Origin of the sequence: Lentzea atacamensis (assembly GCF_003269295.1) — a bacterium.
Taxonomy (GTDB): domain Bacteria; phylum Actinomycetota; class Actinomycetes; order Mycobacteriales; family Pseudonocardiaceae; genus Lentzea; species Lentzea atacamensis.
Genome location: NZ_QLTT01000002.1, coordinates 1 through 56,273, shown reverse-complemented (window position 1 = coordinate 56,273; position 56,273 = coordinate 1). Strand labels below are relative to the sequence as shown.

Below are 56,273 nucleotides of genomic sequence, written 5' to 3'. Positions count from 1 at the left end.
GCCTTCGCCGCCGCGAGCGTGGCGACCATCGGCCTGTTCGGGACGATGGCCGCGGTGTTCGACGGCGGGCCGGGCGTCGCGGTGCTGCAGCCGGACCAGAAGCCGGTGATCGCCATGATCACGTCGGGTTCTGCCAGCTCAGGGCACAGCAAGGAGCTCGTGGTCGCGCCACCGCCGCAGCAGGCTCAGCAGCCGGAGAAGGTGCGCGAGAACGTGGTCAACCCCGGTGCCGGACAGCGCCATCAGGAGACCGTGCGCAAGACGACCTCCTACGCGCCGCCGCCGGCCAGCGAGCAGCGCCGGGAGCCGCCGGTCGAGCGGGCGTTGCCGGTCACCGGGTCGTCGTCCGTCTCTTCAGAGGTGAGCAACGCGGTCGTCACCACCTCGCGGGACGTGAAGTCGCTGAACTCGGCGCCCTCGACGTCAGAGGAGCCCTCTGACCCGTGTCCGCCGCCACCGCCGCCGCAAACCACGACCACGACGATCACGCTCTACCCGAGGCCGGCCGTCGAGAACTGACGGTGACGATCAAGGCCGGCTGAGTTCACCCACAAGGCTCGCCTCGCGCCAGGTACGGTTTGACCAAGACCGACCGAGCGTGGGAGACGGGTACATGACGCGGCTGGTGCGCGGTGCCGACGGGCGGATGTGGACGGTCCACAGCCGGATCGAGTGGCGCAACCCGGTGGAATCCGACGACTTCGAGCACGACGTCAGCGGTGGCGCCCTGCCGGGCATCATGATGGCCGGGATGCTGGTCGTCATGACCGTCGTGCTGATCGCGTGGACACCGGAGCAGGTGGTCGTGCCCGCGTGGCTCATCCTCGCGCTGGTCTTGCTGTTCGCGTTCTTCCCGGTCCGCTGGGCGCTGCGCCGGCCGCACACGCTGGTCGCGGAGAGCAAGGCCACCGCCGACGAGCTGCCACCCGAGCGGTGGATCGGCCAGGTCAGGGGCCCGCTCGCGGTGCGCCAGGAGGCCGCGCGGGTCGCCCGCACGATCGAGATGCACTCGCTGCCCGACGTCGAGGGCCCGCTGCAACCCGTCGACTGATGCGACACTGGACCGGTGCCCGAGCTACCCGAGGTAGAAGCACTGGTCCACCACCTGCGTGAGAACGCGGTGGGCCGAACCGTGCACCGCGTCGACGTGGCGTCACTGCAGGTGCTCAAGACGTTCGACCCGCCGTGGACGGCGCTGCACGGCCAGGAGGTCGTGGCCGCGCACCGGCACGGCAAGCACCTCGATCTGGAAGTTGCCGACGGCCTCCACCTGGTCGTTCACCTCGCCAGAGCCGGGTGGCTGCGCTGGGCCGACACCATGTCCGCGCCGCCGCCGAAGCAGGGCCGCGGTCCGCTGGCGTTGCGCGTGCACCTCGGGCCGCCGGGGCAGGGGCCTGGGTTCGACCTGACGGAAGCCGGTACGAAAAAGGGGCTCGCGGCGTGGATCGTGCGCGACCCGAAGACCATCGCGAGCGTCGCCAGGCTGGGCCCCGACGCGCTGGGGATCACCCGCACGCAGCTGGAAGACCTGCTGGACAAGCGCACCGAGCGGCTGAAGACGGCGCTGACGGAGCAAAGCCTGATCGCGGGCATCGGCAACGCCTACTCGGACGAGATCATGCACATGGCCCGGTTGTCGCCGTACGCGACGGCGGGGAAGCTCAACTCCGAGCAGCTCGACCGCCTGCACGAGGCCATGATCAGCACGTTGACCGACGCCGTGGCGCGGTCCGTCGGTCAGGACGCCGCGCGGCTCAAGGGTGAGAAGCGGTCGGGCCTGCGGGTGCATGCGCGCACCGGGCTGCCGTGTCCCGTCTGCGGCGACACGGTTCGTGAGGTGTCGTTCGCGGACAAGGCGTTCCAGTACTGCCCCACGTGCCAGACCGGCGGCAAGCCGTTGGCCGACCGCCGGTTGTCCCGCCTGCTCAAGTGACGATCAGCACTTCCAGGGTGCGGGGGCCGTGGACACCCTCCACCCGATTGAGCTCGATGTCGCTCGTCGCGGACGGACCGCTGATGAACGTCAACGGCCGCGTGGACTCCAGCCGTTCCAGAGCTTCCGGCACCGACGCGGCGATCTGGTCCGCGCGCACCACGCACAGGTGGTAGTCGGGGAGAAGGGTGAGTGCCCTCCTGCCCTGTGCCTCCCCGCCGTCGAGGACGATCGTGCCGGTGTCGGCGATCGCCACCGCGCACCCGGTCAGCACGCCGTCCGCCCGGTCCAGGTCCTCGATCGACAACGGCTCGTGCAGCCACGTGACGCCGTCGATCAGCCATTCTTGCGGAACACCTTGCGGCGCAACGATCCGCTTGCCTTTGAGCGGCGCCAGCGCCTCGGGCACGCCGGACACGGTGTGCACGATCGCGCGGTAGTCGGCGACCCGTTCGGCGAACATCTCGACGCCGCCGGGCCCCTTGCGGTTGTAGCCGCGGACGACCTGCGGGGCCGCCGGGACCTTCGCGTTCCTGATGCGCGCCAGGATCTCTTCGCGTGCGCTAGCCACGGTTCTTCCTCCACCAGGAGCGGAACGACTCGGCCGAAGGTGCGGGTACGTCGCGTGAGGACGTCCACTTCGAACCCGGCCAGGGCAACGACGTGATCCGCCCGTCCCTCGCCAGGAACCTGGCGAGGGCACCGGCTTTCTGCGCCTTCTCGTAGCGCGAGGCCTCCCTGAACATCCACGCGGCGGCCGCCATCGCGATGGACTCCGCCGTGCGGCCCTTCGCTTCGACGACTTCCGCGCGCAGGTGCGTGAGGACCGACGGGATGTCGATCCGCACCGGGCAGACCTCGAAGCACGCGCCGCAAAGTGAAGAGGCGTAAGGGAGTGACGCCGCCTGCGGGTCGTGCATGTCGCCGACCAGTTGCGGCGTCAGGATCGCTCCGATGGGGCCGGGATAGACCGAGCCGTACGACTGGCCGCCGGTGCGTTCGTAGACCGGGCAGACGTTGAGGCACGCCGAACACCGGATGCACCTGAGTGCTTGGCGCCCGATGGAATCCTCGAGCGTCGCGGTGCGGCCGTTGTCGATCAGCACCAGGTGGAACTTCTGCGGGCCGTCGCCGGGCGTCACGCCGGTCCACACGCTCGTGTACGGGTTCATCCGTTCCGCGGTGGACGACCGGGGCAGCAGCTGGAGGAAGACCTCCAGGTCCTGCCACGTCGGCACGAGCTTCTCGATGCCCATCACGGTGATCAGGGTTTCCGGCAGCGTCAGGCACATCCGGCCGTTGCCCTCGGACTCCAGCACCACGATCGACCCGGTGTCGGCGACGGCGAAGTTCGCGCCGGACACCGCGACCTTGGTGGTGAGGAACTTCTGGCGCAGGTAGACCCGTGCCGCCTCGGCGAGGTCCGCGGGCTCGTCCGACACCTCGACCCCCATGCGGCGCTGGAAGATTTCGCGGATCTCCGAGCGGTTGCGGTGGATCGCGGGCACCAGGATGTGCGACGGCCGGTCGTCGCCGAGCTGCACGATCAGCTCGGCCAGGTCGGTTTCGATCGCGTGGACGCCACCGGCTTCGAGGGCTTCGTTGAGCCCGATCTCTGCCGTCGCCATGGACTTGACCTTGACGACCTCGTTCGCGTTCTCCTCGCGACAGAGGTCGAGCACGATCTGGTTCGCCTCGGCGGCGTCCCGTGCCCAGTGGACGACACCGCCTCTCGCCGTGACCGACTCCTCGAGCTGGACGAGCAGCGTGTCGAGGCGCGCCAGCACGTCGTCCTTGATCTGCTCGCCGGCGACGCGGAGCTGCTCCCAGTCGTTCATCTCGATGACGGCCGCGGCTCGTCTTGCCCGGATGGTCCCGGTCGCCTTGCGGAGGTTCTGCCGCAGCTGGGTGTCGGCGAGCGCTTTGTGCGCGGCCTTGGGGAACGTCGGGCTGCCGAGCCACGTCACGGGGTTGCGCGCCACGGGTCCTCCTCCGTCGAAGCCAGGATCTCCGCCAGGTGCACCGGCCGGACGCCCGCGCGCAGCCGTGACAGGCCACCACCGATGTGCATGAGGCAGGAGTTGTCACCGGCGCTCAGCACCTCGGCACCGGTGTCGAGCACGCAGCGCATCTTGTCGGCGAGCATCGCCGTGGACGTCTCGGCGTTCTTGATCGCGAACGTGCCGCCGAAGCCGCAGCACTGCGTCGAGTCCGGCAACTCCACCAGATCGAGTCCCTTGACCGCCCTGAGCAGCGCCATCGGCTTGTCGCCGACGCCCAGCATGCGCAGTGAGTGACAGGTGGGGTGATAGGTGACCCGGTGGGGGAACCACGCCCCCACGTCCGTCACGCCGAGCACGTCCACGAGGAACTCCGCGAGCTCGAACGTCCGCGGCGGAGACTCGCCCAGCGTGGGATGGATCTCCCGCACCATGCCCGCGCATGACCCGGACGGCGCAACCACGAAGTCGTAGCCCTTGAAGACGTCGGTGTACTTGCGCGCCAGAGGCTTCGTGTGGTCCCGGTAGCCGGTGTTGAAGTGCATCTGCCCGCAGCACGTCTGATCGAGCGGGAACTCCACCGAACAGCCGAGCCGCTCCAGCAGGCGCACCACGGCACGCGCCGTCGACGGGAAGAACGTGTCGGTCAGGCAGGTTGCGAACAGGGCCACTTTCACGCGCACACCCTCTCCCCAAAATCATCGGATGTCTACCCGGATCGGTGGACCGTACGGGGGTACGCCGGGCGCGCCTCTTGCTATCGGGGCGCCCCACAGCACAGCATGTGCCTTGTGGGCGACCTGTTGACCGAGCGCGCCGTGCTCGGTGTCATCGCGACCCTGGCCGTTCTGGGCCTCTTCGTGATGCTGTGCCGCGCTCGACGAGTCAGCACCTCCGTCGAGGATGCTGTGATGGACATGCTCGACCGCATGTCCAAGGCGTCGAGCGACCTTCGCGCGGGCTTGACCCAGGAGGCCGCCGACAAGGCCACCCCGCACCTGCGCGAGATGCTGCGGTGCGTCGCGGTCGCCATCACCGACGAAGAGGGCACTGTCCTGTCGTGGGACGGCGGCGCGAACGACCACTACGAGTACCTCCGCGACACGGTCGCCCGTGCCATCAACAACTGCCACAAGGAACACGTAGACCACCGCAAACTCGGCTGCGAGCTGCAGGGCCCGTGCTCCCTGCACAGCGTTGTCGTAGTTCCGCTGGTTGTCGAGGGCGACGTGGCCGGCACCCTGATCGTCGTCTCGGGTGTTGCCTCGAAGCGCCAGATCCGCATGGCCGAGGAAACCGCCCGCTTCGTCTCGACGCAGCTCGAGCTCGAGGTGGTCCAGAAGCAACGGCAGGCCCTCGCCCAGGCCGAGGTGAAGGCCCTGCGAGCCCAGATCTCGCCGCACTTCGTCTACAACGCCCTGAACACGATCTCGTCGCTCATCCGCACGGACCCCTCGCACGCCCGCGAGCTGCTGCAGGAGTTCGCCGAGTTCACGCGCTACTCGTTCCGCACCGACGGCCTGTTCACGACGCTGGCCGACGAGCTGACGAACATCCACCGCTACCTGACCATCGAACAGGCCCGCTACGGCTCCCGCCTGAACGTCCGGCTGCGGATCGCCCCCGAGGTCCTGCAGGTCGTCCTCCCGTTCCTGGTGCTCCAGCCCCTGGTCGAGAACGCGGTCCGGCACGGCCTGGCCAAGAAGCCCGGCGGCGGCATGCTGACGATCACCGCTGAGGACAACGGCAACGAGGCGCTGATCAGCGTCGAGGACGACGGCGTCGGCATGGACCCGGACCGGCTCGACGACATCAAGGACGCCCACCAGACGGGCGCGCACGTCGGCATCGGCAACATCAACGACCGGATGCGGACGGTGTTCGGCGCCGAGTACGCGCTGGTCGTGGAAACCGCGCCCAACGCGGGTACCAAGGTGATCCTGAAGGTGCCGAAGTTCGCGCGGAACGTGCTGCCGAACCTGAACCTGGGGTCGCAGCTCACCGACGAGCCGATGACGAACGAGCAGCCGGCGATCCGCGCCTGACTCAGCGACGACGCTGTCCGTCTGACCTTGCGCGGAGGTTGAACGGCGGGCGCTGAGGGCTTTCCCCAAGTTGAGCGGTCAACCATCCTCAACCCGACGGTCGAACCTGCCGATTGTGGTGTTGACCAATGAACAGCCGGTACTCCCAAGGGTCGAGGCCGGCCGCGAGTTAAGGGCATCATCCATTGCACGAACAACAAGCACCCGAGCGCGTCCGCGTCTGCATCAAGTGCACCGCGAAGGGTTACAACAGCTGCAAGTGCTGAGCTGAAGCACCACGGCACCGCAGGTCAGCGTGCTGCAACCGCCAGAGTCGTGATCAGCACGACGGCGCACACGCTCCAGCTCACCCACATCCAGTAGATGTGCATCGGCGTCGGCCCGGCGGCGTTCTGCCTGCCCCGGTCGTCCCACCACTCGACGTACCGTTCGAGCCAGCGGATGGGGTTGAACGTCACCCCCCGATGCTAACCGGACAACACGTGTTCAACGTCACGCGGGAGCAACCGACAGCGCAGTTGGGCTCCCGCGTGGCCGCGAAACGCACGTACTGTCGAGTACATGAGCGTCACGGACAAGATCGCGGCCCGTCTCCCGAGGGTCATGGACCGGGGTGAGCGGCCACCGGTCGTCGCTGCGGTGCGGTTGCACGGGGTGATCACCCCGCAGTCCTCGCCGGTCGCGCGCAACACGATCAGCCTCCAGAACGTCGAGACGGCGATCAACCGCGCGTTCGACAACGAGCGCCTGATCGCCGTGGCACTGCTCATCAACTCGCCCGGCGGTGCGCCGACGCAGTCCGCTCTCATCGCCGAGCGGATTCGCGAGCTCGCCAACAAGAAGCACGTGCCGGTGCTCGCGTTCTGCGAGGACGTGGCGGCGAGCGGCGGCTACTGGCTGGCGTGCGCCGGCGACGAGATCTACGCGCACGGCACGAGCCTCGTGGGGTCCATCGGCGTCGTCAGCGCGGGCTTCGGGCTGAACGGTCTGCTGGACAAGGCCGGTGTCGAGCGCCGCGTCTACACCGCCGGTGAGAACAAGGTGCGGCTCGACCCGTTCCAGGCCGAGAAGCCCGAGGACGTCGAGTGGCTCAAGGGGCTGCACGCCGATCTGCACGACCAGTTCAAGGCGTGGGTCAAGGAGCGCAGGAACAACAAGCTCAAGGCGACCGACGACGAGCTGTTCGCCGGTGAGGTGTGGACCGGCAGCAAGGCCGTGGAACTCGGTCTGGTCGACGGCATCGGCACCATCCGGAGCGTCCTCGCCAAGCGCTTTCCCGATGCCGAGCTGACCGTCGCCGAGCCACGCAAGCCGTTGTTGGCCAAGCTCGGACTGACCGGCGCGTCCACCCGATCGGGCGATCTCGTGACGCAGGTGCTCGCGAGCCTCGAGGAACGTGCTCGCTGGTCCCGATTCGGGCTGTGAGCATCAGTTCGGTTTCACCGGGCGTGTCGAGTCAACGCATGACGTAGACATGACCGCACATTGATGGGCAAGATGCCCGACACAGTGAGTACCCAAGACAACGCCGGTCTCCTCGTCCTCGCAGTCGATGACGAGGCTCCTGGCCTGAGCGAGATCAAGTACCTGCTCGAGAGCAGCCCCCACATCCGGCGCGTCCTCACGGCTTTCGACGCCGCCGAGGCACTGCGCATCCTGAGGGGCGACTACGAGCAGGAGGTCATGGCGAGGACCAAGGCCGGACTGCCGCCGGTCGACGCGGTGTTCGCCGACATCAACATGCCCGGGCTTTCGGGCATGGATCTCGCACGGGTGCTCAGCGCGTTCAGGTATCCGCCCGCCCTCGTCTTCGTGACGGGTGTGGAGGAACGCGACGCGCTCGTCACGGCGTTCGACGTCGGCGCGCTCGACTTCATCAACAAGCCGATCAACGAAGAGCGCGTCCTCAAGGCCATCTCCCGGGTCGCGGACCGCGTCGGCCGCACGTCGGCACCGCAGGCGCCGACCCCGGTCTCGCCCGCGACCGCTGCCGATCAGAGCGACGACGAGGTCATCCCCGTCGAACTCGGCGGCACCATCAAGCTCGTGCCGCGGGCATCTGTGCGGTACGTCGAGGCGCAGGGTGACTACGCCCGCCTGCACACCCAGGACGGCAGCCATCTGGTGCGCATCCCGCTCGCGCAGCTGGAGGAACGCTGGGCCAACGCGGGGTTCGTGCGCATCCACCGGTCGTACCTGGTCGCGCTGCCGTTGGTCAGCGAGCTGCGGATGACGGCGAACGGCTACGCGGTGGTCATCGGCACCGGTGAGGGCGCCAAGGAGCTCCCGGTCAGCCGCCGGCACACCAAGGAGCTCAAGGAACGGATCGTGCGACCGCCGAAGAGCGGCTGGTGAGCAGGCACGACGCGGGAAAGCCCGAGCAGGCCGCCCGCGAGGCCTGGCTCGGTGAGCAGGCCCGCAAACCACGCAGGCGCAGGGTCGTGCTCGCGGACTCCACGAAGTCGCGTGGCAAGGCACTGCGCACGATCATCGAGCTCGAGGAGCAGACCAGCGTCGGCGAGAAGCTGGTGCGCGACCTCATCAAGCAGCAGCTGAAGTCCGCGTTCGGGCTCGCGTTCGCGGTCCTGATCGGAATGTGCCTGCTGCCGATCACCTTCTACCTGTTCCCTCAGATCGGGGACCTGAAGATCCTCGGCATCCCCATTCCCTGGCTCGTGCTCGGTCTCGCGCCCTTCCCGATCCTCTACGGGGTCGGCTGGGTGTTCCGCCGGAAGGCCGAACGGCACGAGCGCGACTTCGTGAACATGGTCGACCGCTGACGTGAACGCCACGATCTGGAGCCTTGCCGCCATCCTCGCCATGGCGCTCGTGACGTTCCTCCTCGGTTACGTCGGGTCGCGCAAGGCCAACACCACCCCGGACTTCCTGGTGGCGCGCCGCGCGATCCCCGCCACCCGCAACGCCGCCGCGATCTCTGGCGAGTACCTGTCCGCCGCGTCGTTCCTCGGTGTGGCCGGGCTCGTGCTCAAGGACGGCATCGACGCGCTCTGGTACCCGATCGGCTTCACCGCGGGGTATCTCGCGTTGCTGCTGTTCGTGGCCGCGCCGCTGAGGAGGTCGGGCGCCTACACGTTGCCCGACTTCGCGGAGGCCAGGCTCGGGTCGGCGAACGTGCGGCACTTCAGCACGTTCTTCGTGGTCTGCATCGGCGTGCTGTACCTGGTGCCGCAGCTGCAGTCCGCCGGTCTGACGCTGACCACGATCACCGGCCTGCCCGCGTGGTTCGGCGGCCTGATCGTCACGGTCATCGTGGTGATCAACGTGCTCGGCGGCGGCATGCGCGCGATCACGCTGGTGCAGGCTTTCCAGTACTGGGGCAAGCTCTTCGCGATCGCCGCGCCGACGTTCGTGCTCTTCGTGGTGTTCCTCGCCTCGCCGGACCGCGGCACGCAGCCGATCAGCGACGAGGGCGTGGTCAGGTTCCCCAAGGCCGAGACGATCACCGTGGCCGAGCAGGTGATCAAGGTCAGGGTCGACGAGCCGCTCACGTTGAAGGTGCACGGCGAGATCGACGGCAGGAACGCGGACGGGCCGGTGTTCTGGGGGCGCGGTGTCTACGAGCTCAGCCCCGGCACGGTCATGGAGTTCGCCGCCGGCAGCCCGGTGCCGGTGGTCGAGGGCTCGCCCACGAACAACCACGACTGGATCCGGCCGCAGACCGGCGGCATCTCCGACCTGCTCAAGACGTACTCGCTGATCTTCGCGACGTTCCTCGGCACGATGGGCCTGCCGCACGTCCTGGTCCGCTTCTACACCAACCCGGACGGCAAGGCGGCCCGCCGGACCGCGCTGCACGTGCTCTACCTGCTCGGCCTCTTCTACATCTTCCCGACGGTGCTCGGGGTGCTGTCCCGGCTCTACCTGCCGCAACTGCTGGTGAACGGGAAGACCGACGCCGCGGTGCTGATGCTGCCGGAGACGATGGTGCCGAACCTGGGCGGTCAGATCCTCGGCGCGATCGTCGCCGCCGGTGCGTTCGCGGCGTTCCTGTCGACCTCGTCCGGGCTCGTCGTGTCGGTCGCCGGCGTGGTCTCGACGGACATCATGCCGGGCAAGGTTCGTGACTTCCGGTGGGCGACCGTGTTCACCGGACTCGTCGCGATCGGTCTTGCTCTGCTGCTTCCGCGCTCCGATGCGTCACTCACCGTGGCCATGTCGTTCGCGCTCGCCGCGTCGACGTTCTGCCCGTTGCTGGTGCTCGGAATCTGGTGGCGCGGCCTCACGTGGGTCGGCGCCGTGTGCGGTCTCGTCGTCGGCGGCGGCATGGTGATCACCGCGCAGGTGATCAGCGTGATCAGCTCCTACACCGGTCGCTGGGCGCCCGCCGTCATCAGCCAACCAGCGCTGATCACGGTGCCGATCGCGTTCACGACCATGATCGTGGTCAGCAAGGCGACCCGCAGACGCGCTCCGGCGGATGTCAACCAGATCCTGCTGCGACTGCACGCTCCCGACCCGCTCGGTTTCATCCGCGACCGCGACATCGCACGCTTCGGCACAGCCGAGGAGAAGGCCAGGATGGACGAGGACAAGCGCAGGGGAGCTGGTCGGACACGGTGAGTGGTCAACGTTTCAAATGGGTGAAAATTGGTCACTCGAATCGGTGAACGGTGAATCCCGTCACGCAGAGTGCTGTTCGTCTACGCATACTGACCGTTCGTCGCATCACCCGACTGCTGGGCGCATGGGCACGAACGGGGTCTTACCTGAGTGACTCAAGTCTCCATACGGTTCCTGACCAAGAACGGACCGCACCTGGAGGCACTACGTGCACGTCACGTTGCTGGCACCTACGACGAGTACGGCGAGGAGGGGACTGTGAGCACTGTCGAGCACACCCCGAGCGAGTCGGGCCCCGATGCGCAGAAGTGGGTCGACGTACAAGCAAGTGAGGACTTCGCCCAGCTGAAGCACCGGCTGCGCAAGTTCGTGTTCCCGGTCTCCGGGCTGTTCCTCGCGTGGTACCTGCTGTACGTGCTGCTCGCGGACTACGCGCACGGCTTCATGTCCACCAAGGTGATCGGCAACATCAACGTCGGGTTGATCTTCGGTCTGCTGCAGTTCGTGTCGACGTTCGTGATCACGACGTTGTACGTGCGGCACGCCAACAAGCACCTCGACCCGTTGGCGGAGAAGCTCCGCGGTGAGATCGAGGGAGACGGCAAGTGAACAACGGCAGCCCGATCCTCAACATCAGCATCTTCGGTGTCTTCGTCCTGGTCACGCTGTTCGTGGTCATCCGGGCGAGCCGCAACACGAAGACCGCTGCCGATTACCTGGCCGCCGGCCGCGCGTTCACCGGCCCCCAGAACGGCGTCGCGATCGCTGGTGACTACCTCTCCGCCGCGTCGTTCCTCGGCATCGCGGGCGCCATCGCCCTCAACGGCTACGACGGCTTCCTGTACTCGATCGGCTTCCTCGTGGCGTGGCTCATCGCGCTGCTGCTGGTCGCCGAACTGCTGCGCAACACCGGCAAGTACACGATGGGCGACGTGCTGAGCTTCCGGATGCGTCAGCGTCCGGTCCGCGCGGCGGCCGCCACGTCGACGATGGCCGTCTCGTTCTTCTACCTGCTGGCCCAGATGGCCGGTGCCGGTGGTCTCGTCGCTCTGCTGCTCGGCATCACGGGCACCGGCGGCCAGGCTCTCGTCATCGCCGTGGTCGGCGCCCTGATGATCGCCTACGTCCTCATCGGCGGTATGAAGGGCACCACCTGGGTGCAGATCATCAAGGCGGTCCTGCTGATCGCCGGTGCGGGCATCATGACCCTCTGGGTGCTCGGCAAGTACGGCTTCAACCTCTCCTCCGTCCTCGGTGCCGCGGTCGACAACGCGCCGAAGGCCGGCGAGAAGCTGCTCGGCCCCGGGCTCGCGTACGGCAAGAACGGCACGACGAAGCTCGACTTCCTGTCGCTGGCCCTCGCCCTGGTGCTCGGCACCGCGGGTCTGCCGCACATCCTGATGCGCTTCTACACCGTGCCGACCGCGAAGGAAGCCCGTCGCTCGGTCGTGTGGGCCATTTGGCTGATCGGCATCTTCTACCTGTTCACGCTGGTCCTCGGCTACGGCGCCGGTGCGCTGGTCGGTCCGGACAAGATCAACGCGGCGCCCGGCAAGGCGAACTCGGCTGCTCCGCTGCTCGCACTGGAGCTCGGTGGTCCGATCCTGCTCGGCCTGATCGCGGCGGTGGCGTTCGCGACGATCCTCGCGGTCGTGGCCGGCTTGACGATCACGGCGTCGGCGTCGTTCGCGCACGACATCTACGCCAACATCATCAAGAAGGGCCAGGCGGAGGACAAGGACTCCGAGGTCAAGGTCGCCCGCCTGACCGCGATCGTGATCGGCATCGTGTCGATCGTCGGTGGCATCATCGCCAACGGCCAGAACATCGCGTTCCTCGTGGCGCTGGCGTTCGCGGTCGCGGCCTCCGCCAACCTGCCGACGATCCTCTACTCGCTGTTCTGGAAGAGGTTCAACACCTCGGGCGCGCTGTGGAGCATCTACGGCGGTCTGATCGTGACGATCACCCTGATCGTCCTGTCGCCCGCGGTCTCCGGCCAGCCGACGTCGATGTTCAAGAACGCCGACTTCGCGCTCTTCCCGTTGTCGAACCCCGGCATCGTGTCGATCCCGGTCGCGTTCCTGCTCGGCTACGTCGGCACGATCCTCTCCAAGGAGAAGGCCGACCCGATCAAGCAGGCCGAGATGGAGGTCCGCTCCCTCACCGGTGCGGGCGCCGAGAAGGCCATCGCGCACTGACCGCTTCACCTTCGAAGAACGGGCCGTCCCTGCGGGGCGGCCCGTTTTCGTGCGTGCAACCCTGCTGACGCTGGCCGCGTATTGAACGCGTACACAGCACGAGCTTGGGGGACCGGAGTGCGACGAGACGAGGAGTTCTCGGAGTTCTTCACGAGCAGATTCGACTGGGCACGACGTACGGCCTACGCGCTGTGCGGCGACTGGTCGGAGGCGGAAGAGCTCGCGCAGAACGCATTCGTGAAGGCGTACGCGAAGTGGCCGAGCATCAGGCGCGAAACGGCGGTGGGCTACGTCCGCACCATCGTGACGCGGTTGTTCCTCGACAGCAGGCGCCGTCGTCGCGAGGACCCGGTCGCCGACCTGCCCGAGCACGGGGTCGACGGTGATTACGACGATCCCGACGCCCGGTTGCACGCGGCGTTGCGGCAGGTGCCCCCGAAGCAGCGGGCCACGCTCGTGCTGAGGTTCGTGCACGACCTGTCCATCGAGCAGACGGCCGCTGAGCTGGGCTGTTCGGTGGGCAACGTCAAGAGCCAGACAGCCAGAGGCTTGGCGACGCTCCGCGAGGCGTACGGCGAGCCGGTCAACTCGGAGTGTGCTTGATGAACATCGAAGAGAAGCTGCGCGGAGCTCTCGACGTCTCCGCCCCGCCTCCCACGACAACCTTGGACCACGTGCTCAAGCGCGGCCGACGCCGGGTGTTCGCCCAGCGCGCGGGCGCGATGCTCGGTGTGGTGGCGGTGGTCGCCGGCATCGGCATCGGTGCCACGACGCTGAACCACGCCGCCCCGGACTCCACGCCGGCGGACCAGCCGAACGGTCCCGCCACCGTGGAGCACTCGCTGAGCTGGCCACGGGTCAACACACCGGCCCAGCAGCCCTACCGCACCTGGCAGCCGGCGACGAGCGCGCCTCCGCCCGCCGGTCGCCAAGTGCTGCAGATTCCGCTGTGCAACTCGAGGGAACCCCTCGAGGTGTTCGGGCTCGGCACAGAGGAGCTGTCCGCCAAGTCCGTCGACGGGTTGATCGATGTGGTGCGGCGGGAGTTGCCGGAGATGACCATCAGCAACGCGCCGGGCAACTCCATTCGCGACGCCATCGAGTTCGACGTGACGGACTCCGGCGGGACCGGCAGCATCAGCATCTCCGCCGGCAGGTTCGCCGGTACCCCGCAGTTTCATGCGGACGACATGCTCTGGGTGACCGGCGACTGCGAACCGGCCAGGCGGCTGTCCAGCGCCGATGGCACGGTCATGCAGCTGCACAGCGTGCGGCCGTACGAGCCGTTCCAGTCGCTCAAGCAGGTGCTGGAGGTGTTTCGCAAGGACGGTCTGTTCGTGCGGGTCGAACTGCGCAACTACGGCAGCCCGGACGTGCGCCCTGACCCGAAGCAGCCGGGTTCCTGGGAACGTTTCGGGGCCGGCCGGGCCACGTTGCCGCTGACCGAGGAGCAGTTCGCGAGGCTCGGGCCCGCCATCGCGGGGGTGGCCTGAGGGTGTGCCGTGCCGGAGGTTCACGTCCGTGCAACCTCCGGCATGGCAACATCTAGGGCGTGACTGTTCCAAGCGTGGAGATCGCTGACGTTCCCGCCGTGCTGCCGGAGGGCGCCGTCCTGCTGGACGTGCGCGAGCAGGACGAGTGGGACGCCGGCCATGCGCCCGGCGCGCTGCACATCCCCATGAGCGAGATCGGTGCCCGGCTCGACGAGGTGCCGAACGACGTGCAGCTCTACGTCGTGTGCCGGGCCGGTGGCCGTTCCGCCCGCGTGACCCAGTACCTCAACGAGAACGGCTGGGAGGCCGTCAACGTCGAGGGCGGCATGCAGCACTGGGACGCTCACGGCCGTCCTCTCGAAGGCGGCGTCGACGGCATGGAACCCGAGGTCATCTGATCGTGCAGCCGTTGCAGCCGATGCGTGTGGACTGGGTGGCGACGCCGCCATCCGGTGCGTACCCGCAGCCTTCGCGCCGGTCGCAGCGGTTGTCCTACGGTGGCCCGCCGAACTACCCGGTCCCGCCGCGCTGGGGCTTCCCGCTGCTGGCGTGGCGCTGGCCGACGGCCGTGGCCGGCACCGTCGAGCAGGCCGACTCGGTCGACGGTGTGCGCAGGCTGGGCAAGACCGCGCAGAACACCCTCTGGCTCGTCGCAGGGCTCGCGCTGTGGGCAGCGGGCTCCGAGATCTGGCGCTACGTCCTGCTCGCGCTGAGCCGGTACGGCGCGCTCTCCCCGAACGTCGTCGCCACCTCCGACGCGATGGTCCTGACCTCCGAGATCATCCTGATGTTCGGCTGGCAGCTGGCGTTGCTCTTCGGCGCGTTGTGGGTCCACCGCGCCCGCAAGGTCGCCGCCACCATCGTGGGCTACGGCCCTTCCCGCTCCGGCCGCTCCGCCCTGCTCAGTCTCCTGGTGCCCGGCGTGAACCTCGTCGTGCCCGGCTCGGTGATGGCCGAGCTCGAGCACGCCGTCGCCCGCCGCCCGGCCGACGAACGTCCCCGCCCCTCCAAGCTCCTGCTCTGGTGGTGGGGCCTGTGGGCGGCGTCGTACCTGATGGTCGTGATCACCTGGCTGTGGCGGATCGTCGGCGACAGCATCCAGTCCCAGGCCGACGCCATCCTCGTGCACACGGTCGCCAACCTGGTGCTCGTCGGCGCGCTGGTGGCCGGTGCGCTGGTCATCCGCCGCATCACCACCCTGATGCTGCCGGTGGACGCCGCGTCCGTCCGGCTGATGCGCGTCGTCGAGGTGAAGGACGCGCCGGAACCGCCACTTCGTTCGGTCCGCGCCTCCGGCTCGCCCCGCTGAATCTGTTCAGGCGACGTTCGTACGTCAGGACCTTCCCGCCACGCCGCGCGAGTGCCAGGTTGGGTGGATGCGGACACTCGTCGGGGCTCTGGTGATCGCAATGGCCACACCGTCGGCAGCTGAGGCGAACCACCACAGGGACTTCGACCTGCAGGCCCACCGCGGCGGCATCGGTCTCACGGTGGAGAGCACGGTCAAGGCGTTCGGCAAGGCGCTCGAACTCGGCGTCACGACGCTGGAACTCGACCTCCAGATCACCAGGGACGGCCGTGAGGTCATCACCCACGACCGCAGGACGAACCCGGCGAAGTGCCTCGACACCAAGCCTGCGTTCGCAGGTGATCCCGAGTTCCCCTACGCGGGCAAGTACGTGAAGGACCTGACGTTCGCCCAGGTCCGCACCCTCGACTGCGGCAGCACGCGGTGGTCGCAGTACCCGGACCAGGAGCTCTCGCCCGGCGCCCGCATGCCCACGCTCGCCGAGCTGTTCGACCTGGCGCGCAAGCACCGCGCGTGGGGCATCCGCTTCAACATCGAGACCAAGGTCGAGGCCGCCGCACCGCACGAGACCGCACCGCGTGAGCAGTTCGTGCAGCGCGCAGTCCGTGAGATCCGGCGTTCGGGCTTCCTGCCCAACGTGACGATCCAGTCGTTCGACTGGGGCACGTTGATGCGGCTGCGCGAGGTCGAGCCGCGCATCCCGTTGGTGGCGCTGACGCAGCCGGAGTTCCTGCGTCCCGGCTCGCCGTGGACGGGTGGACTGAACCTGGACGACTTCGGCGGCAGCGTCGCCCGCGCCGTGAAGTCCTTCGGCGCCAAGGCTTTGTCGCCGGTTCACGGCAATCCGCAGAACGGCAAGGTCGGCGACCCGAACTACGTTCCCTTCACCACGAAGGAACTCGTCGCTGACGCTCAGCGCCACGGGCTGAAGGTGATCCCGTGGACGGTGAACGACCCGGCGACGATGCACAAGCTGATCGACGACGGCGTGGACGGCATCATCACCGACTACCCGGACCGCTTGCGCACCGTCATGAAGGAACGGGGTCTCAAGCTCCCCAAGCGCTATCCCAAGCGATAGCTACTCCGCGCCGAGCGGGAGCGAGTGCAGGCCGCGGATCACGAACTCCGCGCGCCGGTTCGGTTCCTCGGCCAGCACGGCACCGGGCAGCTTGCGGTGCAACGAGGACAGCGCCGCCTCCACCTCGATGCGGGCCAGCGGCGCACCCAGGCAGTAGTGGATGCCCATGCCGAACCCGAGGTGCTGGTTCTTCTCGCGGCCGACGTCGAGCGTGTCCGGGTTCTCGAAGACCAGCGGGTCGCGCGCGGCCGCACCGAGCAGCGCGGCGATCTTCTCGCCCGGCTCGACGACGTGGCCGGCGATCTCGACGCGTTCGGTGGCGGTGCGTTCGAAGAGCTGCAACGGCGAGTCGAAGCGGATGAGCTCCTCGACAGCCGTGGGCATGAGATCGGGCGAGAGGCGTTCCCACTGCGAGCGGTGGCACATCAGGGCGTAGACGCCGTTGCCGATGACGTTGACCGTGGCCTCGTGGCCCGCCATCAGCAGGAGCACGGCGGTGGCGACGAGTTCGTCCTCGGTCAGCCTGGCGCCGTCGGTGTCGGTGACGGCGACCAGGTCGGAGACGAGGTCGGAGCCGGGGGTCTTGCGGCGCAGCGCGATCAGTTCGCGCAGGTAGGCGACGAACTCCGCGGCGGCGCGTTCCGCGGCCTCCTGCTGCTCGGCGGGCAGGCCGTACTCGTACATCTTCACGATGGCGTTCGACCACGGCTGCAGCAGGTAGCGGTCCTGGCCGGGGACGCCGAGCAGCTCGGCGATCACCTCGACCGGAAGTGGCGCGGCGACGTGGGCGAGCAGGTCGCCCTGGCCCTGGTCGTCGATCTTCGCGACCAGTTCGTCGACCAGCCGGTCGGCCAGGTCGGCGACCCACGGGCGCAGGCGCTCGACGTGACCGCGGCCGAACGCGGCGGCGACCAGTCGGCGCAGGCGGGTGTGCGTGGGCGGTTCGTTCTCCAGCAGCGAGTTGCGGTGCAGCAGGTTGAACGCCATGAACTGCTCCACCGGCTTCACGTCCGACCAGATCCGGCCGAGCGAGCGGTGCCGCAGCACGGCGGAACAGGCGGCGTGCGAGACGGCGACCGCGACGCCCATCTGCTCATGGTGATGCACCTCACCGGCTTCGCGCAGGGCGGCGAAGGCCGGGTACGGGTCGGCGATGAACGCGGGATCACGCTGGTCGAACGTCACAAGGCGGGACGGTAAGTCGCGATCCGCGTTTCGTCCACGTCCATTTGATTGATGCCTCAAATTGTTGCCTACGAACTATCGTTCGGGGTTGTGCAGCTGCCATCGATCGTCGCGCACCGTGGCGCGTCCACCGACCGTCCCGAGCACACCATCGGCGCCTACGAGCTGGCTTTGAAGGAGGGTGCGGACGGACTCGAGTGCGACATCCGCCTCTCCAAGGACGGTGAGATCGTGTGTGTGCACGACCGCACGCTCACCCGCACGTCCAACGCCCGTGGCACGGTCAGTGCGCTCACGCTGGAAGAGCTGAAGAAGCACGACTACGGCAGCTGGCACCGTCATGGCCAGCCGGCCGAGCTGCTCGTGCTGGACCAGCTGCTGGAGCTGGTCAAGGGCTCGAACGTGCAGCTCTTCATCGAGACGAAGCACCCGGTCCGCTACCGCAACGAGATCGAACGCAAGCTCGTCGAGGCACTCAAGAGGCACAAGCTCGACAGCCAGATCGTCATGATGTCGTTCTCGCCCACTGCCGTGAAGGCGTTCCGCGACCAGGCGCCGGACATCCGCACGGTGCTGCTGCTCGACCGCCTCGGCCGGTACCGCAGTGGCGCGCTGCCGTCGTTCGCCGACTACACCGGGCCCGGTGTGCACGTTCTGCGCAACGACCCCGGTTACGTCGATCGGGCGCGCCGGGCGGGGCACGAGACGTACGTGTGGACGGTGGACAGCGCGGAGGACGTCGCGCTGTGCCGTGACCTGGGGGTCCGCTACCTCGCGACGAACGCCCCGGCGAACACCCGCCGCCTGCTGACGGCTAACTTGGCGACCTGACCAAGCCTGAACACGAGGAGGGCCAAGGTGGCCAAGCGGACCGCGGTCAAGGACGCACCCAAGGACGGGATCAACCCGAAGCAGCCCTGTCCGTGCGGGTCCGGCAAGCGCTACAAGGCCTGCCACGGCGCGCCCGGCGGCGCGACCGACGTGATCGTTTCCCGGCCGTTCGAGGGCCTGGCCGCCGAGTGCGAGCTGATCGCGTTGCGCGAGTTCGTGCCGTCCGCGATCGCCAAGCTGCCGGTCAAGGACGGTCGCGAGGTCACGCTGGCCACGGTGCTGCCGATGGCGGCCGCCGGTCTGATCCGCGGCGACGACGTGCCGTTCATCGGCCTGCAGGTGCAGACGCGGTCCGGCGACATCAGCCGCGACCTGGCTCGCGCGCTGCAGTGGGCGCAGCAGGCCAGGACCGGTGACGTGCTGCCGGTCGTCGGCCCCGACAACGGCGAGAACCCCGGCCGCCTGCAGGACCTGCTCGACCCCGAGGCCGAGATCACGCCGGAGCTGCACAGCGACTTCGTGTGGTGGATGCCGGAGGGCACCGAGCCGACCGGTGAGGTGGCGCTGTCACTCGAGCGCGCGAACGCGGCGATCCTGCCGACCGAGCGCCTCGACGCTCCCGGCGTGAAGGCCGCGTACTGGGTGGACGCGGGCGACAAGGCGCACCTGCGCTGGGTCCGTCCCGAGCCGGAGGAGAAGCTGGTGCCCGCGATGGCGCGCCTGGCCGCCCGCGGTGAGCTGGACCTCGGCGAAGGCTCCCGCTATGCCGGTTCGTTCCGCGCGCACGGCCTGCTCGTGCCGGTCTGGGACCTCGACCGCGAGATGCACGCGCGCGAGTGGGCGGAGCCGGCCGAGACGCTGGGCAAGCGTTTGCTGGAGGCGCTGGCGTCCGACGAGCCGCTGACCGACGCCGAGCGCCGGGCCCGTGACGGCCTGCGGGGCCGTCAGATCACGCTCCGATGACTCTGTCCACAGGGTTGTCCACAAGGGGCTGTGGATAAGTGCTGCTGCACATCATCTCGACGGCCGACTGGGCTGCGGCCCAGTCGGCCGGTTCGATCTCGCCGGCGGGCGAGGAGTTCGTGCACTGCTCCGACCGGGGCGTCGTGCACGTGACGGCCGGCAAGTTCTTCCACGGGCAGAGCGGGCTGCTGTTGCTCGTGATCGATCCGAAGCTGCTCGGCGTGCCGGTCAGGTGGGAGGCGGTGGCGGACTCGCCGCTGTGGTTCCCGCACGTGTACGGGCCGATTCCGGTGCAGGCCGTCGCCGAGGTGCACGCCTTCCCCTGTGAGCAGGACGGTTCGTTCGTTCTGCCGGAAGCCGTTGCCGTTCTGTGATTAAGTAGGGCAACCGTTTCGCGCACCCGAGCGTGACCTTCCCGGAGCCAGTTGTCGCTTCGGGGAGGGGGCGTTTCCGTGACGGCGGTGCTGCAGCTGGAGTCGGCCGCCGAACGCGGCGGGGGAAGAGCAGAAGCCGTGGGGGATTTCGCGGAGTTCGTGCGCATGTCCATGCCCGGACTTCTGCGTTATGGACACGCCCTGACCGGAAACCCGCACGACGCGGCCGACCTCGTGCAGTCCGTGCTGGAGAAGGTCGGTTCACGCTGGATGTCGGTGCAGGGAAAGGGTGACGACCCGCTCGCGTACGTCCGCAGGGCCATGGCCAACACACACATCAGCATCTGGCGCCGTCGTCGCCGCGAGAGCCTCGTCGCGGACCTCCCTGACAGCGGTGCCGTGGCTCCCGAGCTGAGCAGGCTCGAAAACGAACCGCTCTGGCAAGCACTGCGCGAACTGCCGCCGCGGCAGCGCGCGGTGATCGTGCTGCGCTACTACGAGAACCTCTCCGAAGCCGAGATCGCGAACGCGCTCGGCATCTCGTGCGGCACCGTGAAGAGCCAGAGCAGCAAGGCGATGGCGAGTCTGCGGACACGCCTGGGAAAGGACTGACCGGTGGGCGACGACCTCGACGACGAGCTGCGCAGGCTCTTCAGCGACGATCGGCTGGACGTCCACGTGACTCCGGACGCGACCGACGCGGTGCTTCGCGGTGCCGATCGCCGGCGACGACGACGCTCCGCCGTGACCACCGCTTTCGCCGTGGTCACCCTGATCGGTGCCGGGATCGGACTGACCCAGCTGCCTTCGTCGACGGACCGCACGGCAGGTGACCTGCTGCCGACCTCTCTGCCGACCTCCTCCTCGACCCCGCCCTCGCCGTCGGTCAGCACCATCACCCAGACCACGATCGTTACGGTCAACCCTCCTACACCGAACTCCAACGGCAACACCCCAGGCACTCCCGGCGGCACCACGGGATCAAGCTCCACCAAACCGCGCACGACCACTCCGCCGGCCCCGCCGCCCGCCGAGCCTGGCGCGGTCGGCAAGCTCGCGCTCGGGATGAGCGAGGCGGACGCGCTGAAGACCGGCTCGCTGGTCGAGCCGAGCAGCCCCGCCGACGCGGAAGGCAGGTGCGTCGCCTACGCCACGACGACCGTGCCGGACAGCAACGCCACGATCATCTCGCCGGCCAGGGGAATCGTCCGGCTGACTCTGCCGAGCTACGCCAAGACGCAGCGGGGTGTCGGCGCGGGCTCGAAGGTGGCCGACGTGAAGACCTCCTATCCGACGGCCACGCAGAACGGTTCGGAACTGCGGGTGGAAATGGCGGCAACGCCGAAATGGACGTACGTGTTCGAAACCGATGGCGTCACGGTTACCACCGTTCGAATGCGTTTGAACGCCAACGACTGCTCGATGGCCTGACCATTTGATCTTGCTGAAGTCCTGCCGTTCTTGGGGGTGCGGCGGGACTTCAGCAGCCCCTTTTCGCCTCGCCGATGTTGTGACATTCTCGTGACGACCTTGCTGGCAACCGTCCAGCTCAGGCGACGTCCTATGCCTTTTATGCGCCCATTTGGCGGGCGTTTGTCGTGACTTTTCTGTGACAGCAGGCTTCGCAACCACCAGTCAGGAATGGCGTCTTATGGATGTCTTCTGAACAAGCCTGGGGGTTTGAATGAACAGCTCGATCAAGCTCGTCTTCCTTGCCGCTGTCGCAGTCGCCGGAATCGCCGCGTGCACTTCCGCGCCCGCGCCGGAAAACAACGCCGCGCCGCAAATGACGCCTTCCTCCGCCCCGGCCGAAACGCCGGCGCCGCCCTCCGTGGTGACCGAGGTCGTGACGTCCACGGTCACCCACCCGCCCAAGCCGCAGGCTGTGAAGTCCGACGGACGCCTCGGCTACGGCGCGATGAAGCTCGGCATGACGCTCGACGAGGCCAGGGCCGCCGGTCTGACCACCCTGACCTGGGAGAGCGACGGCGACGGCATCTGCGTGGGCGACGACAGGATCGCGGTCTCGAGGAAGCACGGCGTCGTCCGCATCTCACTGCCCGCCGACGCGAGGACGTCCAGGGGCATCGGTACCGGCTCGACCTTCGCCGAGGTGAGGCGTGCTTACCCGAACGCCACCGAGTACCGCAGCGGCTGGTCCGTCGACCTGGACGGCACCCACCTCTACTCCTTCACCGGCGAGCCCGGCAACGACGCGAACGAGGTCGTCACCGCCAAGCTCGGCGTCAAGGCCACCGACTGCTCGATGTACCTGCTCTGACACCGCCGTGCAGGGACTTGCAGGCCGTCTGCAGGTTCCTTGGAGGCGGCTCCAGCAGAGTTCTCAGCAACCAACCCACATCTGGAGAACAAGAAATGAACCGCTCGCTCATCCTCATCCTCGTCACCGTCGCCGCGGCTCTCGGCCTGGCTGCCTGCACGTCCACGCCGACGCCGACGCAGACGCCGACGCCCGACAACAACGCCACTTCAACGCCGCCCGTGCCGGAGCCCGCCGTGTCGGTGGTGACCGAGGTCGTGACCCAGACCGTCACGAACGCGCCGGCGCCACCGGCCAGACCGGTGATCGACTCGTTCGGCTACGGCAAGCTCAAGCTCGGCATGACGCGGCAGCAGGCCCTGGACGCCAAGCTGATCGGCCCTCAACTCCACGGTAGCGACACGGGTGCCCACACCTGCACGCTTCACGACGTCATCGGAACCAGCGAGAAGACGTGGGTGTCCACGAAACTGGGCGTCTCGACCATCACCTTCTCCCCGGCGATGTCGTCCGATGGCGTCGGCATCGGTGTGACCGAGGCGAAGCTCAAGGCCGAATACACCAACCTCAAGCCGATCGGTCCGAACTACTCCTACAGCGCCGTCGCCGACAACAACCCGGCAGCAAGGTTCGTCTTCGGCCTGGACAAGGGCAAGGTCGTTGCAGCGTTCATCTCGCTCGCGGACCAGGACTGCCACAACTAGCGGAAAAATCTTGAAGAGGGGTGTCGAGAAGCTCCGAACGGCTCCGTCCCCGCTGTGAAACCGACCAAGATGGGTCGCAACGCACAGAGGGAGACACCGGAGATGGCCAAGTACCTGCTGCTCAAGCACTACCGCGGCGCCCCGGCGGCGGTCAACGACGTGCCGATGGACCAGTGGACGCAGGACGAGATCACCGCGCACGTGCAGTACATGCGCGACTTCGCGGCCAAGCTGGAGGGGACCGGCGAGTTCGTCGACGGCCAGGCGCTTTCCACGGAGGGCACGTGGGTCCGGTACGACGGTGAGGGCAAGCCGCCGGTCACCGACGGGCCGTTCGCCGAGACGAAGGATCTGATCGCCGGGTGGATGGTGGTCGACGTCGACAGCTACGAGCGTGCGATCGAGCTGGCGGGAGAGCTGTCGGCGGCGCCGGGTAAGGACGGCAAGCCGATCCACGAGTGGCTCGAAGTCCGTCCGTTCTACGGCAACCCGCCGACGATCACGGAGTGAGCATGGACGATGCGCTGATCAGGAGCCTCACGCCGGCAGTGCTCGGGATTCTCGTCCGCCGCGGAGCCGACTTCGCGGCGGCCGAGGACGCCGTGCAGGACGCGCTGATCGAGGCTGTTCGCGTGTGGCCGGACGATCCGCCGCGGGATCCGAAGGGGTGGCTGGTCACGGCGGCCTGGCGCAAGTTCCTCGACGCGACCCGGGCCGAGACGGCGCGAAAGCGTCGTGAGGACCTCGTCGAGGCGGAACCGGCGCCGGGGGCGGCGTCGGACACCGACGACACGCTGCAGCTCTACTTCCTGTGCGCGCATCCGTCCCTCACACCTTCATCGGCGGTCGCGCTCACCCTGCGGGCCGTCGGTGGCCTGACCACCCGTCAGATCGCCCAGGCCTACCTCGTGCCAGAGGCGACCATGGCTCAGCGCATCAGCCGCGCCAAGAAGACGGTCGGCGACGTGCGGTTCGACCAGCCGGGCGACGTCGCCACCGTCTTGCGCGTGCTCTACCTCGTCTTCAACGAGGGCTACTCCGGCGACGTCGACCTCGCCGCCGAGGCCATCCGGCTCACCCGGCAGCTCGCCGCTGCCATCGACCATCCCGAGGTCGCCGGCCTGCTCGCCCTCATGCTCCTGCACCACGCCAGGCGTGCCAGCAGAACTGCCGCCGACGGCAGTCTGGTCGCGCTCGCGGACCAGGACCGGAGCAGGTGGGACACCAGGATGATCGCGGAGGGCGTGGAGATCCTGCAGGCAGCGCTCGCGAAGGACCGGCTCGGCGAGTTCCAGGCCCAGGCGGCCATCGCGGCACTGCACGCCGACGCACCCGAAGCCGGGGAAACGGACTGGGTGCAGATCGTCGAGTGGTACGACGAGCTCGCCAAGCTCACCGACAGCCCGATCGTGCGGCTCAACCGCGCCGTGGCCGTGGGTGAGGCGGACGGGCCGCGCGCCGGGCTGAAAGCGCTCGGAGAGCTCGACGACTCACTGCCGCGCTACACGGCTGTGGCCGCCTACCTCCACGAGCGGGACGGTGACGAGCAAACGGCGGCGCGGCTTTACGTTGAGGCGGCTGAAAAAGCGTCGAACCTCGCCGAGCGAGAATACCTGACGCGGCAGGCGGCCCGGCTCAACCGAAAAAGCCCGCCTCACCGGTGAAGGTGAGGCGGGCTCGAAGAAAACAGGCACTCAAGCGTGCGAAGAAAACTCAGACCGTGCCACCGGCGGCGGTCGGAGCGCCGGAGTCGCCGCCGTCGCCCACGGTTTCGCGGGTGAGGAACGTCTCCACGTAGAACATGTTGCCGTCCGCGCGGTCCATGATCGTGAGCAGCGTCTTCATCGAGGAAACCTCCTCGACCTGCTCCTTGAGGAACCACTGCATGAACTGCTCGCCGATGTAGTCGCCCTCCTCGCGGGCGGCCCTGGCGAGGGCGACGATCTGGTCGGTGACCTGCTGCTCCTGGCGCAGGGCCAGGTCGACGAGGTCGCGCGGTGCCTTGAACTCGTTGATCGGCTCGGCGGTGCCGGGAATGGCGACCGGGATGTCGTTGTCCATGAGGAACTGCACGATCATCATCGCGTGGTTGCGCTCTTCGAGAGCCTGCTTGTAGAAGTGCGACGCGAGGCGCGGGAGGTCCTCGTTGTCGAACCACACGGCGAGCGCGATGTACTGCTGCGAGGCGGAAAACTCGTTGCCGACCTGAGTCTGCAGGAGCTCGTGGAACTTGGACTTCTTCAGGGCAATCTTCTTCACGTTCGAGGCCATGCGGAGTACGTTAGCTCAAAACAGAGACCCCCGCATTCCAGGAAAAGCTAACCTTTGTTTGGAAAGGTGAACCAAACAAAGGTTAGGCATTCCTAACGGTCACACCAATGGCGCGCGGTCAATCGGGCACGACATGCACCGCGGGCCGCCGCGGCCGGAGCCCAGTTCCGAACCGGCGATGCGCAGCACCTCGATGCCCGCTGCCTCCAGGCGCTCGTTCGTCTCGACGTTGCGCTCGTACGCCACGACGAGACCAGGACCGACTGCCAGCGTGTTGTTGCCGTCGTCCCACTGCTCGCGCTCCGCGGTGACGGGGTCGAGGCCGGTGTCGATCACCCGCAGCCGCTCGATGCCCATCGCTTCGGCTGCCGCCTCCAGGAACGGCACCGGGCCGTCGACGCGCACGCCGCCGTTGCCGTCGAGGCGCATCGGGTACGCGGACAGGTTGTGCCTGATCGCCGGGTACATCACCACGGCGTCCCGGTCGACCATCGTGCAGACGGTGTCGAGGTGCATCGTGGCGCGTTCCTGCGCGATCGGCACCGCCAGCACCGTGTGCGCGAGACCGTCCGCGAGCGCCGAGCGGGCGAACGACTCGGCGCCCGCCGGGGTCGTGCGCTCACCGACGCCGATGGCGATCACGCCCGGCGCGAGCAGCAGCACGTCGCCACCCTCCAGCGGGGCCGAGTGGGCGCCGTACGCGCGGCCCGTGCGGCGGAACCGCGGGTGGTAGGCGTAGATCAGGTCGGTCAGCGTCGTCTCGCGGTCGCGGGCGGGCAGCGCGAGCGACGTGATGGCCACGCGGTCGCCGACCCAGACGGACGAGTCGCGGGTGAAGAGCAGGTTCGGCAGCGGGTCGACGGCGAAGTCGATCGGCAGGTGCATCCTGCGCACCAGCGACGCACCTTCGGCGGCGGGCAGCTCCTCGAACGTCATGCCGGTCATCAGCACCTGCGCGAGCTGTGGCGCGTCCAGCGAGGTGAGGTGGCTGCGCAGCGCATCGGCCAGGTCGATGCCGAGGCGGCGCTCGTTGACGGCGCTGTGGATGCCCGCGATGCGCGCGCGGTTGTCCTCCAGCGCCTGGACCAGCACGTCGGCCAGCAGTAGGACCTCGACACCCTTCGAGGTCAGCGTCGCGGCGAACGCGTCGTGCTCCTCCTGGGCCCTGCCGACCCACGGGACGCCGTCGAACAGCAGCTGGTCGTTGTTGCGCGGGGTGAGCCTCTTGAGCTCGTTGCCCGGCCGGTGCAGCAGCACCGTGCGCAGCGGGCCGACCTCGCTGTCCGCACGGGGCGCGGCGTCCGGGAGTGCTTCGGTCTCGGCGATCGTGTGCGCAGTCACCGAACGAGCGTAACCCTGAACAGCACAAATCGCCGCTGCTGGGCCTAAACTCGCAACGAATGGTGTGGAATATCAGATTCTACGGTCGAATCATTACGGCAACCAGCTCACTTTGCCGCGCAACATTGTGTAACCGACGAAAGCGACCACGTCGAGGATCGTGTGAGCGATCACCAGTGGCCACAGACGCCTGGTGCGCTGCCAGTAGAAGCCGAACACCAGGCCCATGACCAGGTTGCCGACGAACCCGCCGAAGCCCTGGTAGAGGTGGTACGAGCCGCGCAGCACGGCGGCCGCGAACAGGGCCGTCCACTGCCGCAACCCGAGCTGCTGCAGCCGCGTGATCAGGTATCCGACAACGAGCACCTCCTCGGCCCACGCGTTGCCGGCGGCGGCGAGGATCAGCGCCAGGCTCATCCACCACGCGTTGTCCAAAGTGGACGGTTGGACGGCGAGGTTCAGCCCGAGTGCCCACGCGGCGAAGTAGAACGCGAGGCCGGGGATGCCGATGATCGCGGCGAGTCCCAGCGCGCCCAGTGAGTCCGCGAGCTTGCGGGTGCCGTCGAGGCCGATCACGCGCAGCTTGATCCCGGTGCGCCACAACAGGTACAGGCCGATCCCGCCCCACGCGGCGAGCTGCAGCACGCCGAGCAGCTGGGCCACGAGGTCCAGCAGATCCGCGCGCGCCTGCGGGACGTTGATCGCGACCGACTGCTGGTTCAGCGGGGTCGGCTGCAGGAGGCTGTCGATCAGCCGCACGAGACTGCGCAGGCCGGACAACCCGAGCGTCATGCTGAAGACGATCAGCAGCTCGAGCTGGTAACCGCGCTTCTCGTCAGTCGGAATCGCAGCGGGAATCAAGGTCACCCGCGCGAGGCTACCTCTGGGAGAGGAACGGGCAGCCCATCAGTCGTCGCAGCTCGGCGGCGAGTTCCGTCGGCGTGCTGACCGGCTTGGAGAACGCGATCCGCACGTCGTGGTCGTCGCATTCGGCCTCGACGCGCAGCCGCAGCCCGAACCGGTCGAGCCCGAGCGGGCGCACGTGACCGTTCTGCAGCTCCTCCGGCAGGTGCCGGGCGAGCTGGCCGACGACGTCGCGGTGCGCGGCCTCCAGATGCCGCAGCCAGTGGTCCTCGTTGCGGCAGAACGGGTCCGGCATCGCGCTTGCGAACTGCTCCGGCCGGATCGACGACGTGCCCTCGGCGTCCGCGATCACCATCGACGCGGGTGTGAGCCTCAGCACGGAGACGCCGTGGCCCGCGTCCAGCAGCCGGTGGTCGGGCCGGACGTCGGCGACCGCGAGGATCTCGTCGCGCGCCTCCCGGCCGTCCAGTGCGGCGACCCAGCCGGTGAGCCACAGCAGGCCGCGGACGGGCTCGCGCAACGGCACCGGCGCCTGGTCGGCGATCTCCAGCATGGCCGTCACCTCGGCCCGCGGGGTCTGCCACAGCTGCCCGACCAGCGGATGTTCGTCGGGGAGCAGCAAGACCGTGGTTCCGCACGGGTGCACGTGGTGGAACAACGGGCTGGTGCGGGAACCAGCCTGAGGAAGCAGTGCGGCATGACCACCGCGAGCCGCGATCGTGCGAGCGCGCTCGGCGGCGTGCGGCGCCGGCGGGCGCTTGGTCTGGGTGTCGGTCACCGCTGCACCTCCTCGAAGGTTAGGCAAGCCTAACTTAGCTCCGCTCGGGAAGGGAAGTGTCACCTGTACGGTGGACAGGTGGTCGTGCCCAACAAGCCGTCCACCGAGGTGACGGCGCTCGACGATCGGTGGACCCGGCACTGTGTCGACCGGGCGAGCCGTCGTGCCCTGATGTGGACAGTTCTGGCCGGCGCGGCCTTCGCCCTCCAGTTCGTCCTGGTACTCGTGTGGTCGTGGTCCTCACCGGTGGCGCTGGTTCTGCTGTTCTTCGCCGCTGCAGTGCTGTGGGTGGTGACGCGTCGCCGTCCGGTGCGTTTACCGGAAGGTGAACCGTGGCATTTCGCCCATGTGCAATGGGAAGGAGGGCGTCTGGTCGTGCTGTCTTCGCCGCCGCTTTTGCTGACCTTGCGCGTAGGTCCTCTCCTCCGCGGTCGAATCGCGCGCCATCGGCGCGTGTGGTTCGTACCGCCGGACTCGGCCGGCAACACGGTGGTCACGTTCCGCGGGGTGCCGCAGCTCATCCCGGCGCGTGTCCAGAAATGATCCCGCAGATCGGCCTCGAGAACTGGAGCGGCACCTGCCTCGCGCGGGCGGATCGTCGCGCGGTGGGGCACATCCTCTTCGCTGTCGCGGTGTTCGGCGTCGTGCTGATGATCGACTGGCTGTGGCTCACCGTGCTGTCCGTGCCGGTGGTGCTGGAACTGGCGGCGCCGGGACTGCGGCACTTCATCACGCGGCGCGGCACCCTTCAGCTGATCGAGCGGTTTCCGTGGCGGCCGGTTTCGGTGGCCTTCGTGCCCGGCCGGCGGATCGGGCGCCAGGCGTACCTGAGGGTCGACGGCTCCGAGAACAACCTGCGGCTGCCCGAGCTGCCGGAGCGGGCGCGCGTGCTGATCCGGCACACCGGACGGGTCTGGATCGCGGGACCGGACGAACGCGGCCGGGTCGTGGCGATGACGCGAGGGCTGGCGTTCCTCACCCGTGGACGGGTCGTGGAGCGCTAACGGCCCGTTGCGATGCCTTCGGACTCCGCCCACTGCGTGAGGTCGTCCTTGCGCAGCGCGGCCGCCAGCAGTTCGGGGAACTTGTCCGGCGTGCACGCGAAAGCCGGGGCCCCCAACGCGGACAGCTTCGCCGCCAGCTCGTGGTCGTAGGCCGGTGTGCCGGAGTCGCTGAGCGCCAGCAGGTTCACGACGGTGACGCCGCTCGCGACCAGTTCGCGGACCCGTCGTTGGAGCTCGGCCTCCGAGCCGCCCTCGTACAGGTCGCTGATGATCACGATGACCGTGTCGGTGGGCCTGCGGACCTGCGTTTGCGCGTAGGCGACCGCGCGGTTGATGTCCGTGCCGCCGCCGAGCTGGGCGCTGAAGAGCAGGTCGACCGGGTCGCTGAGCTGGTCGGTCAGGTCCGCGACCTCGGTGTCGAACACGACGAGCCGGGTCGAGACCGAGCGGATGCTCGCCAGTGCCGAACCGAGCACCGCCGCGTGCACCAACGACTCCGCCATCGAGCCGGACTGGTCGACGAGCAGGATCACGTCCCGCATCGCCGCGGTCCTGCTGCGCCTGCGGTGGCCGATGAGGTCCTCGACGATGACGGTCTTGTGCTGCGGCTGGTAGTTCTTGAGGTTGGCCTTGATCGTGGTGGCCCAATCGACGTCCTGCAGCTGCGGCCGGCGGGTGCGCCTGGAACGGTCGACAGCGCCGCGGACGGCCTCGACGAGCCGGTCCTTCAGCCGCTTCTCGATGTCCTCCACAACCTTGCGCACCACGGCTTTCGCGGTGTCGCGGGTGCGGGCGGGGATGGCGCGGGAGAGCTGAAGCAGGGTGCTGACGAGGTTCACGTCCGGCTCGACGGACTGCAGCAGTTCGGGTTCGAGCAGGAGCTGCCTGAGGCCGAGCTTCTCGACCGCGTCCCGTTGCATCACCTGGACGACGGACGTGGGGAAGTACTTGCGGACGTCGCCGAGCCACCGGTGCAGCTGCGGGGAGCTGGCGCCCAAACCGGCACCGCGGTCGCTGCCGCCGCCGTAGAGACCCGTGAGCGCGCCGTCACGCCGTTGGTCGTCATCGCCCAGCTGCGCCACGTCTTCCGCGCTTGGACCGAGCAGGAGCCGCCAACGCCTGAGCCGCTCTTCTGTCATTTGAGCGCTGCCGCCACTTCTTCGGCCGCACGCACGACATGCGGGCCGACGACGTCCGCGTCGAGCTTCTCCAGTGCCACCACGCCAACGGACGCCCGAAGGCCCGGCACGCCGCGGACGGGCGCCGCGACGCCGCACGCGTTGGGCTGCAGCTCACCGGTGGAGACGACCCACGTCTCCACGGGCTGCGAGATGGCCTTGCCGGCCGCCCCGCGGTGCACCGGATGGCGGGAACCCACCCGGTACGCGACGTGGAAAGCGGTCCACGACGGTTCGACGACGGCGACGGCCTGGGCCTCGGTGCCGTCCGCGACCGTCAGGTGAGCGGTGGCGCCGACCTTCTCCGCGAGCTCGCGCAGCGCCGGGTTCGCCGCCATCCGCAGCTGGGGGAGGACGTTGGAGGCGAGTCTCAGCACGCCGAGGCCGAGCCGGACCTTCGAGCCCTCCCTGCGCACGAGACCGCGCGCCTGGAGCGGCACGAGGAGCCGGTAGACGGCTGCCCTGGACGCGCCGATGGCCGTGGCGAGCTCCGAGATCGACGGTGCCTCGGACTCCGCCTCAGCGACCGCCTGGAGCAGCGCCAGACCCCGTTCCAGGGTCAGCGAGCTCTCCTTCGTCGCTCCGACCATCACGCACTCCGAACTGTGCCCACCACCTCGGCGAGACCGACCACGGAACCGCCTTCACCAGGAGCCGTCGCGGTCAACCTGACCGTGTCGCCGTCCTCCAGAAAAGACCTCGTGGAGCCGTCGTCGAGCTTGAACGGTTCCTTGCCACCCCAGCTGAGCTCGAGGAACGAGCCGCGCTCGTCCTTCTCCGGTCCGGAGACCGTGCCGGACGCGAACAGATCGCCTGGGCGCACCGTAGCGCCGTTCACGGTCATGTGCGCCAGCTGTTGCACAAATGACCACGACATCTCCCGGAACGGAGGCCTCGCGACGATCGTGTCGTTCAGCTCGACGGTGATGGTGATGTCCAGGCCCCACGGCTGATCGCAGGTGAGGTAGTCGTGCAGTTTGTTAGGCAGCGGCGGCGTCGGGACGCGTGCAACTGAGAACGCTTCGAGCGGCGTGATCCAGGCGCCGATCGACGTGGCGAACGACTTCGCGAGGAACGGGCCGAGCGGCTGGTACTCCCACGCCTGGATGTCGCGGGCGGACCAGTCGTTGACCAGCGCGACGCCGAAGACGTGCTCGGCGGCCCTGCTCGTGGACACGTTCGCGGCCGTCGGGCCACCGCAGACGAACCCGACCTCCGCCTCGATGTCGAGCCGCTCGGACGGGCCGAACTTCGGGCCCTCGCTACCGCGGCGCTGGCCGTTCGGGCGGACGATGTCCGTGCCCGAGACGTACACCGTGCCCGCGCGGCCGTGGTAGCCGATCGGGAGGTGCGTCCAGTTCGGGGTGAGCGGGTCGCCGTCGGGGCGGAACATCCGGCCGACGTTCTCCGCGTGGTGCCTGCTCGAGTAGAAGTCCACGTAGTCGCCGACGGTGAACGGCAGCTTCGCGGTGTCGATCCCGACGAGCTCCGCACCCTTCGGCGCGGAGGTCGCCGTGACGATCTCCTTGAGCTTGGCTCGCAGCGCACTCCAGACCGGCCTGCCCGCCTTCAGCAGCGGGTCCAGCGAGTCGCCCTGGACGAGCTCGCTGCACTTGCCCAGCGCGAGGCTCTTGAGGAGCAGCGCCTGGTCGCCGACACGGACGGCCACACCCCCGTCGACGACGCCGTAGGGGAGGGTCTGCGGTCCGAACGGCTGGTCTTCCGTGAAGTTCGGGTCGCTGATCCAGCTCACAGCAGTCCAAGCTCCTCGAGGTCGGCGATCGGTTCGGCGAGGGAGCACGAGCCGTAGCTCGCGAAGACGCCGCGGACGGCGTGCGCGGCCTGGTCGCTCAGGGCCTTGGCCTCGGCGGTGAGCGCCTCGGCGTCGGTGCTCGCGAGCGCCTCCCGCACGTCGCGGCCCGACAGGCTGCGCGCCGTGGCGACGAGGAGGTTCAGGAAGCCGTGGTGGGTGAAGTTCTGCTCGTCGGTGTAGCGGACGGCCTTGTGCAGGCCCGCCGTCGCCTTGAACGCGACGCCGCCACCGCTGACGACGGACAGGAAGTCCGCGACCTCGTCGACGCTGGGGAAGTTCTCCTGGCTCAGCCCGCCGCAGCGGAGCTTGGGCCAGCTGCCGTGCTCGATGACCCTGCGGACGCCGTCGAGCCACTCAGGGCCGCCGCGACGTGGTTCCACGACGCGGATGACGTCCTCCGGCACGAACTCGGACACGCGCTCGAGCCACACCTCGTCCACATCGGACGGTGCGGGCATCTCGACCATGCGCAACGCCAGGAGCTCGCTTCTGCTCTCGACGATGGACACCGCCTTCGGCACACCGCCGAGGCCGGTGTCGATCACCAGGCTGAGCGCGATCGGCTTCGGTGGCTTGACCTTGATCAGCTCGGTGATGAGCTCGGCGAGACGGGACGCCGGGCACAGGAACAGTCCCATGACGCCGGACCACTCGCCGACCCGTCCGTCCAGGTGGCCACGCACCGCGTCGGGCATCGACGCGTTCCCCGGAGGGAAGAGCGCGGCATCGTCCACAAGCCTCGCGAGCAGGGGCGGAGTACCGCGCGGACCGGGCGCACGGAGTTCGACAGCGCTTGACACGGCTGACACGCTAGCCGTGTACCGCCAACTGAACAAAGATGTCCGATAGTCGAACGCCCTCGGAGAGGTCATGGCCTACTACCGCCAAGTCGGGGAGATCCCCCGAAAGCGCCACACCCAGTTCCGCAAACCGGACGGTGGGCTCTACGCGGAAGAGCTGATGGGAGTCGAGGGGTTCTCGGCCGATTCGGCCCTGCTCTACCACCGGTACCTGCCCACGGCGATCGTGAACGCGGAGACGCTGAAGGACGAGCGCGGGACGGTCACGCCGAACCTGCCGCTGAAGCCCAGGCACTTCAAGACGACCGATCTGACCTGGGCTTCTGACGAGGTCGATGCGGTGACCGGTCGCCGCAAGCTGTTCGGCAACCCGGACGTGACCATCGGTTTTGTGGTCGCTTCCGTGCCTTCGCCGTTGTACCGCAACGCTTTCGGTGACGAGCTGCTGTACGTGCAGTCCGGTTCCGGCGTCATCGAGACGATCTACGGCGCGTTGACCGTCGGCGACGGCGACTACGTCGTGATCCCGACCTCGTGCACGTATCGCGTGGTGCCGTCGTCGCCGATGTCGCTCCTCGTGCTGGAGGCGACGGGGCACATCGGGCCGCCCAAGCGGTACCTGGCGAAGGCCGGTCAGTTCCTGGAGCACTCGCCGTACTGCGAGCGGGACATCCGCGGGCCCGAGGAGCCGTTGCTCGTCGAGGGCACCGACGTCGACGTCATCGTGCGGCACCGCGCGGGGCTGACCAAGTTCACCTACGCCAACCACCCGTTCGACGTCGTCGGCTGGGACGGGCACCTGTACCCGTGGGTGTTCAACATCCGCGACTTCGAACCGATCACCGGCCGCGTGCACCAGCCGCCGCCCGTGCACCAGACGTTCGAGGGGCCGAACTTCGTGGTGTGCTCGTTCTGCCCGCGCAAGGTCGACTACCACCCGCTGGCCGTGCCGGTGCCGTACAACCACGCGAACGTCGACTCGGACGAGTTGATGTTCTACGTGGGCGGCAACTACGAGGCGCGCAAGGGCTCCGGCATCGGCATCGGCTCGATGTCGTTGCACCCGTCGGGATGCACGCACGGACCGCAGCCCGGTGCCGTCGAGGCGTCCCTGGGAGTGGACTACTTCGACGAGACCGCGGTCATGGTCGACACGTTCCGCCCGCTGGAGCTCGGCGAGGCGGCAGAGGCCTGTGAGGACCCGGCTTATGCGTGGACGTGGGCCCGTCGCGGTCCGGCCTGATTTTCTGTCGGTGGCCCTCGCTACTTTGGTTCCGTGAGGACACGAGCCGTTCCAACGCGCTGGCAGGGCCTGGGCAAGGCCCTGCCGGTGCTGTGGGGCCTCTACACGGGTTCCGGCACCACGCCGTACCGCGTGTGCGTCGATCTGGCCGCAGGCTCCGCGAAGTGCACGTGTCCCTCCCGCAGGTTCCCCTGCAAACACGCCGTGGGCCTGCAAGAGCTCGACATCCCGGACGCCCTGCCGCCGGACTGGGTGGAGGAGTGGACCACCCGCCGCGCCACCCGCGAGCTCGACTCGTCCCCGGAAGCCGTCGCCCGCCGGGCCCGTGCCCGCGAGAAGACGGCCGACCGCAGAGCCGCCGCGATGTCGTCGGGCATCGAGGGCCTGCGCGACTGGCTCCTGGACGTGGCCTCGGCCGGCGTGGCCTCGTTGCCGGGCCGCCCGGCTTCGTGGTGGCAGGCCTTCACGGCCCGCATGATCGACGCCCAGGTGCCCGGCGTGGCCGCAGCGGTGACGGAGATCCAGGAGATCGTCGCGCGCTCCGGCCCGCGCTGGACCGCCGACGTGGCCGACCGCCTGGGCGGCCTCCACCTGCTGTGCCACGTGCAGCCGCGCTCCAGGCTGGGCGTGACCGTCCCGGAGGAGACCGTCAAGGCCTCTCCCGGCATCAGCGACCGCTGGGTCGCCCTGCTCCGCCTGGAAACCGACGACGGCCGGGTCCGCACCGTCCGCCAGTGGTGCTGGGGCCGCCAGACCGGCCGCTGGGTGGTCGCCATCCGCCACTCGGCGGTGGGCGCCCCGGTCCCGCTCCTGCCCCACGGCCAGGAGTCCTCCGCCCTGGTCCACCCCTATCCGGGCTCGGACCGCGTGGCGCTGGGCGAACTGGCCGGCTCCCGCGCCCCGGACCCCGTGCCGGTCCCGCCGACGTGGCGCGCCTCCCTCGCCACCCTGGAACCGATCCTGATGGCCGACCCGTGGCAACGCCTGGCGCCTCTCGGCTGCGCCGCAGTTCGCCTCTGCGGCACCTTCCTGGCCGACGAGTCCGGGCACGGCATCCCGGTGCGCGACGACAGCGGCCTCGACATGGCCCTGGCGCTGACGGGTGGCGCACCCTTCGACGCATGGGGCCTCTGGGACGGCCACGCTCTCCGTCTGGGCGCCGTGGCGGTCGACGGCACCCCGGAGGTGGTCTCGTGATCATCGGACCGCCACGGCCCGCTCAGCCCGTGTTCGCTCCCTCCCGGGAGGTGGCGGCGTGAAGGCCGAGTGGTCCAAGACCGTCCAGGACCTCCTCATCGGCACCACCCGAGGCGGTGGTTCCCCGACCGACCTGCTCTCCGACTGCGCCGCCCTGGGCGTCGCCGCGTTCGGCGCCACCCTCCCGCAGGAGGTCTCCGCCGAGCCGCTGCCGAAAGCCCCGCCGGAAACCGCGAACCTCCCGCGCCCGGCCGTGCGAGCGGTCCTGGAAGCGATCATGAGCGTTGACGACGAGGTCCTGCTCACCGAGTGGTGTGCCCTCGCCAAGGCCAACAACGTGGTCGCCGACCACCGCATGCTCCCGGCCCTCCTGGCCCTCGGCACCGCCCGGCCGGGTCTCCGCTCCGCCGTCGTCGAGGTCCTCGGCACGCGCGGCCGCTGGCTCGCCAACACCCGTGAAGGCTGGTCCTGGGCCTCCGGCGCCGCGCCGCTGATCGACGAGGTCCCGCTCGACGAGGTCCTCGACCTCCCCAGCGCCCAACGGGTCAGGGCGCTCCGCCGCAAACGCAGGTCCGACCCGGCAGCGGTGCGCGCCTTCATCACCGCGGAGTTCGAGACCGCTCGCCGCTCAGCCGACCGCCAGGTCCTGATCAGCGCCCTCGAGACCGCGCTCGGCCCCGCCGACGAGGAACTCCTCGAATCGGCTCTGGACGACAAGGCCTCCGCCGTCCACGACGAGGCCCTCCGCCTCCTCCGCAAACTCCCCGGCTCAGCCGTGGCGACGAGGGCGGCCGACCGCCTCGGCCGGGGTCTGTGGCGCACCGACGACGGGTTCGACGTCCAGACCGAGGAGCTCTGGACCACCCAGCCCGACCTCGACGAGCAACGCGATCTCATGCGCGACGGCACCGAGAAGGGCGTGGCCGGGCGCATCCGGGCCGCGGCGGCCAGCGTTCCGCCGAGTTACTGGACCTCCCGCCTGCAGACCGACGACAGGGGCGCCGCCAGGGTCCTCCGCCGCGGTCCCTGGGCCGGCGCCCTCCTGCGCGGCATCGCCGATCAGCTCGCCGCCGCCACCGACCCCCGCCCGTGGGCCGTGGCCGCCGCGGAAACGCTCACCGGCATGGAACAGCTCGAGATGCTCGCGGCCCTGCCCGCGAGCGTGGCCGAGCAGGCGGTCGTCGCCGTCTCCGTGAACTGGCACTACGACCTCCTCGACCACGCCTGCGCCCAGCTCCCGGCCCCGTGGTCACCGGAAACGACTCGCGCGCTCCTGCACCGCTACGCGGCCCTGCCCGACCCGCGCTGGCGATCGGGACGCCCGCCGGCCGTGCTGCTGGCCCGCGGTGACGCCGACCTGCTCGGCGCCAACTGGGAGGGCCTGACTCGCCGCTGGCCCGAGAACTCCCTGGAGCTGGAAGTGCTCCGCCTCCGCATCCGGTTGCGCGAGTCGTTCGCCCCACCGGCCGGCGACCCTCAGTGACCCGGCAGACTTTCCCACCTCGGCAACGCATCCAGGAGGCCCAGTGACCGCCGTGCTCAGGCCGACGGCCGAACAGCAGTACGCCGCCGAGCTGGCAGCCGTGGCGGCTCAGGACGACCGGCAGCGGCCGCCCAACTGGAACCTGTCCCCCCAGGCCGTGGTCACCTACGTCCTCGGCGGCACCCTCCCCGACGGCACCGTGATCACGCCGAAGTACGTCGGGGCGCGCAGGCTCGTCGAAGTCGCCGTGGGCACGCTCGTCACCGACCGCGCTCTTCTCCTCGTGGGCGTCCCCGGCACGGCGAAGTCGTGGCTGTCCGAGCACCTCGCGGCGGCGATCAGCGGCGACTCCACGCTCGTCGTCCAGGGCACGGCCGGCACGAGCGAGGACCAGGTCCGCTACGGCTGGAACTACGCCCGCCTCATCGCGGAAGGCCCGAGCGAGCGGGCACTCGTGCCGAGCCCGGTTCTCAAGGCCATGCAACAGGGTTCGGTCGTCCGGGTCGAAGAGCTCACCCGCATGCCGTCCGAGGTCCAGGACTCGTTCATCACCATCCTGAGCGAGAAGTCGCTGCCGGTCCCGGAGCTCAGCACCCAGGTGCAGGCCGTGTCCGGCTTCACGGTCATCGCCACGGCCAACGACCGCGACCGCGGCGTCAACCAGATGTCGTCGGCGCTCGCGCGGCGCTTCAACACCGTGGTGCTGCCGCCGCCCGCGACCGAGGACGCCGAGGTCGAGATCGTCGTGACCCGCGCGCAGCAGCTCGGCAAGGCGCTCCAGCTCCCGGCCGAGCCGCCGGCGCTGGACGAGGTGCGCAGGGTCGTGCGGATCTTCCGCGAGCTGCGCAACGGTTCCACCGTGGACGGTCGCACGCAGCTGAAGAAGCCCAGCGGCAGCCTGTCCACGGCCGAGGCGATCTCGGTGATCGCCAACGGCATGGCGCTCGCCGGCCACTTCGGCGACGGCACGCTCGGCGCGGACGAGCTCGCGTCGGGGCTCATCGGGTCGATCATCAAGGACCGCGTGTCGGACGCGACCGTCTGGCAGGAGTACCTGGAGACCGTGCTGAAGGAGCGCGCCGAGTGGCGCGACCTCTACCGGGCCTGTCTGGACGTGAGCGGTGACTGATCCGGATCCAGGGCCGGTCCTCCTCGGCATCCGGCACCACGGGCCCGGTTCGGCCCGGATGGTCAAGAGAGCTCTCGAGCAGGTCCGGCCGAGCCTCATCCTGATCGAAGGGCCACCAGAGGCCGACGCACTCCTCGAACACGTCCACGCCCTCACCCCGCCCGTCGCGATCCTGCTGCACGACGAGGCGGAGCCGGAGAACGCCGCCTTCTGGCCGTTCGCGGAGTTCTCCCCCGAGTGGCAGGCCCTGCGCTACGCCGACGAAAACGGCGCCACCGCACGCTTCTTCGACCTGCCGGCAGCGGCCTCGATCGGTGACGACGGCCCGAGCGGCAACGTCGATCCCATCGGCCTGCTCGCCGAGGCGGCCGGCTTCGACGACCCGGAACGCTGGTGGGAGGACGTCGTCGAGCACAGCGCGAGCGACCCGATCGACCTCGCCGGCGCCATCGCCGAGGCCATGGTGGCCGTCCGCGCCGAGTTCGAGGACGAGGTGGGCGAACGAACGCTGCGGCGAGAAGCGTTCATGCGCCAGACGATCCGCAAGGCGCGCAAGGAAACCGACGGCCCGATCGCGGTGGTCTGCGGCGCCTGGCACGTCCCGGCACTGCTCACCAAGCCGACCGTCGCCGCCGACACAGCACTCCTCAAAGGACTGCGCCGCCGCAAGATCTCCGGTACCTGGGTGCCGTGGAGCCACGGTCAGCTGGCGGCGGAGTCGGGGTACGGCGCCGGTGTCGACTCCCCGGGCTGGTACGCGCACCTGTGGCAGCACCAGGACGACGTGGTCCCGCGCTGGTTCGCGAAAGCCGCCGCCGTCCTTCGGGAAGAAGACCTCCCGGCCTCGACGGCGAGCGCGGTGGAAGCCGTCCGCCTGGCCGAAACGCTTGCGGCGCTGAGGGAACGCCCGTCCGCGGGCCTCAGCGAGGTGAACGAGGCGGCGCTCGCGGTCCTCTGCGGTGGCGACGAGGTCCCGCTTCAGCTCGTCCACCGCAAGCTCGTCGTCGGCGAACGCCTCGGCGAGGTGGGCGAGGCGGTTCCGCGTTCCCCGCTCGCGGCGGATCTCCAGCGCCTGCAACGAAAACTCCGCCTCCCCGCGGACGTCCAGCCCAAGCAGCTGAAGCTGGACCTCCGCAAGGACACCGACCGCGAACGCTCAAAGCTCCTGCAACGGCTGGAAGTTCTGGGCGTCCCCTGGGGCAAACCGGACCGCTCCAACTCGCTCGGCACGTTCGCCGAGATGTGGCAGCTCCGCTGGGACCCGATCTTCGCGGTGTCCGTGGCGGTGGCGGCCCGCCACGGCACCACCGTCCACACTGCAGCCGAGACCGTCCTGACCCAGGCGGCACAGGAGGCCAAGCGAGTGGCCGACGCCGCGGCCACCCTGAGCAAGTCGGTCGGCTGCGAACTGCCCAGCGCGGTGATCGAGTCCCGCAACGCCCTCGACCGGTGCGCGGCCATGGCCACCGACGCCCTGGAACTCCTCGCGGCACTCCCTGACCTCGCGAGGACGGTCCGCTACGGATCGGTCCGCGGCACCGACCCCGAACTCCTGCGCGTCGCGCTGCACGGCCTCCTCACCCGAGGCGCCGTGGGCCTACCGCTCGCCTGCCGCAACGTCGACGACGAGACCGCGGAGCACGCACTCTCCACCATCGACGGCGCCCACGAGGCCACCCGTCTGGCGGCCGACGACGACCACCAGAAGACCTGGTGGCGAGCCCTCCACGCCCTCGTCAAGGCGGAGGCCCACGGCCTCCCGACGGGCAGAGCCACCCGCCTGCTCTGGGAAGCGGGCGAGCTGACCAGCGACGACGTGGCCGCCCGCCTGCACAGATCAGTCGCCTCGGCATTCGTGGCGGGCTTCCTCCGAGGCTCAGCCACCCTCCTGGCCGCAGACCCCCGCCTCTTCGGCCTCATCGACGAGTGGCTGACGGGCCTGCGGGGCGAGGCATTCGACGACGCCCTGCCCCTGCTCCGCCGCGCCATCACCGACTTCACGCCCGCCGAGCGGCGCCTGCTCGGCGAACGCGTCGTCGCGGGCGAGACCCCTCAACCCGCCGCCGACGACGAGTGGGACACCGAGATCGCGCAACGCCTCGCCGCCCACGTCCGGAGCCTGCTGGCCTGAGTTTGGCGATCACCGAATCCGCCGATCCCATGCCCGTGACTGCACCGGACGAAGAACGCCTCGACGACACGCAGCACCTCATCGACGAGGCCAAGCAGATCGCCCGCGAACTCCGCGAGGAAGTCCCGGACACCGAGGCCGAGCCGCCAGAAGAAGGCTCCCCGGCAAACTAGTGCCGTGACCGGCAACCTTCACCGCGTCTTCCGGCGCTCAGCAGGGCACCTCGTGACACCGGCCCCGCGCCCACAGCCAACCAGGATGAGGACGTGGGGCCGGTGCCACGATGCACCCGTCCGAACGTCGAAATACGGGGCAAAGGCTGCCGGTCACGGCACTAGAGCGACCAGGGCGGCGTGATCGTCGTCCCGTCGGCCAGCGTGCCCTTGATCCCCACCGAAGTGGCGACGAGGACCCGCGCCGGCCCGCCGGTCAGCGACAGCTCGGTGTTGGCGGGCACCACGATCACGTCACCGGGCCCGGCCGTCTGCTCCTGGATCGTCACCGACCCGGACAGCACGTAGAACACCTCCTCCTTCGAAGCGGAGTGCGGCGTCCCGTCGCCCCCGTCCGGCACATCGACCGTCCACAACGCGATCTCCGAGCTGCCCGTCGACGGCGCGGCCAACGGCCTGAACACGAACCCGCCGAACTCGTGCCGAGCAGCGGAATCCCCCGTGACCAGCAAGACAACCTCCAAAGTAGTCAACCAAGTTGTCTAACCCTAGAATAAGGTCAACCAGGTTGTCTACTAGGAGTGCGCAATGGAACCGGTGCCGATGCTGCTGGCCATGACGTACCGCGCCATGGGCGACCAGTTCCACGACCGTCTCGCGCAGATCGGCCTGGAGCCGCTCCGCCCCGCGCACGGCTACGTCTTCCGCTTCCTCAAAGCGAGGCGGGCGACGACGGTCGACATCGGACAGCACCTCGGTGTCACCAAGCAGGCCGCCGCCAAGATCGTGAACGAGCTCGACGAGTGGGGCTACGTCATCCGCGAACCGCACCCGACGGACAAGCGGGCGCAGTACGTCACGCTGACCACGAAGGGGCGTGACTACCTGAAGTTCGCCGACAACCTGTGGTCAGACCTGGAGAGTGAGATGGCGGAGGCCATCGGGCCCGACAGCCTCGCCACCATCAAGACCGGTCTCACCGCGTACCTGCAGCACGTCCACGGTGACGACCAGCCAGGACTTCGCCCCGTCTGGTGATCAGAACACCTGGACCAGCGCCACCACCGCGAACACCGAGAAGATCACCCCGGCCACCCGCTGGATCCAGTGCGTCGGCAGCCGCCCGGCAAGCTTCCGCCCCACCAGCACGGCCAGTGCGGCGACGGCGACCAGCGCCAGCCAAGCGCCGAGGCCGACCATCAACGGTGCCCCGTACCGAGCGGTGATCCCGGCCGTCGCCAGCTGTGAGGCATCGCCCCACTCCGCTGCGAACAGCACGCCGAACGACGTCAGCGCCGCCCGCCAGAACGGCACGTCAGCGCGCGTCCCAGCTTCGTCGGAAGAGTCGTCGTCACGCGAGAACCCCTCGCGCAACAGCAGGAACGCGCCCACGCCGAAGAGCAGGGCGACGACGCCGGACACCACGCGGTCCGGCAGCAACGTCAGCGCTGACCCGAAGGCCGCCGCCACCACGCTCTGCACGGCAAAGGCCGCCACGACGCCCGTGAACACCGGCCAGGCGCGGTAGCGCGTGGTCAGCACCAGGGTCGCGACCATGGTCTTGTCGGGAAGCTCGACGAGGAACACCACCGCGAAAGCGGTGATGAACGCGAGCATTGAGGTGGCCAAGAGGTCCTCCACGTCCGAATACGAGCCCGGACGGAGGCGCAACAGACCCCGACCGGGCATGCTGCAGCCCGGCCGGAGGTCTCGTTCGCCCGTACAAGACGGGTGTGGGACCGGATCTGCTCGAAGGCGGATCAGTATGTCGATCACCACGCCGGCGCTGACAGCTCGCCGGGAACTACTCCCCTCTGGCACCCAGCATCTTACCGAACGAATGTCACCCGACAGTGGTGACTTCGCGCACGGGACCTTGGTCCCGACTCCGGACAGGACCGTCGTACCTGATCGGGGCCATGATCCACACATACGCTCGTTGACGTGGACGTACTCGAACTCGCGCGGTGGCAGTTCGGCATCACCACCGTCTATCACTTCCTGATGGTGCCGTTGACGATCGGCTTGTCGCTGCTCGTCGCTGCGATGCAGACCGCGTGGGTGCGCACGGGCAACGAGCGCTACTACAAGATGACGAAGTTCTGGGGGAAGCTCCTCCTGATCAACTTCGCCATGGGTGTCGTCACGGGCATCGTGCAGGAGTTCCAGTTCGGCATGGCCTGGAGCGCCTACTCGCGGTTCGTGGGTGACGTGTTCGGCGCCCCGCTCGCGATGGAGGGGCTCGTCGCCTTCTTCGTCGAGTCGACGTTCCTCGGTCTGTGGATCTTCGGCTGGGACAAGCTGCCGAAGAAGGTCCACCTCGCCTGCGCCTGGGCTTTCTCGCTGGCCACGATGGCCAGCGCGTACTTCATCCTCGCCGCCAACTCGTGGATGCAGCACCCCGTCGGCATCGAGATGCACGAGGGTCGTCCTCGCCTCACCTCGATCTGGGCCGTGCTGACCAACAACACGGTGCTCGCGGCCTTCCCGCACACCATCGCCGGCGCGTTCGCGGTGGCTGGAGCGTTCCTCGTGGGCATCGCCGCCTGGCACCTCCACCGCAAGTCGCAGGACGAGGGCGTCTGGCGCAGCTCGCTCAAGCTCGGCACGTGGGTCGGTGTGGTCGCGTTCGCGGCGCTGAGCATCAGCGGTGACCTGCAGGGCAAGCTGATGTTCGAGCAGCAGCCGATGAAGATGGCCGCGGCGGAAGCACTGTGCCACACCGAACAGCCGGCCAGCTTCTCCATCTTCGCGATCGGCGACGTCAGCAGGCCCGACTGCGAGAACGTCAAGAGCATCACCGTGCCCGCACTGCTGAGCTTCTTGGCGCACAACGACTTCAGCAGCGAGGTCAAGGGCATCCAGGACCTCGTCCCGATGTACCAGGAGAAGTACGGGGAGTTCTACCCGGTCGACGAACGGCTGGGTGAGCTCAGCGGCAAGCCGATCGACTACGTGCCCGCGCTTCCCGTGACGTACTGGGGTTTCCGGTTGATGATCGGGTTCGGTGCCATCTCGGCCGGACTGGGCGTGTTCATGCTCTGGTTGACCCGCAGGAACCGGACGCCCACCGGCTGGTGGTTCCCGGCTCTCGGCCTCGCCGGCATCGCGACGCCCTTCCTGGCCAACAGCTTCGGCTGGATCTTCACGGAGATGGGGCGGCAGCCGTTCGTGGTCGTGCCGAACCCGACCGGTGTGGACGGTGTCTGGATGTTCACCGCGCAGGCGGTCAGCAACAGCGCCCCCGGCGAGATCCTGACCTCGCTCATCGCGCTCACCGCGGTCTACAGCGCGCTGGCGGTCGTGGAGTTCTACCTGATCCGCAAGTACGTCAGAGGCGGGATCCCCGGCGTACTGCCCCAGAAGACCGACGACGGCGCCCTGGCGTTCGCGTACTAGGGGAGAGGCGACGTGGAAACGCTCTGGTTCGTGCTCATCGCCGTGCTGTGGCTCGGCTACCTGTTCCTCGAAGGTTTCGACTTCGGCGTCGGCATGCTGCTGCCCGTCCTCGGGCGCGACAACGCCGAACGCCGGGTCATGATCAACACCATCGGGCCGGTCTGGGACGGCAACGAGGTGTGGCTCATCGTCGCGATCGGTGCCACGTTCGCGGCCTTCCCCGGCTGGTATGCGGCGCTGCTGAGCGCCGCGTACCTGCCACTAACGTTGTTCCTCGTCGCGTTGATCGGCCGCGGTGTCGCGTTCGACTACCGCGGCAAGGTCGAGTCGGTGCGTTGGCGCAAGGCCTGGGACACCGTGATCATCGTCGGCTCGTGGACCGCGACCCTCTGCGTCGGCCTGCTGATCTCGACGACGGTGCTGGGCCTGCCGATCGACGCGAACGGCGACCGCGTGGGCTCGGTCTTCGCGGCGATCCGGCTCGACACGGTCGTTGGCGCGCTTGCGTTCGCGGGCTACGCGTTGGTGCACGGCGCTGTCTTCACCGCGCTGAAGACCGAGGGCGAGATCCGCGAACGGGCACGCCGCGTCGCGCTGACGCTGGCGCCGGTGGCACTGCTGCCGCTGGTCGCGCTGCTCGCGATCGTCGCAGGCATGTGGGCCGGCGTGGTCGTGTTGGTTCTCGCCGCCGCGATGTGGCGGTTGCTCAAGAACCGCGACGGCCAGTCGTTCGCGTTGATGGGACTGGCGATCGCGGCGAGCGTCGCGATCCTGTTCGGCGCGCTCTACCCGAACGTCCTCCCGTCGACGCTGAACGACGCCTGGTCGCTCACGGTCGCCAACACCGCCTCCAGCCCGTACACACTGCAGGTGATCACCTGGGTCGCCGCGTTCGGCACGCCCGCCGTGCTCATCTACCAGGGCTGGACCTACTGGGTGTTCCGCAAGCGCATCGGCGTGCGGCACATCCCGGTGAACTGAGATGAACAGAGGCCCGCTGGGCGCACTGCCCCAGCTCTCGAAGAACGCCAGGCGCGCCCTCGTCGGGGTGGGCGCGCTGGCGTTCCTCAACGCCCTCGCGCTGGTCGCCCAGGCGGTCGCACTTGCCGGTGTGATCACCGGCAACACCGGTCTGCTGCCGCTTCTCGCCGTCGCGGTCGTCGCCCGTGCCGGCCTCTCCTGGGCCACGGAGTCGGCCGCTGCCCGCGCCGCCGCCGGTGCCAAGGAGGAGCTGCGCACCCAGCTGCTCGCCAAGTCGTTCGAGCGCGGGCCGGCGTGGATCGCCGAACGCGGCACGGCCGAGCTGTCGGTGCTCGCGACCAAGGGCCTGGACGCGCTCGACGCGTACTTCACCCGCTACCTGCCGGCGCTGGTCACCGCAGTGGTGGTGCCGCCGCTGGTCGGCGCGTGGATCCTCTTCACGGACTGGCCGTCGGCGATCCTGATCGCGGTCACCGTGCCGCTGATCCCGCTCTTCGCGGCGTTGATCGGCTGGTACACCGAGAAGCGCGTGCAGAAGGCCGCGGACGTCACCGAGCTCCTGTCGGCCCAGCTCCTCGAACTCCTCCGTGCGCTCCCGGCCCTGACGGTGTTCGGCCGCGCCAAGCAGCAGGCCACCGCCGTCCGGCAGATCGGCGAACAGCACCGCAAGGCGACGATGGGCACGCTCAAGATCGCGTTCCTGTCCGCCCTGGTGCTGGAGATCGCCGCCTCGCTGTCGGTGGCGCTGATCGCGGTCGGTGTCGGCGTCAGGCTGGTCCACGGCGACATGACCCTGATGACCGCACTGGTAGTGCTGATCCTGGCGCCCGAGTGCTATCTGCCGCTGCGGGCAGCGGGCGCCGCGCACCACGCCAGCGAGGACGGTCTGGAAGCCGTTCGCCGCGTCGCCGAGGTCGTCGACCACGAGCCCGGCACCCGGCCGGGCCTGCCCGGCGGGGCCGTCCACGTCGACAACCTGCGCGTGCTCCGGCGTGGTGGCTTCGCTCCCGACGGCCTCACCTTCGACGTGCGGCCGGGCGAGATCCACCGGCTCGAAGGTGCGAGCGGCGCGGGCAAGTCGACGACGTTCCAGGTGCTCCTCGGCTTCCTGGAGCCGACGGACGGCACCGCGTTCGTGGCCGGCGACATCGCCTACGTGCCGCAGAAGCCCGCGTTCGCCGCCGCCACGCCGCGCGCCGAGCTGGAACTGACCGTCCCCGGTGCCGAGGACATCGAGGAGGTCGCGCACGAGGTCGCGGCTGAACACCTCCTCGACCGCCGCATCACCGATCTCTCGACCGGTGAACGCCAACGCGTCGCAGTCGCGCGCGCCCTGCTGAGAGTGCGCCACGGCGCCACGGTGTTGTTGCTCGACGAGCCGACCGCGCACCTCGACCCGGTGACAAGTCGCAAAGTCGACAAAGCGATCAAGAGAGCAAGCGCCACGGCCGCTGTCGTCTTCGCCTCGCACCGCGACAAGGAGTCGGACGAGGACGAGACGATCGCCAAAATCGTCACCGATGAGACGCAGCAGGAACGTCCGAAGCGCCTCCCGATCCCGTGGAAGGGCGCAGGGCTCGGGGTGCTCGCCACGCTGGCCGGCATCGCGCTGACAGCACTGGCCGCGCACCTGATCTTCCGCGCGTCGGAGCAGCCACCGATCCTCACGCTGACGGTGCTGGTCGTCGGCGTGCGGACGTTCGCGCTGAGCAAGGGCGTGCTGCGCTACCTCGAACGCCTGGTCACGCACCACGAGGCGTTCAAGCTCGCCACCGACCTGCGTGCCGAGCTGTGGCTGCGGCTCGTCCGCACCCAGCGCCGTGACGGCCTGCAGCGGCTCGTCGAGGACACCGACACGGTTCGCGACCTGGTGCCGCGCGTCCTCGTGCCGCCGGTCGTGGCCATCGGTGCGGGCGTCGCGACCACGATCCTGTTCGTGTTCATCGACCCGGTTGCCGCTCTGACGCTCGGTGGCCTGCTGCTCGCGGCGGGTCTGGCCGCTCCTGCCGTCGCCGTCTGGACCGAACGCCGGGCCAGCACGAAGCTCGCCAGAGGTCGCCGCAAGATCGCCCGCGACACGATCAACGCACTCGCCGCCGCACCGGATCTCATCGCGCACGACGCCCACCACCGCCTGTTGGCGCAGCTCCACGCCGAGGACGTCGAGCTCGCGGGGGAGACCCGCAAGCAAGCGTTTGGCACGGGCGCTGCCACGGCGATCGTCCTGCTCGCGACCGGTGTGGCGGCCCTCGTCTGCGCCACGACCGGCAATCCGGTGCTGGGCCTGGTCCCGCTCGCCCTCGCCGAACCATTGGCGGCGTTGCCGCTGGCCGCTCAGCAGCGCAAGGCGTTGCAGGAGGCCAGCGCACGGCTCCAGTTCGACGCTCCAGAACGTCCGGAAGCTCCCAGGGGCAAGCGGGTCCGGCTGGAGAACGTCGACGTCCGCTGGCCCGGCGCGACCGAGCCGACGCTGAAGGACCTCCACCTCAACATCGAGCCCGGCACGCACGTCGCGATCGTCGGACCGTCGGGCAGCGGCAAGTCGACGCTGTTCGCGCTGCTGCTGGGCTTCCTGCCGCCGGAGCGCGGCATCGTCGAGCTGCCGCGCGCGACCTGGTGCCCGCAGGAGCCGATGCTGGTCAGCACGACGGTCCGGGAGAACCTGCGGATGTCGGGCCCGCACGACGACGAGGAGCTGCGGGAGGCGTTGCGCAAGGCCTGCCTGCCGGAGTGGGCGGACCGGCTGGACACGGTGATCCGTCCCGACCAGGTGTCGGGCGGCGAGGCGCAAAGGCTCGCGCTGGCCAGGGCGTTGCTGCACGACGCCGACGTGGTGCTGCTCGACGAACCCACCGCGCACCTCGACGAACCCACCGCGCGGAAGCTGTTGGAGCAGCTCAGGCAGGACAACCGGACGATCTTGCACATCACCCACCGCCCGGACGAGGCGGCTAGGGCGGACCTCGTGCTGGACCTCGGCACGCCCGCATACCGTTGAGGACCATGGATCCCTCCTTGGCGCGGCGCGTGCTCGTCGCGTCCACCGAGATCACGTCGGCGGCGCTGGAAGACCCGGAGAACGTGCTGAGGCTCGTGGTGGAGGCGGCCGCGGAGATCGCGGACGCCGACCTCGGCCTCGCCATGCTCGCCACGGCCGACGACGACGGCACCCTCACGGTCGAGGCGTCCAGCGGCGAACCGATCGTCGCCACGCTCAGCCCGCGCAGTGCCGCCGCGAAGGCAGCGCGCACGGGCGTTCCGGTGATGGCCGACGACGTGACGAGCGACCCGCGCACCGCTCCGTACGTGCCGCAGGCGTTGCGGAGCTACGGGCCGTTCGCGGTGGCGCCGTTCGGCACGTCGGACCGCAAGATCGGTGCGCTGGCCGTCTACCGCAGGCGCGACAAGCCGCCGTTCACACAGGAGACGGTGGACGTGCTGACGGCGTTCGCGGCTCAGGCGGGCCTCGCGGTCGTGCTCGCGGAAGGCTTCACGGCACGGCAGCGCGTCGCGGTCTACGAGGAGCGCGAACGCATCGCCCGCGACCTGCACGACGTGATCATCCAGCGCCTCTACGGCGCCGGCGTGCAGCTCAGCCTGCTGGAACGACGGCTGGGCAAGAAGCTCGACGCCTCGCAGCGCGCCAGGATCGAGGAGGCCGTGGAGCTGGTGGACGAGACGATCGCCGAGGTCCGTGCGACCGTCCGCAAGCTGCGCAACACCGACCCCGCCGGCTCCGCCGATCTGCTCGACTCGATCAACGCCGAGGTCCGCACGGCCGGTGAGCTCCTCGGATTTTCGCCGCGCCTGCACGTGGCCGGCGATCTGGCGAACGTGCCGCGCAAGCACGCCGACGACGCACGGGCGGCCTTGCGCGAGGCGTTGTCGAATGTCGTGCGGCACTCAGGAGCGACGCACGTGCAGATCGACGTACGGCGCGATGAGCGGCACCTGGTGCTGCGAGTCGCGGACAACGGGTGCGGCATCCCGTCCGGTGTGACTCAGCGCGGATTGCGGCATCTCGCCGAGCGGGCGAAGTCCGCGAGTGGCGATTTCCGGGTCGTGAGTTCGCCGAACGGGACGACGCTCACCTGGTCCGTCCCCGTTTAGCCACCCAGGCGGCGGCTTGCGTGCGCCGTTCCATGCCGAGTTTGGCGAGCACGGACGTCACGTAGTTCTTGACCGTCTTCTCCGCGAGGAAGAGACGTTCACCGATCTGGCGGTTTGTCAGACCCTCTCCGATGAGCTCCAGCACGCGCTGTTCCTGATCGGTGAGGCCGACCGGGGCCGGATTGCGCATCCGTTCGAGCACGCGCGCCGTCGTCGCGGGGTCCAGAAGGGACCGTCCAGCCGCGACCTCCCGCACGGCCGTGACGACGTCCTGGCCGCGAACCTGCTTGAGCAGATAGCCCGACGCCCCGGCCATGATGGCCCCGACCAGTGCCTCCTCGTCGTCGAAGGCGGTCAGCACGAGACAGCGGATGCCGAGATCCCGCAACGACCGGCACAGGTCGACGCCACTGCCGTCGGGCAGCTGAACGTCCACGACGGCCACATCGGGTGGTGTCTTCCCTGCCCGGGTCACCGCCTCGTCGACCGAGCCGGCCTCGGCGATGACGGAGATGTCCTCCTCGTCGTCCAGCATCTCGCGCAGTCCCCTGCGCACCACTTCGTGATCGTCAACCAACAGAACGCGCACTGGCACGAATCCACCGTACGTCGAATGGCTGTTCACGAGTACGCCTCGGATTGAGACAGTTCTTGGCATGGCAGAAGGCTCGGTACGACCGGTCGAGGAAGCAGATCGCATAGTTGTCGCCCGATTGGTACTGGAGCTATGGGGAGCACACACGGCCGTGGCGCACGGCGAGGTGTTCTTTCCCGCGAGTCTGCCGGGCTTCCTCGTGGAGAAGCAGGGGCACGTCCTGGGTCTGCTGACCTACGCGGTGGCGAACAACCAGCTGGAGATCGTGACGATTGACGCGCTGCGGCGGGGCCGCGGCGTCGGCACCGCGCTGGTCGACGCCGCGGTTCGCCAAGCGCGCACCCTCGGCTGCACTCGGGTGCGCCTCACGACGACGAACGACAACCTCGACGCGATCCGCTTCTATCAGCGGCGCGGGTTCAAGCTGTCGGCGTTGAGGCCGGACGCCGTGCGGGAAGCGCGCAAGCTCAAGCCGGAGATCCCCGCGGTTGGGGATTACGGCATCCCCATCACAGATGAGCTCGACCTGGAGCGATGGGTCGCCCCCAGGCAGTAGTCCACAGGTGTCCACACCCTTGTCCACAGGGTTGTGCACAAGTGCCGGTCACACGTGGAGCGGGTTGAACGCCTCGTCCCACGCGGCCGCGACCTGATGCGCGCACGTGGACGGCGCGACGCCTCCCACCCCGGTGCCGAGCCCCGGCATCGCGATGGTGCGGACGGCGTCGCGCACGAGCGTGCCGTCCTCCAGACGACCTTCGAGCCAGAGCCGCAGAACGGCCCGCGCGGCGAGGTACGGGTGGACGGTGTCGACCGGCAGCCGCTCACCGGGCAGCCGCATCGTCGGCGCGCTGATGAGCCACGCCGGCTCGGTTTCGCCCGTCGCCACGATCTGCGCCTCGCCCACCGGCAGCTCACCACCGTGCAGCGCGAGTACCGCACTGCGGACGTTGTTCTCGACGTGTGGGAACGCCGTGGCGTAGACGGCGTCGATGCCACCGCGCATCCAGCCCTGGGAGTTGGCCGGGCTGACGATGGCCTGCGCGTGGATGTCCAGCACGGACCCGCGATGCACCCGCACTCCGGTGCGTCCGTCCGCGACGGCGAGCCAAGCGTTCGCCATCGGTTCGTCGACCGCGCACAACACGAGTTCTGGCGCTAGAGCGGGCACGCCCCAAGCATTCCAGTTCGAACGGTCCTGACGGAACCCAGGTTTGGCCGCTGACACACGCGTGATGTGCGCCTCTAGGCTGACGCGATGCCGCGCATTGCGTACTTCGGACCACAAGGGACCTTCACCGAGCAGGCCGCGCTTCGCTTCGGCGCCGAACTCGTCCCGGTGGACACGATTCAGCTCGCCATCGCCTCGGTGCGCAAGGGCGAAACCGAGTTCGCGTGCGTGCCGATCGAGAACTCCGTCGAGGGCGCCGTGCCCGCGACCCTGGACGCCCTCGTGCGCGACGAGCCGGTCGTGGCGGTGGCCGAGACGGTGCTGGACGTCCGCTTCAGCGTCCTGGTCCGTCCGGGCACGACGGAGATCAAGACGATCGCGTCGCACCCGCACGCCCTGGCCCAGGTCCGCGAGTGGATCGCCGACTCGCTGCCCGGCGTCACCTCGATCGCCACGTCGTCCACCGCGGCCGCTGCGGCCGCCGTCGAACGCGGAGAGTTCGACGCCGCCGTGACCGCCCCCGTCGCCGTGCACCACTACAAGCTGGACGAGTACGCGACGGACGTGCTGGACGTGGCCGACGCACGCACCCGCTTCCTGCTGCTGCGCCGACCGGGCTCACTGCCTGAGCCGACCGGAGCAGACCGCACGAGCGTCGTCGTGACCACCCCGAACCGTGTGGGCGTGCTGTCGGAGCTGCTGACCGAGCTGGCGTTGCGTGGCATCAATCTCACCGGCCTCGAATCGCGCCCAACGAAGGGCAAACTGGGGGAGTACCGCTTCTACATCGACGTTGAGGGGCACATCGCAGAACCGAGGATCGGTGACGCGCTGGCCGCGCTGCACCGACACTCGCGCGAAATCAGGTTCCTCGGGTCCTTCCCGAAGGCCGACCACGAGCCCGTAGAGGCTCGCAACGACGAGTTCGCCGCAGCCGCCACCTGGGTCGATGCTGTCAGAAAGGGCGAACGCGGGTGAGGTTGCTGCTGGTCAGGCACGGTGAGACGGCGTCGAACATCGAACGCAAGCTAGACACGGCCATGCCAGGCCCTCCGCTCACCGAACTCGGCCACAAGCAGGCCCGCGAACTGGCCGACACCCTCGCCGGCGAAGAGATCGTCGCCGTCTACGCGAGCATCGGCCTGCGCGCCCAGCAGACCGCCCTCCCCACCGCCGAACGCTTCGGCCTGCCCGTGCAGATCCTGGACGGAATCCACGAGATCCAGGTCGGCTCGCTTGAGGGCCGCAACGACACCGAGGCTTACAAGACCTACCTGGACACCGTGATCCAGTGGGCCGAGGGTGCGCTGGACGTGCCGTTCCCCGGTGGCGGCGAGACCGGGCAGCAGGTGCTGGACCGGTTCCTCGGCGCCATCGAGACCATCCTCCAGGACGGCACGGTCATGGTCGTGACCCACGGCGGCGCCGGCCGGATGGGCGCGCTCGCGCTGGCGGACAACGTGCCGGTGGAGCTGGCCGAGAACCTGCTGCCGAACACCGGTGTCGTCGTGCTGGAGACCGAGGGCGACGGCTGGGTGTGCCGGTCGTGGGCGGGCGTGGAGGTCTAGCCCCAGCCCAGCTCGTGCAGCCGCGCGTCGTCCACCCCGAAGTGGTGCGCGATCTCGTGCACCACGGTGATGATCACTTCCTCCACGACGTCTTCCTCCGAGTCGCAGATGTCGAGGATCGCTTCGCGGTAGATGAAGATGTGGTCCGGCAGCGAGCCGCCGTAGTCCGTGTTGCGCTCGGTCAGCGCGATCCCCTGGTACAGCCCGAGCAGTGACGGCTCGTCCGGGTTGCGGTCCTCGACCAACACCACCACGTTGTTCATCGCGTGCGTGAACTCGGGCGGGACCAGATCCAGGGCCTCCTCGACCAGCTCGTCGAAGCGCGCCCTGGTCATCTCGACGGTCATCGGTTCTCGCTGGTGGTGGTGGGCGCGCTCGACGACGGCTTGTCGGGCTTGCCCGAGTCGGAGGGCTTGCCCGACTCCGACGGCGACTTGCCGGACTCCGAGTGCAGCGGGGCGCCGGTGGGCTCGTCCTGGGGCCTCACCGAGGTGGTCTGGGGCGGGTTCGCCGTGGTCAGCGGGGCGCCGTTGGGGTTGCGGACGCTGTCCTTCCACGCCACCAGGTTGTTGCCCTGGGGGACGGCGCCGATCTTGCAGTTGGCCTTGCGGGAGCCGACGGCCCAGCTCTTCTCGGAGCGGGTGTCCCAGGTGACGAGCAGGCCCTTGGCCTTCAGGTCGGCGCCGCCGGTGTACTCGGCGGCGATGGCCGCGCACTTCTCCGACATGATCGCATCCTGCTTGTCGATCGCCAGGAACTCGCCCTCGGGGTGCTGGACGACGCCGACGATCTCGAACGCGTGCGGCTGGGCGCACTCCACCGGGTCGCCGACCGTGTTGCCCTCGCCGAGGGCAAGGCAGATGCCGGGGTCGTAGACGTTCGACTGGTCCTGGGTCCTGGCGCTGCCGTACGACGGCAGGGCAGCCCCGGAGGGCGCGGTGACCTGCAGGCCGCAGCGGATCTGGCGGTAGCCGTCCGACCAGCGCTTCTCGTCCGGGTTCAGCGTGCTGACGCCGTACTTGCCCTCCGGGTCGAGCTTGCCGGCCATGTACGTGGTGGCCGCCTGCGCGCAGTGCTCCTGCGAGATCTTCTCCCAGGCCTCGGCGTTCGGGAACGGCGCTTCCTTGGGGTACGCGGCGGTGATGTCCGCGGTGCCGGTGACCTCGAAGCGGTGGGCGGCGCCGCAGTCGACCTTCTGCGCGTCGGAGAGGTCCTTGCGCTCCCAGTTCAGGCACTCGCCCACGTTCGCCTGGTAAGCCGCGTTGACGAGCTCACGCTTGGTGCTGAGCGGGCCTCCTGCCAGCACGGACGTGAACGCGGACAACATCAACAGGGCGAACGCGCCGACGAATGCGCCAACCATCACAAGCCGCGTGTCGCGGATGTGACCTGATCGACTCAACCAACCGGCGCTCGGAGACATCTCATCCATGATGCCCGTGCTGTGTGAGACGGCTGTTCGCCGGGTTGGGTGGAGTGTTGCTATTAGGACACTCGTCACTCAATCGGCCGTCGTTCAGCCGAATCGCTCGGTACCTTGCCCGCGGGAGTGGTGATGACTGACAACAACGTGCCAGGACCTGGCCAGCCGACGCCCCAACCTGGGCGACCGTCGGGACCGCACGGCCAGCCGCAACAGCCGTACCAGCAGCTGCCTCCGCAGGTGCCGGTACCGCAGCCAGGGCCCCACCAGCCGGGCCCGCCGCCCGTGCCGGCGAAGGGCAAGGGCAGCGTGCGCCAGCAGCAGGCCGGCCTGACGCAGCCTCGGCAGCCGACGGTCGCCGAGCAGCGCGCTCGTGCCGCCGCGTTGAAGGCGCAGCAGGAGCGGTTCGCCGCCGAGTCCGCCGCGTTCGAGAAGCGCCGCAAGACGCGCAAACGCCTGCTCATCGGTGGCGGTGTCACCGTGGGCGTCGTCGCGCTGGTGGCGATCTGGTACGCGGCCGCGAGCCCGAAGAACGTCACAGCGCAGTGCACGGACCAGAACAACGTCATCGTCGACGACGACTACTGCGACGACACCTACTACCGCAGCCACGGCGGGTACAGCAGCGGCGGCTTCATCTACATCGGCAGCAACTCGTACCGCTACAACTACGGCGGCTCGGGCGCGGTCGGTCAGAAGGTGAGCGGCGGCAGCTACACGATTCCCAAGGGCGCCAACGTCACCACGAAGTCGGGCACGTCCATCCAGCGCGGCGGGTTCGGCATCAGCAGCGGCTCGAAGAGCAGCGGAGGCTGAGCAGTTGCGGCGTGAAACCTCGCAACCGCGGCCGAACTGGCAGCGCACGGTCTCTGACCAGGGATTGGTCTTCGGCCTGCCCGCGAAGTACGCGAACGGCGCCGACCGCCCCTACTGGGACGAGTCGGTGCACTACGTGTTCGAGATGAGCGAGATCCTCTCGCTCGAAGCCGATGTCGAGCTCCTCCACTCCATGTGCCTCGACGCGGTGGACAACGTGGTGATCACCGAGCGGTACCGCGACTTCGGCATCCCCGAGTGGGTGTGGCCGCACATCGCCGAGTCGTGGCGCCGCCGCGACCCGAACGTCTACGGCCGCTTCGACCTGCGTTACGACGGGTCCGGCCCGGCGAAGCTGCTCGAGTACAACGCGGACACCCCCACGTCACTGCTGGAGGCCGCGTACATCCAGTGGTACTGGAAGACCGACGTCTTCCCGGACGACGACCAGTGGAACTCGCTGCACGAGCGCCTGGTCGAGCGCTGGACCGAGATCGGCGCCAAGCTGCCCTCCGGTGAGCTGCACTTCAGCTGGTCGAGCGCCGACCCGTCCGGCGAGGACCACCTCACCGCCGCCTGCCTGCAGGAGACCGCGGCGGAGGCCGGCCTGAACACGGTCGGCATCTCGATGGAGGACATCGGCTGGGACACCCTGCTCAACCGGTTCGTCGACCTCGAAGAGGTCCCGATGAACACGGTGTTCAAGCTCTACCCGTGGGAGTGGGTGGTCGAGGAGCAGTTCGGCCGCCACGCCGTCGAGTCGCTGCCGGGCACCCTGTGGATCGAGCCGCTGTGGAAGATGCTGCTCTCCAACAAGGCGCTGCTCGCGATCCTGTGGGAGATGTACCCGGGCCACCCCAACCTGCTCCCGGCCTACCTGAACGACCCCGGCATGCTCACCGAGTACGTGCGCAAGCCCCTGCTCGGCCGTGAGGGGTCGAACATCCAGATCGTCGCCCCCGGCTACGAAACGCAGACCGGTGGCGTGTACGGCAAAGAGGGTTTCGTGTACCAGCTGTTCGATCCGCTTCCGGACTTCGACGGCTACCGCCCCGCGTTGGGCGCCTGGGTCGTCGGCGACACGTCCGCCGGCCTCGGCATCCGGGAAACAGTCGGCCTCGTGACCGACGATGGCGCGGCGTTCGTGCCGCATCGAATTGTTGAGTAAGACTCCGAAAGGGAACAGCAAATGATGTACAACCTCGCGTTGGACCCCGGCTTCGGTTCAGCCATCGGCCGGGGCATCGGCGCGATCGCGCTGTACGCCGTCGTCGGTCTGGTCCTCATGGTCTTCGGCTTCTACGCGATCGACTGGACGACGCCGGGCAAGCTGTCCGCCCTCGTCCGCAACGGCGCCCCGAACGCCGTCATCGTGACCGCCTCCGGCCTCGTCTCGATGGCGCTGATCGTCGTCGTCGCCATCTACAGCTCGGCGGGCAAGCTCGACGAGGGCCTGCTCTCCTCCCTGATCTACGGCCTGCTCGGCATCATCGTGCAGGTGGCGGCCGTGCGGCTGCTGGAGTGGGTGACCCGCCTGGACATCGGCGCGCTGATCGAGTCGGACCGCTTCGCCCCGGCCTCGGTCGTCGTCGCCTCCGCGCACGTGGCCCTCGGCCTCGTGGTGGCCGTCGCGATCATCTAGTCCTCGGTAACAGGAAGGGTGTCCAGACGGTCGTCTCGACCCGTCCGGACACCCTTCTTCAGTACTCGTAGCTTCCGCTGATCAGTTGAAGCTTGTTGGTTAGCTGATGGTGGTGGTGCCGATGTTGTACCAGCCTTTCCAGCCGTTGGTGGTGTCGCTGATGTAGGCGTAGGCGGCGTAGCCGC

At 68.9% G+C, this 56,273-nt stretch carries 62 protein-coding genes (1 of these 62 running past the window's edge); 43 read left to right on the top strand and 19 right to left on the bottom strand.

Translation table 11 applies throughout. From position 1 onward, the window contains the following. The 3 genes from C8D87_RS09030 to C8D87_RS09020 form a co-directional block, all read left to right on the top strand. Positions 1-519 carry the 3' portion of a sigma-70 family RNA polymerase sigma factor gene (locus C8D87_RS09030; protein ID WP_109630333.1) on the top strand. It extends 795 nt beyond the left edge of the window, so only the last 519 of its 1,314 coding nucleotides appear in the window; the start codon falls outside the window, past its left edge; it ends in the stop codon at positions 517-519. 94 nt (positions 520-613) lie between these two features. Continuing rightward, positions 614-1,051, top strand: coding sequence for a DUF983 domain-containing protein (locus tag C8D87_RS09025; protein ID WP_109630336.1), 438 nt, complete (start codon positions 614-616; stop codon positions 1,049-1,051). 15 nt (positions 1,052-1,066) lie between these two features. Next, complete coding sequence (locus C8D87_RS09020) at positions 1,067-1,933, top strand: Fpg/Nei family DNA glycosylase (protein WP_112226381.1); 867 nt, start codon at positions 1,067-1,069, stop codon at positions 1,931-1,933. Here C8D87_RS09020 and C8D87_RS09015 read toward each other — a convergent pair. The 3 genes from C8D87_RS09015 to C8D87_RS09005 are packed head-to-tail and all read right to left on the bottom strand — an operon-like array spanning position 1,926 to position 4,604. Continuing rightward, entirely contained in the window at positions 1,926-2,504 is a 579-nt protein-coding gene (locus tag C8D87_RS09015; protein ID WP_112226380.1) for a LutC/YkgG family protein, read from the bottom strand. The genes C8D87_RS09020 and C8D87_RS09015 overlap by 8 nt on opposite strands. Then, a complete protein-coding gene (locus C8D87_RS09010) occupies positions 2,497-3,915 on the bottom strand; it encodes a LutB/LldF family L-lactate oxidation iron-sulfur protein (RefSeq protein ID WP_112226379.1) in 1,419 nt (472 codons plus the stop codon). The genes C8D87_RS09015 and C8D87_RS09010 overlap by 8 nt, the downstream gene beginning before the upstream one ends. Further along, entirely contained in the window at positions 3,897-4,604 is a 708-nt protein-coding gene (locus tag C8D87_RS09005) for a (Fe-S)-binding protein (protein WP_112226995.1), read from the bottom strand. Before C8D87_RS09005 ends, C8D87_RS09010 begins: the two co-directional genes overlap by 19 nt. 111 nt (positions 4,605-4,715) lie before the next feature. Between C8D87_RS09005 and C8D87_RS09000 the strand changes: the two genes are divergently transcribed. After that, on the top strand, positions 4,716-5,978 hold the full coding sequence (locus C8D87_RS09000) for a sensor histidine kinase (RefSeq protein ID WP_112226378.1): 1,263 nt from the start codon (positions 4,716-4,718) through the stop codon (positions 5,976-5,978). Positions 5,979-6,268: 290 nt separating this feature from the next. On the opposite strand, the gene C8D87_RS45780 is transcribed toward C8D87_RS09000, so the two are convergent. Next, positions 6,269-6,436: a hypothetical protein gene (locus C8D87_RS45780; protein ID WP_166048541.1), complete on the bottom strand. Its 168-nt coding sequence runs from the start codon at positions 6,434-6,436 to the stop codon at positions 6,269-6,271. 103 nt (positions 6,437-6,539) lie between these two features. On the opposite strand from C8D87_RS45780, the gene C8D87_RS08995 reads away from it, so the two are divergent. The 11 genes from C8D87_RS08995 (at position 6,540) to C8D87_RS08945 (ending at position 16,640) form a co-directional block, all read left to right on the top strand. Beyond that, positions 6,540-7,403, top strand: a complete 864-nt coding sequence (locus C8D87_RS08995) for a S49 family peptidase (protein ID WP_109630354.1) — start codon at positions 6,540-6,542, stop codon at positions 7,401-7,403. A gap of 63 nt (positions 7,404-7,466) precedes the next feature. Then, a complete protein-coding gene (locus C8D87_RS08990; RefSeq protein ID WP_109630357.1) occupies positions 7,467-8,333 on the top strand; it encodes a LytR/AlgR family response regulator transcription factor in 867 nt (288 codons plus the stop codon). Next, positions 8,330-8,758 carry a hypothetical protein gene (locus tag C8D87_RS08985; protein ID WP_109630361.1) on the top strand — a complete coding sequence of 143 codons (429 nt, stop codon included), beginning with the start codon at positions 8,330-8,332 and terminating at the stop codon, positions 8,756-8,758. The genes C8D87_RS08990 and C8D87_RS08985 overlap by 4 nt, the downstream gene beginning before the upstream one ends. A gap of 1 nt (position 8,759) precedes the next feature. Further along, entirely contained in the window at positions 8,760-10,559 is a 1,800-nt protein-coding gene (locus C8D87_RS08980; protein ID WP_112226377.1) for a sodium/solute symporter, read from the top strand. Between the two features lie 258 nt (positions 10,560-10,817). Further along, positions 10,818-11,168 (top strand): DUF485 domain-containing protein, encoded by a 351-nt coding sequence (locus C8D87_RS08975; protein ID WP_109630367.1) that lies wholly within the window; start codon positions 10,818-10,820, stop codon positions 11,166-11,168. Continuing rightward, positions 11,165-12,757 carry a solute symporter family protein gene (locus C8D87_RS08970; RefSeq protein ID WP_109630369.1) on the top strand — a complete coding sequence of 531 codons (1,593 nt, stop codon included), beginning with the start codon at positions 11,165-11,167 and terminating at the stop codon, positions 12,755-12,757. The genes C8D87_RS08975 and C8D87_RS08970 overlap by 4 nt, the downstream gene beginning before the upstream one ends. A 117-nt stretch (positions 12,758-12,874) precedes the next feature. Then, positions 12,875-13,360: a SigE family RNA polymerase sigma factor gene (locus tag C8D87_RS08965; protein ID WP_112226376.1), complete on the top strand. Its 486-nt coding sequence runs from the start codon at positions 12,875-12,877 to the stop codon at positions 13,358-13,360. Next, a complete protein-coding gene (locus tag C8D87_RS08960) occupies positions 13,360-14,250 on the top strand; it encodes a hypothetical protein (RefSeq protein ID WP_112226375.1) in 891 nt (296 codons plus the stop codon). The genes C8D87_RS08965 and C8D87_RS08960 overlap by 1 nt, the downstream gene beginning before the upstream one ends. 59 nt (positions 14,251-14,309) lie before the next feature. Then, entirely contained in the window at positions 14,310-14,648 is a 339-nt protein-coding gene (locus C8D87_RS08955) for a rhodanese-like domain-containing protein (protein WP_233439129.1), read from the top strand. Positions 14,649-14,650: 2 nt separating this feature from the next. Continuing rightward, positions 14,651-15,559, top strand: coding sequence for a DUF4328 domain-containing protein (locus C8D87_RS08950; RefSeq protein ID WP_233442006.1), 909 nt, complete (start codon positions 14,651-14,653; stop codon positions 15,557-15,559). A gap of 67 nt (positions 15,560-15,626) precedes the next feature. After that, on the top strand, positions 15,627-16,640 hold the full coding sequence (locus C8D87_RS08945) for a glycerophosphodiester phosphodiesterase (RefSeq protein WP_112226374.1): 1,014 nt from the start codon (positions 15,627-15,629) through the stop codon (positions 16,638-16,640). On the opposite strand, the gene C8D87_RS08940 is transcribed toward C8D87_RS08945, so the two are convergent. Continuing rightward, complete coding sequence (locus C8D87_RS08940) at positions 16,641-17,825, bottom strand: cytochrome P450 (protein WP_109630385.1); 1,185 nt, start codon at positions 17,823-17,825, stop codon at positions 16,641-16,643. It abuts the gene before it with no gap. Positions 17,826-17,915: 90 nt separating this feature from the next. Between C8D87_RS08940 and C8D87_RS08935 the strand changes: the two genes are divergently transcribed. From C8D87_RS08935 to C8D87_RS08895, 9 genes are all read left to right on the top strand, one after another. Then, complete coding sequence (locus tag C8D87_RS08935; RefSeq protein WP_233439131.1) at positions 17,916-18,656, top strand: glycerophosphodiester phosphodiesterase; 741 nt, start codon at positions 17,916-17,918, stop codon at positions 18,654-18,656. 27 nt (positions 18,657-18,683) lie between these two features. Further along, the gene (locus C8D87_RS08930) at positions 18,684-19,619 is read left to right on the top strand and encodes a DUF5926 family protein (RefSeq protein ID WP_109630391.1); all 936 of its coding nucleotides are present in this window, start codon (positions 18,684-18,686) and stop codon (positions 19,617-19,619) included. 38 nt (positions 19,620-19,657) lie between these two features. Beyond that, positions 19,658-19,993 (top strand): DUF952 domain-containing protein, encoded by a 336-nt coding sequence (locus C8D87_RS08925; RefSeq protein WP_112226373.1) that lies wholly within the window; start codon positions 19,658-19,660, stop codon positions 19,991-19,993. A gap of 87 nt (positions 19,994-20,080) precedes the next feature. Beyond that, entirely contained in the window at positions 20,081-20,605 is a 525-nt protein-coding gene (locus C8D87_RS08920; RefSeq protein WP_267899856.1) for a SigE family RNA polymerase sigma factor, read from the top strand. Between the two features lie 3 nt (positions 20,606-20,608). Beyond that, positions 20,609-21,424 carry a hypothetical protein gene (locus tag C8D87_RS08915; protein ID WP_112226371.1) on the top strand — a complete coding sequence of 272 codons (816 nt, stop codon included), beginning with the start codon at positions 20,609-20,611 and terminating at the stop codon, positions 21,422-21,424. Positions 21,425-21,677: 253 nt separating this feature from the next. Beyond that, a complete protein-coding gene (locus tag C8D87_RS08910; RefSeq protein ID WP_112226370.1) occupies positions 21,678-22,274 on the top strand; it encodes a hypothetical protein in 597 nt (198 codons plus the stop codon). 95 nt (positions 22,275-22,369) lie between these two features. Then, entirely contained in the window at positions 22,370-22,978 is a 609-nt protein-coding gene (locus C8D87_RS08905) for a hypothetical protein (protein WP_109630407.1), read from the top strand. Between the two features lie 102 nt (positions 22,979-23,080). Further along, positions 23,081-23,488, top strand: coding sequence for a YciI family protein (locus tag C8D87_RS08900; protein WP_109632994.1), 408 nt, complete (start codon positions 23,081-23,083; stop codon positions 23,486-23,488). Positions 23,489-23,490: 2 nt separating this feature from the next. Continuing rightward, positions 23,491-24,642, top strand: a complete 1,152-nt coding sequence (locus tag C8D87_RS08895) for an RNA polymerase sigma factor (protein ID WP_109630410.1) — start codon at positions 23,491-23,493, stop codon at positions 24,640-24,642. 49 nt (positions 24,643-24,691) lie between these two features. Here C8D87_RS08895 and C8D87_RS08890 read toward each other — a convergent pair whose 3' ends face one another. From C8D87_RS08890 to C8D87_RS08875, 4 genes are all read right to left on the bottom strand, one after another. Further along, positions 24,692-25,249, bottom strand: coding sequence for a ferritin (locus tag C8D87_RS08890; protein ID WP_109630413.1), 558 nt, complete (start codon positions 25,247-25,249; stop codon positions 24,692-24,694). A 99-nt stretch (positions 25,250-25,348) separates the two neighbouring features. Then, entirely contained in the window at positions 25,349-26,590 is a 1,242-nt protein-coding gene (locus C8D87_RS08885; protein WP_170166377.1) for an arginine deiminase, read from the bottom strand. 93 nt (positions 26,591-26,683) lie between these two features. After that, positions 26,684-27,382 (bottom strand): CPBP family intramembrane glutamic endopeptidase, encoded by a 699-nt coding sequence (locus C8D87_RS08880; RefSeq protein WP_109632998.1) that lies wholly within the window; start codon positions 27,380-27,382, stop codon positions 26,684-26,686. Between the two features lie 85 nt (positions 27,383-27,467). After that, on the bottom strand, positions 27,468-28,232 hold the full coding sequence (locus C8D87_RS08875) for a DUF2470 domain-containing protein (RefSeq protein ID WP_109630416.1): 765 nt from the start codon (positions 28,230-28,232) through the stop codon (positions 27,468-27,470). Between the two features lie 78 nt (positions 28,233-28,310). Between C8D87_RS08875 and C8D87_RS08870 the strand changes: the two genes are divergently transcribed. Together C8D87_RS08870 and C8D87_RS08865 are read left to right on the top strand one after the other, a co-directional pair. Next, positions 28,311-28,775 carry a hypothetical protein gene (locus C8D87_RS08870; RefSeq protein ID WP_233439132.1) on the top strand — a complete coding sequence of 155 codons (465 nt, stop codon included), beginning with the start codon at positions 28,311-28,313 and terminating at the stop codon, positions 28,773-28,775. Further along, positions 28,772-29,236, top strand: coding sequence for a hypothetical protein (locus C8D87_RS08865; protein WP_109630419.1), 465 nt, complete (start codon positions 28,772-28,774; stop codon positions 29,234-29,236). The genes C8D87_RS08870 and C8D87_RS08865 overlap by 4 nt, the downstream gene beginning before the upstream one ends. Here C8D87_RS08865 and C8D87_RS08860 read toward each other — a convergent pair. From C8D87_RS08860 to C8D87_RS08845, 4 genes are read right to left on the bottom strand one after another with little or no spacing between them, the layout of a single operon-like run. After that, positions 29,233-30,375, bottom strand: a complete 1,143-nt coding sequence (locus C8D87_RS08860; protein WP_109630423.1) for a VWA domain-containing protein — start codon at positions 30,373-30,375, stop codon at positions 29,233-29,235. The two genes, C8D87_RS08865 and C8D87_RS08860, sit on opposite strands and share 4 nt — an antisense overlap. Continuing rightward, positions 30,372-31,004: an IclR family transcriptional regulator gene (locus C8D87_RS08855; RefSeq protein WP_109630426.1), complete on the bottom strand. Its 633-nt coding sequence runs from the start codon at positions 31,002-31,004 to the stop codon at positions 30,372-30,374. The genes C8D87_RS08860 and C8D87_RS08855 overlap by 4 nt, the downstream gene beginning before the upstream one ends. After that, positions 31,004-32,167 (bottom strand): fumarylacetoacetate hydrolase family protein, encoded by a 1,164-nt coding sequence (locus C8D87_RS08850; protein ID WP_109630429.1) that lies wholly within the window; start codon positions 32,165-32,167, stop codon positions 31,004-31,006. The genes C8D87_RS08855 and C8D87_RS08850 overlap by 1 nt, the downstream gene beginning before the upstream one ends. Next, positions 32,164-33,027 carry a hypothetical protein gene (locus C8D87_RS08845; protein WP_109630433.1) on the bottom strand — a complete coding sequence of 288 codons (864 nt, stop codon included), beginning with the start codon at positions 33,025-33,027 and terminating at the stop codon, positions 32,164-32,166. Before C8D87_RS08845 ends, C8D87_RS08850 begins: the two co-directional genes overlap by 4 nt. A gap of 70 nt (positions 33,028-33,097) precedes the next feature. Between C8D87_RS08845 and C8D87_RS08840 the strand changes: the two genes are divergently transcribed. From C8D87_RS08840 to C8D87_RS45775, 6 genes are read left to right on the top strand one after another with little or no spacing between them, the layout of a single operon-like run. Next, positions 33,098-34,270 (top strand): homogentisate 1,2-dioxygenase, encoded by a 1,173-nt coding sequence (locus C8D87_RS08840; RefSeq protein WP_112226369.1) that lies wholly within the window; start codon positions 33,098-33,100, stop codon positions 34,268-34,270. 33 nt (positions 34,271-34,303) lie between these two features. After that, a complete protein-coding gene (locus C8D87_RS08835) occupies positions 34,304-35,467 on the top strand; it encodes an SWIM zinc finger family protein (protein WP_112226368.1) in 1,164 nt (387 codons plus the stop codon). A gap of 58 nt (positions 35,468-35,525) precedes the next feature. Continuing rightward, complete coding sequence (locus C8D87_RS08830; RefSeq protein ID WP_112226367.1) at positions 35,526-36,950, top strand: DUF5691 domain-containing protein; 1,425 nt, start codon at positions 35,526-35,528, stop codon at positions 36,948-36,950. Positions 36,951-36,993: 43 nt separating this feature from the next. Next, positions 36,994-38,079 (top strand): ATP-binding protein, encoded by a 1,086-nt coding sequence (locus C8D87_RS08825; protein WP_112226366.1) that lies wholly within the window; start codon positions 36,994-36,996, stop codon positions 38,077-38,079. After that, positions 38,072-40,210, top strand: coding sequence for a DUF5682 family protein (locus C8D87_RS08820; protein WP_233442005.1), 2,139 nt, complete (start codon positions 38,072-38,074; stop codon positions 40,208-40,210). The genes C8D87_RS08825 and C8D87_RS08820 overlap by 8 nt, the downstream gene beginning before the upstream one ends. A 35-nt stretch (positions 40,211-40,245) precedes the next feature. Then, positions 40,246-40,383 (top strand): hypothetical protein, encoded by a 138-nt coding sequence (locus tag C8D87_RS45775; protein ID WP_170154706.1) that lies wholly within the window; start codon positions 40,246-40,248, stop codon positions 40,381-40,383. A gap of 161 nt (positions 40,384-40,544) precedes the next feature. Here the strand turns inward: C8D87_RS45775 and C8D87_RS08815 are convergent, their stop codons facing one another. Then, positions 40,545-40,895 (bottom strand): cupin domain-containing protein, encoded by a 351-nt coding sequence (locus C8D87_RS08815; protein WP_112226365.1) that lies wholly within the window; start codon positions 40,893-40,895, stop codon positions 40,545-40,547. 76 nt (positions 40,896-40,971) lie between these two features. Here C8D87_RS08815 and C8D87_RS08810 point away from each other — a divergent pair, with 76 nt between their 5' ends. Continuing rightward, positions 40,972-41,421: a MarR family winged helix-turn-helix transcriptional regulator gene (locus C8D87_RS08810; RefSeq protein ID WP_211337124.1), complete on the top strand. Its 450-nt coding sequence runs from the start codon at positions 40,972-40,974 to the stop codon at positions 41,419-41,421. Here the strand turns inward: C8D87_RS08810 and C8D87_RS08805 are convergent, their stop codons facing one another. Further along, positions 41,422-42,000, bottom strand: coding sequence for a TMEM165/GDT1 family protein (locus tag C8D87_RS08805; protein ID WP_109630451.1), 579 nt, complete (start codon positions 41,998-42,000; stop codon positions 41,422-41,424). It lies immediately after the preceding gene. Positions 42,001-42,327: 327 nt separating this feature from the next. Here C8D87_RS08805 and C8D87_RS08800 point away from each other — a divergent pair, with 327 nt between their 5' ends. The 4 genes from C8D87_RS08800 to C8D87_RS08785 are packed head-to-tail and all read left to right on the top strand — an operon-like array spanning position 42,328 to position 48,873. Continuing rightward, positions 42,328-43,782: a cytochrome ubiquinol oxidase subunit I gene (locus tag C8D87_RS08800; RefSeq protein WP_109630454.1), complete on the top strand. Its 1,455-nt coding sequence runs from the start codon at positions 42,328-42,330 to the stop codon at positions 43,780-43,782. 12 nt (positions 43,783-43,794) lie between these two features. Continuing rightward, the gene (cydB, locus tag C8D87_RS08795) at positions 43,795-44,763 is read left to right on the top strand and encodes a cytochrome d ubiquinol oxidase subunit II (protein ID WP_109630457.1); all 969 of its coding nucleotides are present in this window, start codon (positions 43,795-43,797) and stop codon (positions 44,761-44,763) included. Position 44,764: 1 nt separating this feature from the next. Next, positions 44,765-47,761: a thiol reductant ABC exporter subunit CydD gene (gene cydD, locus C8D87_RS08790; protein WP_112226364.1), complete on the top strand. Its 2,997-nt coding sequence runs from the start codon at positions 44,765-44,767 to the stop codon at positions 47,759-47,761. Between the two features lie 5 nt (positions 47,762-47,766). Continuing rightward, positions 47,767-48,873: a GAF domain-containing sensor histidine kinase gene (locus tag C8D87_RS08785; RefSeq protein WP_112226363.1), complete on the top strand. Its 1,107-nt coding sequence runs from the start codon at positions 47,767-47,769 to the stop codon at positions 48,871-48,873. On the opposite strand, the gene C8D87_RS08780 is transcribed toward C8D87_RS08785, so the two are convergent. After that, positions 48,851-49,468 (bottom strand): response regulator, encoded by a 618-nt coding sequence (locus C8D87_RS08780; protein ID WP_267899846.1) that lies wholly within the window; start codon positions 49,466-49,468, stop codon positions 48,851-48,853. The two genes, C8D87_RS08785 and C8D87_RS08780, sit on opposite strands and share 23 nt — an antisense overlap. 151 nt (positions 49,469-49,619) lie before the next feature. On the opposite strand from C8D87_RS08780, the gene C8D87_RS08775 reads away from it, so the two are divergent. Beyond that, positions 49,620-50,024, top strand: a complete 405-nt coding sequence (locus C8D87_RS08775; RefSeq protein ID WP_233439133.1) for a GNAT family N-acetyltransferase — start codon at positions 49,620-49,622, stop codon at positions 50,022-50,024. Positions 50,025-50,072: 48 nt separating this feature from the next. Here C8D87_RS08775 and C8D87_RS08770 read toward each other — a convergent pair whose 3' ends face one another. Beyond that, the gene (locus C8D87_RS08770; RefSeq protein WP_109633007.1) at positions 50,073-50,591 is read right to left on the bottom strand and encodes a macro domain-containing protein; all 519 of its coding nucleotides are present in this window, start codon (positions 50,589-50,591) and stop codon (positions 50,073-50,075) included. A gap of 135 nt (positions 50,592-50,726) precedes the next feature. On the opposite strand from C8D87_RS08770, the gene pheA reads away from it, so the two are divergent. Together pheA and C8D87_RS08760 are read left to right on the top strand one after the other, a co-directional pair. After that, positions 50,727-51,617, top strand: a complete 891-nt coding sequence (pheA, locus tag C8D87_RS08765; RefSeq protein WP_112226362.1) for a prephenate dehydratase — start codon at positions 50,727-50,729, stop codon at positions 51,615-51,617. After that, positions 51,614-52,207, top strand: a complete 594-nt coding sequence (locus C8D87_RS08760; RefSeq protein ID WP_112226361.1) for a histidine phosphatase family protein — start codon at positions 51,614-51,616, stop codon at positions 52,205-52,207. Before pheA ends, C8D87_RS08760 begins: the two co-directional genes overlap by 4 nt. Here the strand turns inward: C8D87_RS08760 and C8D87_RS08755 are convergent. After that, a complete protein-coding gene (locus C8D87_RS08755) occupies positions 52,204-52,554 on the bottom strand; it encodes a metallopeptidase family protein (RefSeq protein ID WP_112226360.1) in 351 nt (116 codons plus the stop codon). The genes C8D87_RS08760 and C8D87_RS08755 overlap by 4 nt on opposite strands. Continuing rightward, entirely contained in the window at positions 52,551-53,570 is a 1,020-nt protein-coding gene (locus C8D87_RS08750) for a septum formation family protein (protein ID WP_112226991.1), read from the bottom strand. Before C8D87_RS08750 ends, C8D87_RS08755 begins: the two co-directional genes overlap by 4 nt. Positions 53,571-53,762: 192 nt before the next feature. On the opposite strand from C8D87_RS08750, the gene C8D87_RS08745 reads away from it, so the two are divergent. Genes C8D87_RS08745 through C8D87_RS08735 form a run of 3 tightly spaced genes read left to right on the top strand, consistent with a single transcriptional unit; the run spans position 53,763 to position 56,088 of the window. Then, a complete protein-coding gene (locus C8D87_RS08745) occupies positions 53,763-54,446 on the top strand; it encodes a hypothetical protein (protein WP_325049642.1) in 684 nt (227 codons plus the stop codon). A 4-nt stretch (positions 54,447-54,450) separates the two neighbouring features. After that, on the top strand, positions 54,451-55,614 hold the full coding sequence (locus tag C8D87_RS08740; protein WP_112226358.1) for a glutathionylspermidine synthase family protein: 1,164 nt from the start codon (positions 54,451-54,453) through the stop codon (positions 55,612-55,614). A gap of 21 nt (positions 55,615-55,635) precedes the next feature. Continuing rightward, the gene (locus C8D87_RS08735; protein WP_109630489.1) at positions 55,636-56,088 is read left to right on the top strand and encodes a DUF350 domain-containing protein; all 453 of its coding nucleotides are present in this window, start codon (positions 55,636-55,638) and stop codon (positions 56,086-56,088) included. The last annotated feature ends 185 nt before the right edge of the window (positions 56,089-56,273 follow it).

What these genes read in the sequence shown, in the direction of transcription:
- C8D87_RS09025 (WP_109630336.1), top strand. Translation starts at nt 614, where the DNA reads ATGACGCGGCTGGTGCGCGGTGCCGACGGGCGGATGTGGACGGTCCAC.
- C8D87_RS09000 (WP_112226378.1), top strand. Translation starts at nt 4,716, where the DNA reads ATGTGCCTTGTGGGCGACCTGTTGACCGAGCGCGCCGTGCTCGGTGTC.
- C8D87_RS08995 (WP_109630354.1), top strand. Translation starts at nt 6,540, where the DNA reads ATGAGCGTCACGGACAAGATCGCGGCCCGTCTCCCGAGGGTCATGGAC.
- C8D87_RS08990 (WP_109630357.1), top strand. Translation starts at nt 7,467, where the DNA reads ATGGGCAAGATGCCCGACACAGTGAGTACCCAAGACAACGCCGGTCTC.
- C8D87_RS08960 (WP_112226375.1), top strand. Translation starts at nt 13,360, where the DNA reads ATGAACATCGAAGAGAAGCTGCGCGGAGCTCTCGACGTCTCCGCCCCG.
- C8D87_RS08945 (WP_112226374.1), top strand. Translation starts at nt 15,627, where the DNA reads ATGCGGACACTCGTCGGGGCTCTGGTGATCGCAATGGCCACACCGTCG.
- C8D87_RS08910 (WP_112226370.1), top strand. Translation starts at nt 21,678, where the DNA reads ATGAACAGCTCGATCAAGCTCGTCTTCCTTGCCGCTGTCGCAGTCGCC.
- C8D87_RS08905 (WP_109630407.1), top strand. Translation starts at nt 22,370, where the DNA reads ATGAACCGCTCGCTCATCCTCATCCTCGTCACCGTCGCCGCGGCTCTC.
- C8D87_RS08900 (WP_109632994.1), top strand. Translation starts at nt 23,081, where the DNA reads ATGGCCAAGTACCTGCTGCTCAAGCACTACCGCGGCGCCCCGGCGGCG.
- C8D87_RS08895 (WP_109630410.1), top strand. Translation starts at nt 23,491, where the DNA reads ATGGACGATGCGCTGATCAGGAGCCTCACGCCGGCAGTGCTCGGGATT.
- C8D87_RS08890 (WP_109630413.1), bottom strand. Translation starts at nt 25,249, where the DNA reads ATGGCCTCGAACGTGAAGAAGATTGCCCTGAAGAAGTCCAAGTTCCAC.
- C8D87_RS08880 (WP_109632998.1), bottom strand. Translation starts at nt 27,382, where the DNA reads ATGACGCTCGGGTTGTCCGGCCTGCGCAGTCTCGTGCGGCTGATCGAC.
- C8D87_RS08865 (WP_109630419.1), top strand. Translation starts at nt 28,772, where the DNA reads ATGATCCCGCAGATCGGCCTCGAGAACTGGAGCGGCACCTGCCTCGCG.
- C8D87_RS08860 (WP_109630423.1), bottom strand. Translation starts at nt 30,375, where the DNA reads ATGACAGAAGAGCGGCTCAGGCGTTGGCGGCTCCTGCTCGGTCCAAGC.
- C8D87_RS08855 (WP_109630426.1), bottom strand. Translation starts at nt 31,004, where the DNA reads ATGGTCGGAGCGACGAAGGAGAGCTCGCTGACCCTGGAACGGGGTCTG.
- C8D87_RS08840 (WP_112226369.1), top strand. Translation starts at nt 33,098, where the DNA reads ATGGCCTACTACCGCCAAGTCGGGGAGATCCCCCGAAAGCGCCACACC.
- C8D87_RS08810 (WP_211337124.1), top strand. Translation starts at nt 40,972, where the DNA reads ATGGAACCGGTGCCGATGCTGCTGGCCATGACGTACCGCGCCATGGGC.
- C8D87_RS08805 (WP_109630451.1), bottom strand. Translation starts at nt 42,000, where the DNA reads ATGCTCGCGTTCATCACCGCTTTCGCGGTGGTGTTCCTCGTCGAGCTT.
- cydD (WP_112226364.1), top strand. Translation starts at nt 44,765, where the DNA reads ATGAACAGAGGCCCGCTGGGCGCACTGCCCCAGCTCTCGAAGAACGCC.
- C8D87_RS08785 (WP_112226363.1), top strand. Translation starts at nt 47,767, where the DNA reads ATGGATCCCTCCTTGGCGCGGCGCGTGCTCGTCGCGTCCACCGAGATC.
- C8D87_RS08770 (WP_109633007.1), bottom strand. Translation starts at nt 50,591, where the DNA reads ATGGCGAACGCTTGGCTCGCCGTCGCGGACGGACGCACCGGAGTGCGG.
- pheA (WP_112226362.1), top strand. Translation starts at nt 50,727, where the DNA reads ATGCCGCGCATTGCGTACTTCGGACCACAAGGGACCTTCACCGAGCAG.
- C8D87_RS08755 (WP_112226360.1), bottom strand. Translation starts at nt 52,554, where the DNA reads ATGACCGTCGAGATGACCAGGGCGCGCTTCGACGAGCTGGTCGAGGAG.
- C8D87_RS08750 (WP_112226991.1), bottom strand. Translation starts at nt 53,570, where the DNA reads ATGGTTGGCGCATTCGTCGGCGCGTTCGCCCTGTTGATGTTGTCCGCG.
- C8D87_RS08745 (WP_325049642.1), top strand. Translation starts at nt 53,763, where the DNA reads ATGACTGACAACAACGTGCCAGGACCTGGCCAGCCGACGCCCCAACCT.
- C8D87_RS08735 (WP_109630489.1), top strand. Translation starts at nt 55,636, where the DNA reads ATGATGTACAACCTCGCGTTGGACCCCGGCTTCGGTTCAGCCATCGGC.